This window comes from Algoriphagus limi, assembly GCF_024919275.1.
Lineage (GTDB): Bacteria > Bacteroidota > Bacteroidia > Cytophagales > Cyclobacteriaceae > Algoriphagus > Algoriphagus limi.
In genome coordinates, this window is the sequence record NZ_JANWGH010000002.1 from 807401 (window position 1) to 865071 (window position 57671).

Annotated in this window: 51 protein-coding genes (2 of these 51 running past the window's edge); 34 read left to right on the forward strand and 17 right to left on the reverse strand. The window is 40.4% G+C overall.

Annotated elements, in window-relative coordinates; all coding sequences use genetic code 11:
• Together NY014_RS11925 and NY014_RS11930 are read left to right on the forward strand one after the other, a co-directional pair.
• A protein-coding gene (locus NY014_RS11925) for an ABC transporter ATP-binding protein (RefSeq protein ID WP_259414807.1) crosses the window boundary here: on the forward strand, positions 1 to 936 show its 3' portion. Its footprint begins 855 nt before the window's first position; the window shows 936 of its 1791 coding nt (coding positions 856–1791); its start codon lies beyond the left edge, outside the window; its stop codon occupies positions 934 to 936.
• Positions 937 to 1019: 83 nt separating this feature from the next.
• The gene (locus NY014_RS11930) at positions 1020 to 1808 is read left to right on the forward strand and encodes a DUF3050 domain-containing protein (RefSeq protein ID WP_259414808.1); all 789 of its coding nucleotides are present in this window, start codon (positions 1020 to 1022) and stop codon (positions 1806 to 1808) included.
• Here the strand turns inward: NY014_RS11930 and NY014_RS11935 are convergent.
• Positions 1805 to 2479 carry a class I SAM-dependent methyltransferase gene (locus NY014_RS11935; protein WP_259414809.1) on the reverse strand — a complete coding sequence of 225 codons (675 nt, stop codon included), beginning with the start codon at positions 2477 to 2479 and terminating at the stop codon, positions 1805 to 1807. The two genes, NY014_RS11930 and NY014_RS11935, sit on opposite strands and share 4 nt — an antisense overlap.
• 151 nt (positions 2480 to 2630) lie before the next feature.
• Between NY014_RS11935 and NY014_RS11940 the strand changes: the two genes are divergently transcribed.
• Positions 2631 to 4001 carry an exopolysaccharide biosynthesis polyprenyl glycosylphosphotransferase gene (locus NY014_RS11940; protein WP_259414810.1) on the forward strand — a complete coding sequence of 457 codons (1371 nt, stop codon included), beginning with the start codon at positions 2631 to 2633 and terminating at the stop codon, positions 3999 to 4001.
• Between the two features lie 3 nt (positions 4002 to 4004).
• Positions 4005 to 4922, forward strand: coding sequence for a class I SAM-dependent methyltransferase (locus tag NY014_RS11945; protein WP_259414811.1), 918 nt, complete (start codon positions 4005 to 4007; stop codon positions 4920 to 4922).
• Here NY014_RS11945 and NY014_RS11950 read toward each other — a convergent pair.
• Positions 4919 to 5833, reverse strand: a complete 915-nt coding sequence (locus NY014_RS11950) for a universal stress protein (RefSeq protein ID WP_259414812.1) — start codon at positions 5831 to 5833, stop codon at positions 4919 to 4921. The genes NY014_RS11945 and NY014_RS11950 overlap by 4 nt on opposite strands.
• A gap of 103 nt (positions 5834 to 5936) precedes the next feature.
• Between NY014_RS11950 and NY014_RS11955 the strand changes: the two genes are divergently transcribed.
• The 3 genes from NY014_RS11955 to NY014_RS11965 all read left to right on the forward strand — a co-directional run bounded on the left by NY014_RS11955 (position 5937) and on the right by NY014_RS11965 (position 11609).
• Positions 5937 to 6485 carry a 2'-5' RNA ligase family protein gene (locus NY014_RS11955; RefSeq protein WP_259414813.1) on the forward strand — a complete coding sequence of 183 codons (549 nt, stop codon included), beginning with the start codon at positions 5937 to 5939 and terminating at the stop codon, positions 6483 to 6485.
• 483 nt (positions 6486 to 6968) lie between these two features.
• Positions 6969 to 10106, forward strand: a complete 3138-nt coding sequence (locus tag NY014_RS11960; protein ID WP_259414814.1) for a SusC/RagA family TonB-linked outer membrane protein — start codon at positions 6969 to 6971, stop codon at positions 10104 to 10106.
• Between the two features lie 12 nt (positions 10107 to 10118).
• Positions 10119 to 11609, forward strand: a complete 1491-nt coding sequence (locus NY014_RS11965; RefSeq protein ID WP_259414815.1) for a RagB/SusD family nutrient uptake outer membrane protein — start codon at positions 10119 to 10121, stop codon at positions 11607 to 11609.
• Between the two features lie 49 nt (positions 11610 to 11658).
• Here NY014_RS11965 and NY014_RS11970 read toward each other — a convergent pair whose 3' ends face one another.
• Positions 11659 to 12156, reverse strand: coding sequence for a DUF6702 family protein (locus tag NY014_RS11970; RefSeq protein WP_259414816.1), 498 nt, complete (start codon positions 12154 to 12156; stop codon positions 11659 to 11661).
• Between the two features lie 81 nt (positions 12157 to 12237).
• On the opposite strand from NY014_RS11970, the gene NY014_RS11975 reads away from it, so the two are divergent.
• Positions 12238 to 12819, forward strand: coding sequence for a HupE/UreJ family protein (locus NY014_RS11975; protein WP_259414817.1), 582 nt, complete (start codon positions 12238 to 12240; stop codon positions 12817 to 12819).
• 7 nt (positions 12820 to 12826) lie between these two features.
• Positions 12827 to 15172, forward strand: a complete 2346-nt coding sequence (locus NY014_RS11980) for a M1 family metallopeptidase (RefSeq protein ID WP_435520634.1) — start codon at positions 12827 to 12829, stop codon at positions 15170 to 15172.
• A gap of 82 nt (positions 15173 to 15254) precedes the next feature.
• Here NY014_RS11980 and NY014_RS11985 read toward each other — a convergent pair whose 3' ends face one another.
• Positions 15255 to 16382 carry an amidohydrolase gene (locus NY014_RS11985; RefSeq protein ID WP_259414819.1) on the reverse strand — a complete coding sequence of 376 codons (1128 nt, stop codon included), beginning with the start codon at positions 16380 to 16382 and terminating at the stop codon, positions 15255 to 15257.
• Between the two features lie 123 nt (positions 16383 to 16505).
• On the opposite strand from NY014_RS11985, the gene NY014_RS11990 reads away from it, so the two are divergent.
• From NY014_RS11990 to NY014_RS12020, 7 genes are all read left to right on the forward strand, one after another.
• Positions 16506 to 16772, forward strand: coding sequence for a ribbon-helix-helix domain-containing protein (locus NY014_RS11990; protein WP_259414820.1), 267 nt, complete (start codon positions 16506 to 16508; stop codon positions 16770 to 16772).
• A complete protein-coding gene (locus NY014_RS11995; protein WP_259414821.1) occupies positions 16769 to 17119 on the forward strand; it encodes a type II toxin-antitoxin system RelE/ParE family toxin in 351 nt (116 codons plus the stop codon). The genes NY014_RS11990 and NY014_RS11995 overlap by 4 nt, the downstream gene beginning before the upstream one ends.
• 175 nt (positions 17120 to 17294) lie before the next feature.
• A complete protein-coding gene (locus NY014_RS12000) occupies positions 17295 to 17471 on the forward strand; it encodes a hypothetical protein (RefSeq protein WP_259414822.1) in 177 nt (58 codons plus the stop codon).
• Positions 17472 to 17480: 9 nt separating this feature from the next.
• Complete coding sequence (locus NY014_RS12005; protein WP_290427039.1) at positions 17481 to 18077, forward strand: pseudouridine synthase; 597 nt, start codon at positions 17481 to 17483, stop codon at positions 18075 to 18077.
• A gap of 436 nt (positions 18078 to 18513) precedes the next feature.
• Complete coding sequence (locus tag NY014_RS12010; RefSeq protein WP_259414823.1) at positions 18514 to 19689, forward strand: hypothetical protein; 1176 nt, start codon at positions 18514 to 18516, stop codon at positions 19687 to 19689.
• A 30-nt stretch (positions 19690 to 19719) separates the two neighbouring features.
• Positions 19720 to 20049, forward strand: a complete 330-nt coding sequence (locus NY014_RS12015) for a hypothetical protein (RefSeq protein WP_259414824.1) — start codon at positions 19720 to 19722, stop codon at positions 20047 to 20049.
• Entirely contained in the window at positions 20046 to 20420 is a 375-nt protein-coding gene (locus NY014_RS12020; protein ID WP_259414825.1) for a hypothetical protein, read from the forward strand. The genes NY014_RS12015 and NY014_RS12020 overlap by 4 nt, the downstream gene beginning before the upstream one ends.
• Before the next feature lie 735 nt (positions 20421 to 21155).
• Here NY014_RS12020 and NY014_RS12025 read toward each other — a convergent pair.
• Entirely contained in the window at positions 21156 to 21440 is a 285-nt protein-coding gene (locus NY014_RS12025) for a hypothetical protein (RefSeq protein ID WP_259414826.1), read from the reverse strand.
• A 204-nt stretch (positions 21441 to 21644) separates the two neighbouring features.
• On the opposite strand from NY014_RS12025, the gene NY014_RS12030 reads away from it, so the two are divergent.
• From NY014_RS12030 to NY014_RS12050, 5 genes are all read left to right on the forward strand, one after another.
• On the forward strand, positions 21645 to 21797 hold the full coding sequence (locus NY014_RS12030; protein WP_394345395.1) for a hypothetical protein: 153 nt from the start codon (positions 21645 to 21647) through the stop codon (positions 21795 to 21797).
• Between the two features lie 359 nt (positions 21798 to 22156).
• On the forward strand, positions 22157 to 23128 hold the full coding sequence (locus tag NY014_RS12035) for an AAA family ATPase (RefSeq protein WP_135071693.1): 972 nt from the start codon (positions 22157 to 22159) through the stop codon (positions 23126 to 23128).
• 186 nt (positions 23129 to 23314) lie between these two features.
• A complete protein-coding gene (locus NY014_RS12040; RefSeq protein ID WP_259414827.1) occupies positions 23315 to 24550 on the forward strand; it encodes a beta-helix domain-containing protein in 1236 nt (411 codons plus the stop codon).
• 61 nt (positions 24551 to 24611) lie between these two features.
• Positions 24612 to 27515, forward strand: a complete 2904-nt coding sequence (locus NY014_RS12045; protein WP_259414828.1) for a TonB-dependent receptor — start codon at positions 24612 to 24614, stop codon at positions 27513 to 27515.
• A gap of 153 nt (positions 27516 to 27668) precedes the next feature.
• Positions 27669 to 28562, forward strand: coding sequence for a cation diffusion facilitator family transporter (locus NY014_RS12050; protein ID WP_259414829.1), 894 nt, complete (start codon positions 27669 to 27671; stop codon positions 28560 to 28562).
• A gap of 4 nt (positions 28563 to 28566) precedes the next feature.
• Here the strand turns inward: NY014_RS12050 and NY014_RS12055 are convergent, their stop codons facing one another.
• Positions 28567 to 29052: a cupin domain-containing protein gene (locus NY014_RS12055; protein ID WP_259414830.1), complete on the reverse strand. Its 486-nt coding sequence runs from the start codon at positions 29050 to 29052 to the stop codon at positions 28567 to 28569.
• Positions 29052 to 30146, reverse strand: a complete 1095-nt coding sequence (gene wecB / locus NY014_RS12060; RefSeq protein ID WP_259414831.1) for a non-hydrolyzing UDP-N-acetylglucosamine 2-epimerase — start codon at positions 30144 to 30146, stop codon at positions 29052 to 29054. Before wecB ends, NY014_RS12055 begins: the two co-directional genes overlap by 1 nt.
• Positions 30147 to 30275: 129 nt before the next feature.
• Between wecB and NY014_RS12065 the strand changes: the two genes are divergently transcribed.
• Together NY014_RS12065 and NY014_RS12070 are read left to right on the forward strand one after the other, a co-directional pair.
• A complete protein-coding gene (locus NY014_RS12065) occupies positions 30276 to 30938 on the forward strand; it encodes a hypothetical protein (protein WP_259414832.1) in 663 nt (220 codons plus the stop codon).
• A gap of 8 nt (positions 30939 to 30946) precedes the next feature.
• On the forward strand, positions 30947 to 32641 hold the full coding sequence (locus NY014_RS12070; RefSeq protein ID WP_354003182.1) for a capsule assembly Wzi family protein: 1695 nt from the start codon (positions 30947 to 30949) through the stop codon (positions 32639 to 32641).
• Here the strand turns inward: NY014_RS12070 and NY014_RS12075 are convergent.
• Together NY014_RS12075 and NY014_RS12080 are read right to left on the reverse strand one after the other, a co-directional pair.
• Complete coding sequence (locus NY014_RS12075) at positions 32626 to 33471, reverse strand: glycosyltransferase family 2 protein (protein ID WP_259414834.1); 846 nt, start codon at positions 33469 to 33471, stop codon at positions 32626 to 32628. The genes NY014_RS12070 and NY014_RS12075 overlap by 16 nt on opposite strands.
• Positions 33471 to 34691, reverse strand: a complete 1221-nt coding sequence (locus tag NY014_RS12080; RefSeq protein ID WP_259414835.1) for an FAD-dependent oxidoreductase — start codon at positions 34689 to 34691, stop codon at positions 33471 to 33473. The genes NY014_RS12075 and NY014_RS12080 overlap by 1 nt, the downstream gene beginning before the upstream one ends.
• Positions 34692 to 34738: 47 nt before the next feature.
• Between NY014_RS12080 and NY014_RS12085 the strand changes: the two genes are divergently transcribed.
• Positions 34739 to 35251: an FKBP-type peptidyl-prolyl cis-trans isomerase gene (locus NY014_RS12085; RefSeq protein WP_259414836.1), complete on the forward strand. Its 513-nt coding sequence runs from the start codon at positions 34739 to 34741 to the stop codon at positions 35249 to 35251.
• A gap of 243 nt (positions 35252 to 35494) precedes the next feature.
• Here NY014_RS12085 and NY014_RS12090 read toward each other — a convergent pair whose 3' ends face one another.
• Positions 35495 to 36331 (reverse strand): hypothetical protein, encoded by an 837-nt coding sequence (locus NY014_RS12090; RefSeq protein ID WP_259414837.1) that lies wholly within the window; start codon positions 36329 to 36331, stop codon positions 35495 to 35497.
• A 198-nt stretch (positions 36332 to 36529) separates the two neighbouring features.
• Complete coding sequence (rlmH, locus tag NY014_RS12095) at positions 36530 to 37003, reverse strand: 23S rRNA (pseudouridine(1915)-N(3))-methyltransferase RlmH (protein ID WP_259414838.1); 474 nt, start codon at positions 37001 to 37003, stop codon at positions 36530 to 36532.
• Between the two features lie 119 nt (positions 37004 to 37122).
• Here rlmH and NY014_RS12100 point away from each other — a divergent pair, with 119 nt between their 5' ends.
• Positions 37123 to 37623, forward strand: coding sequence for a fasciclin domain-containing protein (locus tag NY014_RS12100; protein WP_259414839.1), 501 nt, complete (start codon positions 37123 to 37125; stop codon positions 37621 to 37623).
• Between the two features lie 57 nt (positions 37624 to 37680).
• On the opposite strand, the gene NY014_RS12105 is transcribed toward NY014_RS12100, so the two are convergent.
• Complete coding sequence (locus NY014_RS12105) at positions 37681 to 38151, reverse strand: YcxB family protein (RefSeq protein ID WP_259414840.1); 471 nt, start codon at positions 38149 to 38151, stop codon at positions 37681 to 37683.
• 151 nt (positions 38152 to 38302) lie between these two features.
• On the opposite strand from NY014_RS12105, the gene NY014_RS12110 reads away from it, so the two are divergent.
• The gene (locus tag NY014_RS12110; protein WP_259414841.1) at positions 38303 to 38527 is read left to right on the forward strand and encodes a hypothetical protein; all 225 of its coding nucleotides are present in this window, start codon (positions 38303 to 38305) and stop codon (positions 38525 to 38527) included.
• Here NY014_RS12110 and NY014_RS12115 read toward each other — a convergent pair.
• On the reverse strand, positions 38524 to 38934 hold the full coding sequence (locus tag NY014_RS12115; RefSeq protein ID WP_259414842.1) for a Fur family transcriptional regulator: 411 nt from the start codon (positions 38932 to 38934) through the stop codon (positions 38524 to 38526). The genes NY014_RS12110 and NY014_RS12115 overlap by 4 nt on opposite strands.
• Before the next feature lie 87 nt (positions 38935 to 39021).
• A complete protein-coding gene (locus NY014_RS12120) occupies positions 39022 to 41550 on the reverse strand; it encodes a zinc-dependent metalloprotease (RefSeq protein ID WP_259414843.1) in 2529 nt (842 codons plus the stop codon).
• A gap of 107 nt (positions 41551 to 41657) precedes the next feature.
• On the opposite strand from NY014_RS12120, the gene NY014_RS12125 reads away from it, so the two are divergent.
• Entirely contained in the window at positions 41658 to 42773 is a 1116-nt protein-coding gene (locus NY014_RS12125) for an NAD(P)/FAD-dependent oxidoreductase (protein WP_259414844.1), read from the forward strand.
• Here NY014_RS12125 and NY014_RS12130 read toward each other — a convergent pair.
• Positions 42770 to 43669 carry a UbiA family prenyltransferase gene (locus NY014_RS12130; RefSeq protein WP_259414845.1) on the reverse strand — a complete coding sequence of 300 codons (900 nt, stop codon included), beginning with the start codon at positions 43667 to 43669 and terminating at the stop codon, positions 42770 to 42772. The genes NY014_RS12125 and NY014_RS12130 overlap by 4 nt on opposite strands.
• A gap of 78 nt (positions 43670 to 43747) precedes the next feature.
• Here NY014_RS12130 and NY014_RS12135 point away from each other — a divergent pair, with 78 nt between their 5' ends.
• Genes NY014_RS12135 through NY014_RS12145 form a run of 3 tightly spaced genes read left to right on the forward strand, consistent with a single transcriptional unit; the run spans position 43748 to position 46388 of the window.
• Positions 43748 to 44824, forward strand: coding sequence for a type III polyketide synthase (locus NY014_RS12135; protein WP_259414846.1), 1077 nt, complete (start codon positions 43748 to 43750; stop codon positions 44822 to 44824).
• A complete protein-coding gene (locus NY014_RS12140; protein ID WP_259414847.1) occupies positions 44821 to 45525 on the forward strand; it encodes a methyltransferase domain-containing protein in 705 nt (234 codons plus the stop codon). Before NY014_RS12135 ends, NY014_RS12140 begins: the two co-directional genes overlap by 4 nt.
• Before the next feature lie 35 nt (positions 45526 to 45560).
• The gene (locus NY014_RS12145; protein WP_259414848.1) at positions 45561 to 46388 is read left to right on the forward strand and encodes a mechanosensitive ion channel family protein; all 828 of its coding nucleotides are present in this window, start codon (positions 45561 to 45563) and stop codon (positions 46386 to 46388) included.
• A gap of 167 nt (positions 46389 to 46555) precedes the next feature.
• On the opposite strand, the gene NY014_RS12150 is transcribed toward NY014_RS12145, so the two are convergent.
• Positions 46556 to 47944: a glycoside hydrolase family 30 protein gene (locus tag NY014_RS12150; RefSeq protein ID WP_259414849.1), complete on the reverse strand. Its 1389-nt coding sequence runs from the start codon at positions 47942 to 47944 to the stop codon at positions 46556 to 46558.
• A 142-nt stretch (positions 47945 to 48086) separates the two neighbouring features.
• On the opposite strand from NY014_RS12150, the gene NY014_RS12155 reads away from it, so the two are divergent.
• On the forward strand, positions 48087 to 49643 hold the full coding sequence (locus NY014_RS12155) for an arylsulfatase (RefSeq protein WP_259414850.1): 1557 nt from the start codon (positions 48087 to 48089) through the stop codon (positions 49641 to 49643).
• Between the two features lie 87 nt (positions 49644 to 49730).
• Here NY014_RS12155 and NY014_RS12160 read toward each other — a convergent pair whose 3' ends face one another.
• The gene (locus NY014_RS12160) at positions 49731 to 50408 is read right to left on the reverse strand and encodes a nitroreductase family protein (RefSeq protein ID WP_259414851.1); all 678 of its coding nucleotides are present in this window, start codon (positions 50406 to 50408) and stop codon (positions 49731 to 49733) included.
• Between the two features lie 575 nt (positions 50409 to 50983).
• Here NY014_RS12160 and NY014_RS12165 point away from each other — a divergent pair.
• The 3 genes from NY014_RS12165 to NY014_RS12175 form a co-directional block, all read left to right on the forward strand.
• A complete protein-coding gene (locus tag NY014_RS12165; protein ID WP_259414852.1) occupies positions 50984 to 51688 on the forward strand; it encodes a helix-turn-helix domain-containing protein in 705 nt (234 codons plus the stop codon).
• A 319-nt stretch (positions 51689 to 52007) separates the two neighbouring features.
• Positions 52008 to 52256 (forward strand): hypothetical protein, encoded by a 249-nt coding sequence (locus NY014_RS12170; RefSeq protein WP_259414853.1) that lies wholly within the window; start codon positions 52008 to 52010, stop codon positions 52254 to 52256.
• Positions 52257 to 52363: 107 nt separating this feature from the next.
• Positions 52364 to 57671, forward strand: part of the annotated coding region (locus NY014_RS12175) for a DUF7507 domain-containing protein (protein ID WP_259414887.1) (this coding region is incomplete at its 3' end). Its footprint extends 2537 nt past the window's final position; 5308 of its 7845 annotated nt are in view.

The following is a 57671-nucleotide window of genomic DNA, read 5'->3' on the forward strand; positions in this document are numbered from 1 at the left end:
TTAGTTTCCTCAGGAGAGATGAGCGTTGGAGAATTGGTTTCCTTTGTCCTTTACACCACCTTCATTGGTGGGTCCATAGCGGGTTTGGGGGACATTTACAGCCAAATTCAAAAAGCCATAGGTAGTTCTGAGCGGGTTCTGGAGATTTTGGATGAAAAAGAGGAAAAATCCAGCGGAAGTACAATTTCGGAAGGATTGGGAGCTATAGTTTTTTCTCAGGTGAGTTTTCATTACCCTACTCGACCTGAAGTGGAGGTCCTAAAATCTCTTTCCTTGCAAATCAAACCTGGAGAAAAAGTGGCGCTTGTTGGGCATTCTGGAGCCGGAAAGTCCACCATTATCCAGTTGCTTCTCCGATTCTATGATATTGAAAAGGGTGAAATTCTTGTGAATGGCTTGTCGCTTTCGGATTGGGACCTTGAAGAGTTACGAAAGCACATCGGTATAGTACCTCAGGAGGTTTTATTGTTTGGTGGAAGTATCCGTGAGAATATTGCTTACGCGAAACCAAATGCCACTGAAAAAGAAATCATTGAAGCCGCTCAAAAAGCAAATGCTTGGCAGTTTATTTCTCAATTCCCGGAAGGTTTGGATACTTTGGTTGGGGAGCGTGGAGTGAAGCTTTCCGGAGGTCAGCGACAGCGTGTAGCCATTGCCCGCGCAATTTTAAAAGATCCAAGTTTGTTAGTCTTGGATGAAGCGACTTCTTCTTTGGATGCCGAGTCAGAAGCTTTGGTTCAGGAGGCTTTGGATGAGTTGATGAAAGGAAGGACCACTATTATTATTGCCCATCGATTGGCAACAATCCGAAAGGTAGATCGAATCTATGTGCTTAGCGACGGAAAGATTGTAGAGGAGGGAAACCATTATGAATTGGCGGATAAAGAAGATGGATTTTACTCCAATTTGGTTCGTCTTCAATTTGCCGATCATTAAATCAAATCAACCATTATTTTTTTCAATAAATAATTTTCAACAAAGTGGTTGATCCTTCTGTTTCTGTTAAAAATTTCTGAAAAATGGACCATTTATTAGATGCTCTAATTTCTTCCGTAAGGAAGGAAAGGGAGGAGTTATTGAATCATCCACTTTACAATAATCTACAAAGCCTGGAGGATTTTCGGATCTTCATGGAATATCATGTTTTTGCTGTTTGGGATTTTATGAGCTTACTAAAAGCTCTGCAGCATCGGCTGACTGGGATGTCATTGCCTTGGTTACCTGCATCTGACCCAATGGCCGCCAGATTGATCAACGATATCGTCTTAGCTGAGGAAAGTGATGAAGATGGTTTGGGAGGTTATTGCAGTCATTTTGAACTATACCTTCGAGCGATGCAAGAAGCAGGAGCGTCCCTAGAGCCAATTAACCGACTGACCAAGATGCTCGCATCTGGATATAGTTTGGAGGAGTCCATGAACCAATGTAATCTGCCAGATTTTGTGCGGAAATTTCTTCGGGTAAATTACCAAACCGCCCTATTCGGCGAAGCTCATGAAATCGCATCATCCTTTACTTTGGGTAGAGAGGATTTGATTCCTGATTTGTTTAGAAAACTTGTTGACGAGCTAGTAAAAGATCAACCTGAAGAGCTAAAGACTTTGGCTTATTATTTTGATCGCCACATTCATTTGGATGAAGAGGAGCATGGGCCATTAGCTTGGAGAATGGTGGGAATGCTATTGGAAACAGAGACTCATTTAGAAGAAGCAATCGTGGCAGCAAGAGAAGCTTTAGCAGCTCGAAAAATCCTTTGGGATGGAATCAATCGTGAGATTTTAACCCAAAAGACGGCTTTTGCTAATTAATCGAGATTGTGGAGGGTGATGGATTTCGTCATCCCTCCAAATTTTTCTTGATAGACCTTTCCTTGAGGAAATAACTCCTTCATTTCTTTTTCATCCAAAAGCCTGATTTCGTCAATATATTGCTTTGCTGCTTTCAAATCCCACTTTTGAAATCGGCTTAAGGGCGTTTTTGTCAAGGTTTGGAGGAGTAGATTTTTAGGCCAATACTGCGCGAAGGGAAGGGCATAATGCGCTTCAATCGGAAAATAGCGATTGGGAGTTTGGACGTAATATTTTTTCCCCACCCGTTGGATTTCTTGCGCCATTTTCTGTTGATTTTCCCAAGTATAAAGGTGCTCTATCACCGAATTGGAAAATACCAGATCGAATTCACCTTTACCAAATTCGGGCATAGCAGTAGCGTCTCCTTTTGCTCCTTTTATGTTTGGAAGCTCGCTTTTTTCTAAATGAAGATTCAGTAAAGTAATCTCAATCGTAGGATATTCTATCAATTTGCTTGATTCCCAGAAATAGGCCGTTCCTCCTACATCCAAGATTCGGACAGGTTTTCCCGGATCGAAGTTTTTGAAAAAAAGAGACTCAAAGTAGGCCAGTCTTTTTTTACGAAAACTTGCACCCAAAGAGTCTGGGTCGTCAGAGGAAGCGAAAATTTTTGAGAGAAAACTCGTCATTGCCAAAAATAACAGTGATTCAGAATTTAGTGTCAAAAGTAAGCATGCTTGACGATTCTTTTCTTAATTTTGGATTTGAAATCGAGATAAGCCTTTGAATGAGTAGCTTAGCCTGATTTTTGTAACGGACAGATTGTTTGATCGGATTTTTATGAAGCGCAGATTTGATAAATATTTTCCTTGGCTATTTACAGTCAGTGACATTCTTGCTTCATGGGTAGCATTGTTGTTTTGCAACCTGCTACTTCAGGAATTTGGAATTTTTTCCGGAGTTGGAGTTGAGGCGCTTTTGCCCCTTTCTATCCTTTGGATTTTTATTGTATTGCTTCGGAAAGACTATAAAATCGGTCGAACTGATGAATATAGCCAAACACTCAAACATCTTTTAGGGACTGTTCTTTGGTTTGTAGGAGCCACAGCTGTCTTGTGGATCCCATTTAATACTCCAAATCTTCAGGTATTTCCGGTTCTAGCCTTGGGTTTGGGAATGCTGGTTTTGATGGGTAGTTACCGAGTGGGAGTGCATATGATGCTCCGCTCTTATCGTTCCAAAGGGAATAATTACCGAAACGCAGTAATCGTAGGAAAAGGAGGGACTAGTCCCAAACTGGCTGATGTATTTCGAATCCGAAAGGATTTTGGAATCAATTTTCTAGGATACTTTGATAACCTCTCTGATTGCAAACAAACCCGAGGTGATATCCATGATTTTTTTGAGCAAGCACCAAACTTGGACTTGGATCTCATTTACATTCATGAGCAGCTTGAGCCGGGATTAGTTCGGAAAGTGATTGATTTTGCGGATGAGAATTACATCAAAGTCAAAATGATCCCTGGTGGATCTTTGCAGTTGGAGAAGAATCTTTCCTTCTCCCGCTACGGTGATTTCTTTGTAATCAATGTCAATGAGATTCCACTGGACAATGCTTTCAACAGCTTTGCTAAGCGAGCTTTTGACGTGGTTTTTGCCAGTTTGGTAATAGTATTTATTCTTTCTTGGTTGATTCCGTTGGTAGGTTTGCTAATTAAGATTGAATCAAGAGGACCTGTCTTTTTTATCCAAAAACGAAACGGGGTAAACAATCGAGTCTTCAATTGTCTGAAGTTTAGATCCATGACCCCGAATGATTATGCGGATACTGTACAGGCCGTCAAAGGCGATCCTCGGGTTACGCGCATTGGCTCTTTCCTTCGCACCACCTCTTTGGATGAAATGCCTCAGTTCATCAATGTACTCCTGGGGGATATGTCTATTGTGGGGCCACGACCGCATACCATTCCAATGAATCAGACTTTTAAGAAGCAAATCGATCGCTATAATTCACGGCACAAAATCCGTCCGGGGATTACCGGTTTGGCTCAGGTTAGAGGGTATCGAGGAGAAATTGAAAATCCACATCAAATTCGCTCACGCGTTCGTTTGGATTATTTTTATATCAATAATTGGTCTTTCTTGTTGGATATGGGCATTATGGTCAAGACGGTTCATGAGTTGCTCTTCAACCGTGAAAATGCCTATTAATTCATGAGTTTCTGTAAATTTTGTGGAGGGAAAAAGCTTCGTGAATTTATTGCTCATGAAAAAATGCTTGGCCTGGGTGAAGCCTTTGTTTACCAAGAGTGTCTTTCCTGCCATTCCTTACAGATCAAAGAAGTTCCAGAAGATTTAAGTCCCTACTATCCCTCGGAAGGTTATTATTCTTTTTTGCCATTAGTTCAATCGGATTCCTTTCGGCTTTTCCTTAAAAAGCTTCGCATGCGAATGTTTTTAAAGTGGGGTATATCCTGGAAAAGTCCCTCCTATGGCTATTGGTTAAAGCGAATTTATCGGAGCTTTGATGATGCAATTGCCGATGTCGGCTGTGGCAATGGGCAATTGCTGTATGAGTTGCATGCGGGAGGATTTAGAAATTTGACTGGAATAGATCCTTTTTTGAAGGAATCCTCTTTGATAGCACCTGGTCTTAAGCTTATCAAAAGCAAGCTGGAGGAAGTTGACCAAAAGTTTGATGTGATTATGATGCACCATTCTTTTGAGCACTTGCACGATCCAGTGGAAGAATTGCAAAAATGCTATGATTCGCTTAAACCTGGGGGAAGGTTATTAATCCGTACGCCGTTGGCGAATTGCGAGGCTTGGAAAGAGTTTGGGACGAATTGGGTTCAGTTGGATGCACCGCGTCATTTGATCATTCCTAGTTTGGAAGGGTTTGAAGCCTTGGTTTCAAAAAGTGGGTTTCGCCTGAAGGAGGTTCTTTTTGATTCAACAGGCTTCCAGTTTTGGGGATCAATGCTGTACGAAAGAAGGTTGAATTTGGTGGAGAAAAGTTATGCTGGACAATTTTCGAAGGAAGAACTAGCTCAATTAAATGAAAAAGCCCTCCGATATAATCAGGAGGGCAAAGGCGATCAGGTCTGTTTCTTTTTGGAGCGCAAAGATTAGATTCGAAGCAAGGCTTCAAAGAATCCTAAGGTTTCTCCCTTTTTCTTGAAAATGATCATTGGCAAGGAATTGTTGGCTTCAATCATTTTTTCGGCTGTGCTTCCTAGGAGCACAGCGGCTGATTTTGAGCGACCTCTAGAACCCATGATTATCATATCCGCATCTAATTTATGGGCTTCATTCATGATGAGATCGCCTGGGTTTTCCCCATCATTGAGGACGAAGTCGCATTTGAGTTCAGGATGATTATGCTGGGACACGAATTTTTCATAATCATGCTCGGCATTGTTTTTCATGATTTCTGCAAATTCCTCAAATGATTTCCCGGTTTTAGAATAGCCTGCTGGGACGTGATACATATGAACTGGAATCAGTTCCGCTCCCAATTCATCGGCTATTCTTTCTCCAAAGTCATAAATCAAATGGTTGTGATTTGAAAAATCCGTAGGAACCATGATGCGCTTCGGTAGTCCAGGAGGTCTCTTTTCCTGAAGCAGCATGACAGAGCAAGGAGCTTTTTTAGCTACTCCATTTGCAAGTACTCCATTTCCTATCAAGGTATCTTTGCGGCCCATGATGATCAAGTCCACATTTTTGATTCGGGCCCATCGAAGAAAGGTTTCCAAAGGATGATCACCTTCTTCTGCAAAAATTTCTATCTCGATATTTTCAGGGAAGTTGTGCTGCTTGACTTTATCCTCAATCAAGGCTTCGATGGATTCATCACCGGGAGCCAATAAGTCAGGGTATTGACGGAGTACTTCATCAGGGATCGCCAAGTTTTGGGCTACGTGAACAAAATAGCACTTCTCAACACCTAAAAACTTCAAGAATATTTTGGTTTTCTCGATCAGGATGTCATCCATCTCGGTCAAATCCAATCCAATCATAATTTTTGGGAAAAATTTCATAGCGCGATGTCGTTTGAGAGTCTTAATTTAAAATAATGATCGAGTTTATTAAATAGTTTTTACGATTTTGCCTTAATCAGGGTCTAATTGGAAGATTAATCAGATGACACAATTACAAAAATATTTTTTGGCAATCTTACCGCCTCCGGATTTTCTTCAACAAGTCCATGAATTGAAGTTAAAACTTCGGGAGGAGTTTGGGATAAAATATGCCTTGAAATCTCCTCCACACATCACGATTCGGATGCCTTTTTTATATAATGAATTAAAAGAGGATCGGATGGTTGGCTTATTGAATTCATTCGCAGCCAATATTGGACCTTTTCCATTGGAAGTAAAAGGGACAGATCAATTCCGGGGCCGTGTGATTTTTTTAGATATCCATGCGGGAGATGAGTTGTTTGAGATGCAAAAAGCATTGAGGATATTCTGTAAGCGAAATCTCAATTTGAAAGATGAATTGAGTGATCTGAGTTTTCACCCACATATGACGGTTGCTTTTCGCGATGTGAAAAAGCTGCAATTTGATTCAGTTTTTAAAAGGGTCAAGGAACAAGGATTAGAAGCAAAATTCGAAGTGAACGGCTTCTTTCTTTTAAAGCATCAAAATGGGGTTTGGACGCCAAAAACTGAGATTTTGCTAAAAAACTGAGCCTATCAAATCAATTTTTTTCCTTTTATTAAAAAATCTTATAAAAATTTAATTTCGACAAAATCAGGAAAGGAACTAAAAAGTTTCGAGCATTATATTTTCAATATCGGACAGGAGCAAAATTTTATTTCAAAAAATTCCTAGTTAATCATTTTTTCAAAATAAAATTTCTTTTTCAAATCTAAAAAATCATAAATCTATTAATTGAACTTTTCCAAGAATTAAAATAAAAATTAAAATAGTTAATCTTTTTCAAAATTTTGTATTGAAAAAATCTTTTAAAAGCCCAAAAGAAGTAGGTGGACAGTGTTCGGACAGTGTTCGGACATCTAGCTGACGGGCTATTATTTCAATATTTTAATATTTGCCAAATTTTATTTCAAAATGAGGCAGAATGAGCACTGATAGCAAAATTTGCTCTTTTTCGAATTTACCTCGTGATTTATCCTATTGAAAATAAATCATCTATTTAAAACTAAACCTATGAAGAAAATTTTACTGGGTTTTGTGTTGGTGTTTATGACGGCAATGTCGGTCATGGCACAGAACAGAACCATCACAGGTAGAGTGACGGCACCAGATGAACCAGATGGTTTGATCGGTGTGAATGTCCTTGTTAAGGGTACGACCATTGGGGTCGTGACGGATTTAGATGGAAGGTTCTCTTTGTTAGTACCTGAAGGTGCTACAACGTTGGTCTTCAGCTATATCGGTTACAGAAGTGTAGAGGAATTGATCGGCAACCGCAGTGAAGTAAATGTGGTAATGCAGGAAGATTCCCAAAACTTGGAAGAAGTGATTATTACCGCTTATGGTGGTACAGTGGATAAAGGAAACTTTACCGGTTCTGCTGTAGCATTGAAAGGTGATCAAATCGCTAATCGTCCTATTAATAACGTGGTGAACGCTATCGAAGGTCAAGCGCCGGGTGTAATCACCACTTCTGCTTCAGGTCAGCCAGGTTCTACGCCTGCTGTACGTATCCGTGGTATCGGTTCCGTAAACTCATCTTCTGCTCCTCTTTATGTAGTGGATGGTGTTCCTTATGATGGAGACCTTTCCAACTTGAACCCAGAGGACATTGAAGATATGACCATCTTGAAAGATGCTTCTTCTGCCGCTCTTTACGGTTCTCGTGCTGCTAACGGTGTGGTAATGATTACCACTAAGACTGGTAACAAGAACAAGCCAACTTTCAACTTGAGAATGCAGCAAGGTGTATCTGGTAGAGCGCTTCCAGAATATGACCGTGTAAATGCAGATCAGTATTATCCATTGGTTTGGGAATCGTTGAAAAACTCCCAGCTAGGAAACGGTGCTAGCCCTGCTGATGCAGCTGCTTTTGCTTCCAATAATTTGATCGACATCCTTGGATACAATGTATACAATGTTCCTAATGATCAAATTGTAGGATTGGATGGTACGTTGAACCCAAATGCTGTGAATAATTTCCAAGGCCTTGACTGGTTTGATGAATTGCAGCGTATGGGTGACCGCAAAGAATATAACTTGACCTACTCTGGTGGAGCTGGTAAGACGGACTTCTATACCTCTTTCAACTATTTGAATGAGAAAGGTTTCATCATTCAGTCTGATATCGAGAGATTCACTGGACGTTTGAATGTAAATACGCAAGCTACCGACTGGTTGAAAACTGGTATCAACCTTTCTGCTACTTTGAGTGAAGGAAACAATGCAAGAGATGGTGGAAGTAGCTCGTTTGTGAACCCATTCTTTACTGCTCGATCCATGGGTCCTATCTATCCTGTTTATGCTCAGAATATGCAGACAGGTGGATTTATCTTAGATGAATTCGGAAACAAAATCTTTGACTTGGGTGATTTGGAAGAACTAGGTCTTCCAAGAAGAGGTGCAGGTGCATATCCTGGCCGTCACGTAGTTCAGGAGACTTTGTTGAACATTGATCGATTTGACAGAGACGTGATTTCTTCTCGTGCTTATGTTGAGGCAAAATTCTTGAAGAACTTCACTTTCAGAACCAATATTGCTACAGATATCACATCCCTATTGAATATTGGATATGATAATACTATCGTAGGTGATGGTGCACCAGCAGGTAGAACTCGAAGAGAAAATATTAGAATCAACTCTTTGACTTTCAACCAACTCTTGACCTATACCAATACATTCAATGAGAAGCACTTCGTAGAAGTTTTGGCAGGTCATGAAAACTATGATTACCAAGTAAATCGTCAGTTTATTTCTAAGCAGGATCAAATCCTAGCTGGAAATATCGAGCCTGACAACTTCGTAACTATTAACTCTGCAACAGGTCGTCTAGACAGAGACCGAATTGAGTCTTACCTGTCTCGAGTGAACTACGTATACGATGACAAATATTCCTTCTCTGCTTCTTGGAGAACAGATGGTTCTTCCAGATTCTACCAAGATGTAAGATGGGGTACTTTCTTCTCTGTGGGTGCAGCTTGGTCTATTGATCAGGAAGACTTCTTCAATTCTAACTTCTTCCAGTTGTTGAAATTGAGAGCTTCTTACGGTGAAGTTGGTAACAATTCTGTTGGTGGTTTCTATCCATGGCAGGCACTTTATGACCTTGGCTTCAACAACGCTTCTGAGCCAGGTATTTTGCAAGCTTCCCTTTCTGCGTTGGATTTGCAGTGGGAATCCAACAATACCTATGACCTAGGTTTGGATTTTGCCTTCGGAAACAGATTCTCAGGTACTATCGAATACTTCAACAGGGAGTCAAGCAACTTGCTTTTCGAAGTTCCTTTGTCTTTAACTACTGGTCTTAATAGCCGTTTCCAGAATATCGGAACCATGGCAAACACTGGTATTGAATTCAACATTGGTGGTGATTTGGTTCGTTCTGGCGACTTCCGATGGAATGCCAACTTGAACATGTCTACCTTCAAAAACGAGTTCAAAGAATTGCCTTTCGATGAGCAAATCGTAGGTACTAAGAAATATGTGGTAGGTCGTTCTATCTATGACTTCTGGTTGAGAGACTGGTATGGTGTAGATTCAGAAACTGGTGAAGGTCTATATCGTGCTGCAGAATACGATGAGGATGATACTTCTACTCGTATTGTTGGTCAGGATACATTGACCACTAACTTCCAAAATGCTCGTTTCCACTTCGCAGGTAATGCAATTCCTGACTTCTTCGGAGGTTTGTCCAACACGTTCTCTTACAAAGGATTCTCCTTGAACGTATTGGTGAGCTTTGCAGTAGGTGGTGACATTTATGATGGAATCTATGCAGGCTTGATGGCTGCTGATCCTGACGGTGGAGCTGCACACGTAGATATCTTGAACAGATGGCAGCAGCCTGGTGACATCACTGACGTTCCTAAAATGGACGTGACTGGTGCTGCGCAGACAAACGTTGCTTCTGACAGATGGTTGACGGATGCTTCTTATTTGAACCTAAGGTCTGTAAACCTTTCGTATACCTTCCCTAGAACCCTTTTGGAAAGATGGAAGATGAGAGGTGCAACAGTTTATTTGGCAGGTGAAAACCTAGGATGGTTGTCTTCAAGAAGTGGAATGTACGTTTCTGGTACGTTCAGCGGTACGACTTCCAACACCTTTACGCCGGCAAGAACGTTCACGCTAGGTGTTAATGTCCAATTGTAATCTACCAAAACCATGAAGAAATTATTAAGTAAAATATTCTTGCTCGGAGCAATCCTAAGTTTTGGTTGCGCTGAGGACTATTTGGATACCCTTCCTACGGATGCGGTATCAGAGAATGCGGTCTTTACAACTACGCAAAATGCGATGACTGCATTGAATGGTATTCACAGATCCATGTTTATCCGTTATGACTCTCAAGGTCAGCCTGGTGAAGGGGGTGTGATGATTATGCGAGAAGCATTAGGCGATGATTACGTGATGACAGGTATCGCCAATGGATGGTTTGTTTCCATCTCTAGATGGTTAAACCATATCAATGAAAACAGTGGTGACGTACGTTTTGTGTGGAGATTCTACTACAAGATTATTGGTAATGCGAATATGATCATTGCCAATATCGACAATGCAGAAGGACCACAGACTGAAAAAGATGAGATCAAAGGTCAAGCTTTGGCTTATCGTGCTTGGGCTCACTTCAACTTGGTTCAATTGTTCGCTCAGCGTTACAATGCAGGTGGAGGCAATAGCCAATTGGGTGTGCCAATCGTATTGGAACCAATCACTGAAGGTGGCGCTAGAAACACTGTAGAAGAAGTTTATACTCAAATCAATGCAGATTTGGATGCTGCGATTGCTTTGTTGGACGAAAGCAGAAATGCGAAGTCTCACATCAACATCAATGTTGCTAGAGGTATTAAAGCTCGTGTTGCTTTGACTCAAGGTAACTACGCAGTAGCAGCTGCTCAAGCTAAATTGGCTAGAGAAGGCTATGATTTGATGTCAGAAACTCAGCTATATGAAGGATTCAACAATGTTGACAATCAGGAGTGGATCTGGGGAAGCCGTCAAATTGACGATCAGCAGACCTTCTTTGCATCTTACTTTGCATATGTATCCTTGAACTTCAGTTCAACAAACATACGGGGTAATCCTAAAGCGATAAGCAGCAAGTTGTATGACATGATCTCTGATACAGACTACAGAAAAGGTCTTTGGGATCCAAATGCATCTGATCCTGCTTTGAGAGATCCGTTCATCGATGAGGTGACTTTGAGCTCTTTTGCGAAGCGTGACTACATGAACCGTAAGTTTGTTGCTCAAGGTAATGCTTCTTCAGTAGGTGACGTGCCTTACATGAGAGCTGCTGAGATGTACTTGATCGAAGCTGAAGCTTTGGCAAGATCTGGTAATGATTCTCAGGCTGCTCAAGTATTGTTTGAGTTTGCTTCTCAGCGTGACCCTGAGTACACTTTGACTTCCAACACCGGTGCGGCTTTGATCGAAGAGATCATGATTCAGCGTCGAATCGAGCTTTGGGGTGAAGGTTTCAGATTCTACGATTTGAAGCGTTTGAACTTGCCTTTGGATAGAAACGGTGCTAACCATGTTGCTACCGTGATCAACTCTAAGTTTGATGAGCCTGCAGGTACAAACAACTGGCAGTTCAAAATTCCTATCTCTGAATTGAACGCAAACGAAAATATGGTTCAAAACCCTTCATAAGGTTTAGATTGATTTAAATAGAAAACCCGATGAATTTCATCGGGTTTTTTCATTTAAGACTCATTTCATCCCACTCATTTCCCTTGGTCAAAAGCATGCTTTTGGGACTTCTACTATTTCCCTCATAAATGTGGATGATGTTCTGTTGGGTAGAAAAATCCTCCATAAGGACGGAGTTTTTAACCTTGAATTTTCCGGAAAATTCCACAGGTTCTGATTCCAAATAAAACCAAGCCGCATCTTCTTCAATTTCAAATCCAAGAAGACTCCAATTCACTTCTTTCCCGTCTACCCAAAATTGAATTTTTTGATGGAAATAAGCGGCGATTTGTTCTTCTAGTTTTTCGGGATTTTCAGGATTGAGAAAATCGATTTTTTCATCATGAAAATTGCCTAAGCCAACCTCCAGATCATCCCAAAAGATTTTGGTAGCAATCTCCAATCGCTTGGAGTTGGAGTTTTGTCTGATTTCGGTCAAGGAAATAAAAAATGGGTGGCTTAAAACCATCCATCCTAGTGTCAGTATCGATGTGTAAATCTGTAGCATTTGGAAGATTATGGGTACTATATGTGGGAATAAACCTGTATTATTGCCGCAATTTACTTCAATTGAGGTATTTATTCAGATATGAATTCATTTGAGCTTTATTTCCGCATCGGGATTCAGCATATTCTAGATATTCAGGGTTACGATCATATTCTATTTGTCCTCGCTTTATGCGCCCTATACATACCGCGAGATTGGCGTAAGATTGTGATTTTGGTGACTGCATTTACCATAGGTCACTCGCTGACCCTTGCCTTGGCAACCTTCAAGGTCATTCAGGTTCGAACGGATATCATCGAGTTTTTGATCCCTGTTACTATAGCTATCACCGCTTTTTTAACCATTCTTAAACCAAAGCCTTCTACTGGAAAAAATATCCAGTTAAATTATGTGCTCGCTTTGTTCTTTGGACTGATCCATGGACTTGGATTCTCTAATTATCTGAGAGAATTATTGGGAAAAGAAGCGATCATCTGGAAACCCTTATTGGCATTTAATATTGGACTGGAAGTTGGTCAATTGGTCATTGTGGCCATTTTCTTGACTGTTACAGGAATTTTGGTGGGGATAGCCGGAGTCAATAGACGGGATTGGACTTTAGTCATTGCGTCCAGTGTATTTGGAATTGCATTGACGCTTATGTTAGGAACGAAATTTTGGTAATAAATAAATGATTATGAGAAAAATAGGATTAGCTCTTGTAGTCTTGGTACTTGTTTCAGTGGAAACTTGGGCTCAGGCTCGTAGATCAGAGCAAAACCATGCCGAGCGCTTTGAGCAGCTAGGTACCATGCTCCGCTCACCCAATGTCTATCGTACCGCTTCTGGTGCTCCTGGACATATGTATTGGCAGCAGCAAGCCAACTATGTGATTGATGTGGAATTGAATGATGACAATCAATCCATCAAAGGCTCGGAGACAGTCACCTACATCAACAATTCACCTGATGTCTTGACCTATCTCTGGGTTCAGTTGGAAGAAAATCAGCGGGGTCCTGAATCTGATGCACCTAAAGTTGCTGAAAGCTCCATCAACTCCCGGATGACTTTGAGAACATTAGAGGGCATTCTTTGGGAAAATGAGGAATTCGGATACAAGGTCTTGAACGTAAAGGACACGAATGGAAATCCACTTCCAGTTGCTGTCAACAAAACCATGATGAGAATTGACCTTCCTCAACCTTTGAAGGCTGGAGAAAGCTTCAGTTTCTCTGTGGATTGGTCTTTCAATATCACTGACCGTATGAGTTATATATCCGGTCGACCAGGGTATGAATATTTCCCAGAGGATGGAAACTATCTCTACACCATGGCAGAGTGGTTTCCTCGAATGGCAGTCTATTCAGATTTCGAAGGTTGGCAAAACAAGCAGTTCTTCGGAAGAGGAGAATTTGCTTTGACTTTTGGAAATTATGAAGTGCGAATCACTGTGCCAGCAGACCATATGGTGGGAGCTACCGGTGTACTTCAAAATCCAGAGGAAGTACTTTCTTCTACTGAGTTGGAAAGATGGAATAGAGCTAAGCAGTCCTATGACAATCCGGTAATTATCCGTACCCAAGCGGAAGCTGAGAAATTGGAAAAGGGAAAATCAAAGGAAAAGAAAACCTGGATTTTCAAAGCGGAGAATGTCCGTGATTTTGCCTGGACCTCTTCTCGAAAATTCATCTGGGACGCCATGGCTGTCAAGCAAGGTGGAAAAGATGTGATGGCCATGTCTTACTACGCCAAAGAAGCTAATCCACTTTGGGAGCAGTATTCAACAAGAGTGGTAGCACATACCATCAAATCCTATTCTGCCCATACGTTCGATTACCCATATCCAACCGCTATCTCTGTTGAGGCAAGCAATGGGATGGAATACCCGATGATTTGCTTCAATTATGGACGTCCTGATAAAGACGGAACTTACTCCGAAGCGGTTAAATACGGAATGATTTCGGTGATTATCCACGAGGTGGGTCACAACTTCTTCCCGATGATTGTCAACTCTGACGAGCGACAGTGGACTTGGATGGATGAAGGCTTGAACACTTTTATGCAATTTATGGCTGAGCAGGAATGGGATAGAAATTATCCTTCCCGCCGAGGTCCTGCTCATAAGATTGTGCCTTACATGAGAAGCGAGAAGCATCTATTGGAGCCAATCATGACCAATTCAGAAAATATCATTCAGTTTGGACCGAATGCCTATGCAAAGCCTGCAACAGCTTTGAATATCCTTAGAGAAACTGTCATGGGTCGAGAACTTTTTGACTTTGCTTTCAAAGAGTACGCAAGACGATGGATGTTTAAGCATCCAACTCCTGAAGATTTGTTCCGAACCTTGGAAGATGCTTCTGCAGTTGATTTGGATTGGTTCTGGAGAGGATGGTTCTTCGGTACTGAGCCTGTGGATATTGCGATTCAGGATGTGAAATGGTTCAAATTGGATAATCGGACTCCTGCCGAGAAGAAGGCTGCTGAAAAGGCTGAATTCGAGCGTGAAGAAAGCTACATCTCGAAGGAATTCAACCGAAACGATGTTCCTCAGACCGTGGTAGAAGCAAATCCAGCTACTCGTGATTTTTACAATAGCTACGATCGATTTGAAATTATGCCTGAGGATGAGGAGGAATACAAGCGATTTATGGCAAGCCTTTCTCCGAAAGAGAAGGAGTTGTTGAATTCAGACATGAACTTCTATGAGCTTACCTTCGAAAATGTGGGTGGCTTGGTGATGCCGTTGATTATCGAATTCCAATATGCCGATGGCACTTCGGAGATCGAGCGGATTCCTGCTGAAATATGGAAACTGAATGAAACCGAAGTGACCAAGGTATTTGCTAAGAAAAAAGAGGTGGTTCAGTTTGTGCTTGATCCGTATCGGGAAACTGCCGATATCGACGAAAGCAGCAATTATTGGCCTAGACAATATCAGCCATCTCGTTTTGAGTTATTTAAGGGTAGAGGTGGAGCTAGGGGAGCTTCTTTCGGTGACAATCCGATGAAGCGAGCTCAAAGCAAGAAAAAATAATTTTAATTTGTGAGTGAGATCCGCCTAAGGCGGACAGGCTACTCACAACGGTTAAGATGTTTGTTGGAGCCCTTCAAGGAATTCAATTTCCTTGGAGGGTTTCTTTTTTAATTATCCTTTCAAAAACCCTCACCCCCGTCTCAATCAATTCATCCGGGAAATCATAGGTCGGTTCATGCAGTTGGGGGCAGTTTTCCCCTGCACCCAAACCAAATAGGTAAGAGGGACAGCTTTGACTAAATAGTCCAAAATCCTCTGACCAGCGAAAAGGTTCGGCATTTTCAATTACGTCTAAACCTAAATCCTCAAAAGCTAGTTCTGCCAGGTTTGCGGCATGAGGGTCATTTTTGGAAACGGCAAAACTTTCTAGAAATTCGATTTCTAATTCAAGCTTATCTGCAGCAGCAAGCTCTTGGGCCTTTTCTTCTACTTTTTGAATCAGCAGTTCCAGGTTTCCTTGATCAAAAGCCCGAAGGGTCAAACTCACACTGCCTTGACCTGCACTGGTGCCAAAAGCCAAACTCCCGATCTGAATATGGATGACGGTAGCCAAACAAAATCCTGAAATGTTTTTTCGTATTTCAGGCAATGTCAAAATCAATTTGGAAATGGCTTCTGAGGGATTACGCCCGTCTTCAGGATGAGCGGCATGGGAGGTTTTTCCTGAGAAATGAATGGTCATTCCTGTGCTTCCTGCGGCAAAGGTTCCTTTTCGGGTAATGATCTGATGCAAGGGAAATCCAGGTAGATTGTGCAGTGCAAAAGCAAAATCCGGTCGGATTTCCTCAAATCGTGGATCTTCCAATACGCGTTTGGCTCCCTCACCGGTCTCTTCGGTGGGTTGGAAAAGCAAGACCACTTCCCCGGATTCGGGGCGGTTTTGGGATAGTTTTTCTCCCAAGCCACAGATAATAGCCATGTGTCCATCGTGACCGCAGAGGTGAGCCTTTCCAGAGACAGTGCTTTGGTAGCTAGGATTGCCTTTTTCCTGTATGGGTAAGGCGTCCAGTTCACATCGGAAAAGCAGGCGTTTACCGGGTTTTTTTCCTTTGAAAATGAAAGCTAGGCCTGTTCCACCCAATTCTTCTATTGTCTCATCTGGCTTTAAAGGCTTGAAAAAATCCAGAATTCGCTGGGCGGTTTGACGCTCTTCTCCTGCGATTTCCGGATGTTGGTGGAGTGTATGTCGAAGTTGGGTCAGCGAGTTCATGGAGGAAAGGTGGGGCTTATCGAATTTCTTTGCAAGCCTAGGAAAATATAAATCTCAAATTCTTCAAATATTGATATTATATGAAGTATTTGGTAGATTTAATGATCAATTTTAGATTAAATTATGGCAAAGACGGAATCTTTAAACATAGCTTTGACTGACGAAATGAAGAAGTTTATAGACAGTCAATCTGGTAAAGGTACTTTGTATGCCACCCCCAGTGAGTATGTGAGGGACCTTATCCGTCATGAGCGTGATCGTCTGGAAGCGTCATCTTTGCGTTCAGCAATTATCGAAGGATATCAGGACGTCATCCATGGACGAACCAGGGAGTTCTCGGGGGATCTATTGGCTGATATGAAGGCGCATCAGAATGACCTTGAAAAGTGAAAAAGCTACTTCTTACTTCAAGAGCACTGTTTGATCTTCAGGAAATCTATGAGTATTCCATTTCTGAATGGGGTGAATCCATAGCCTTAAAGTATTTGCTTGGTATAGAAGACTGTTTAAATCTGTTGAAAGAAAATGAGGGTCTTCTGAAGGTAAATAAAACCATATCATCAAGATTTGTGGTATATCCTGTTCAAAAACACTTTTTAGTCTGTGATATAATTGGAGATGCGATTTGTGTACTTACTATAAGGCATACTTCCATAAATTTATTAGAACGATTGAAAAAATTAGAGCCTACCTTGGACGAAGAGGCTAAAGCAATTTACAAAAAATCAATGAAGTAGGTCTTTCCTTTGCCCCTCCAACCTTTGCGGGAAATGAAACCACTTCCATTAAATTTTTTATCCACCTGATTTTCAATTGGAATCATTTTTGTCTCAGTTTTTTTATTAGCAATCGAGAACTTACGTTTCATTATTGCTATTTTAACCAATCAATCAACCTTTAACCACAACTTTTATGAGCGAATTACAACTCAAAGAACTCGAAGCACAGATTGCCGAATTGAAAGGCAAATTGACAGGAGACATGTTTCAGGACATGGAAATTCGGGATCAGATCCACAATCTCGAGATGAAACTGAAGGGTGTCAAGCCCATGGATTCCAGTATTGATTGTATCGGTTGCGGTAGTTAATCCATCACCTTGGCGCGATATTTCATTATTTACAAGCCCTTTGGGGTTTTGAGCCAATTTAGCGGAGAGGGGCAGACACTGGCCTCTCTTTTTCATTTCCCCAAAACAGTCTATCCAGTCGGTCGTCTCGATAAGGACAGCGAGGGACTGCTTATTATCACCGATGACAAGCAGCTCAATCACCAACTGCTGAATCCACGATTTGCCCATCAGCGGACTTACCTGGCGCAGGTGGAGGGGATTCCCGACCAAGAGGCCATGCGCCAGTTGGAAAATGGCGTGACGATCAATGTGGACGGAAAACAGTATGCAACCAAGCCTGCCATCGCTAAAATTCCCGAAGAAATCCCATCCCTGCCAGATCGGAATCCTCCTATCCGCTATCGCAAAAACGTGCCCGATACTTGGATAGCCTTGACCTTGATCGAGGGAAAAAACCGACAAGTACGCAAGATGACTGCAGCAGTAGGCTTTCCTACCTTGAGATTAGTTCGCTGGTCAGTGGAGAAGTTGACGATTGAGGGCTTTCAGGTGGGTGAAGTCCGGGAAATGGGTAAGGAAGAAATATACAAAGCCCTAGGCTTGACTGGTTTTCGTAGGAGCTAAGTTTTGATTTATGCTTACTACGACGCAGCGGTGCCAGGATTTTTTCTTTTAGAAAAGGGGGAAGATGCGAAGGTTTTTTAAGTTGTTCGGTTTTCAGTCGTCACCCCTGTCATTTGGTTGCCTTTAGAGCTAGACTGATTGTATTGATAGGGGAGTTGAAACATAATTAAATAACAAAAACTAAAACTTAAATCACATTTTTTAAAAAAGTCTTTAAAAAATTAGATTTTCTTACTAGGTTAGTAGTGATGATTTAAAAAATGGTTGTATTAAAGACTCTTTTTCCTTTGAACACACACACACACACACACATTCCAAATCTTTAGGTTTCATTTTTGACCCGATACTCAGGGAGTTGAAACTTGCTTCTTATTCGAAGCGGTTATTTCGCAACACCTTATTTTTACTATTGATTGCCTTCATATTTTCTTCTTGTGTGGAGGATACCTCCCTAAATAATGCTCAGACAAAACTACAACAGAACCATGTTAAAAGAACCTTTACATCCATTCAAAAGGATAAATTTTTAAAAACCTTTCGGGAAGAGTCAAACCCCTCATCCTTTGGTTTCCGAATAGCTGAAGGCGATAATCAATATTTCGATAAGGCCAATTGGAGTAAAGCTTTTCGTCATGAGGACTTAGTAAAGGGTGAGGTCACTTATACTATTCCATTGATCACCGAGGATGTAGAGGCATTTACCAATTTGATTGTAGTTAAGAAAAGCAGTGAGACTAATTCTTACTTGATCAAGTACCTCCCGGAAAAAGAATGGATGGAGACGAAGGAACGAAGACAAGGCTTTGGGAATTTTTCAGGGACGATTCAATTACTTAGACTGGACGGGGAAGTTTTCAGTGAATCCCAGTATCTTCACGGGGTAGCCATTCAAACAGAAAATACCAACAGTAGGATAAGTGGGTGTACTACCGAAATTGTTGTCACTGGATTTACAACAGCTTGTGTAAATGGAGACTGTATTATTTCAGAGGTAAGGTATGCAGAGGTAGAAACCTGTGAAAGCAATCCGGGAGGGGATCTTCCTCCAGGCTCCGGCGGATCTGGCGGTGGGAGTTCGGCTGGGGGCTCAACGGGGTCTGATGATCTGGGCAGCCCCGGAATGTTGGATCCTGAGGATATTGCCTACTGGCTGAGGCCTTTGAACCCTCAGGATGACCTAAACAATCCCTACGATGGAATGCAGGCTGTGAGTACAGACGGTACGATCTATACTTATGACGCTCAGGTAGATGCTTGGCTGATGCCGGAGGTAGTGGTCATGGAGGAGCAGGGTTTTATCGCCAATTTTTTTGGCAATCCGGATTTTGATGGGGGAGTGGTGACAGCGATGACTTTTACGCTGACTACAACAGTCAAAAGGTCTCCCATCGGTCAGGTGATCATTGGGACTATTGCCTTTAATCTTTGGCTCTATAGTATGTATGAGGTGATGACTCGGGAGCGGGATGAATCAAGGTCTTTGGAAATTTGTATTCAGAAGTTCGTAGAATGTGATGCACAAAGGAAGTATTACCCACAGTTGGATTGTTCTTTTTGTCTTGAAAATTGCAGGGCTCAAGGAATATGGCCAAATGATAGGTGCCCATTGTAGAAATAGAGTTAATTAAAAATTGATAAGATCATGTTGGGATTTAAAATAGTAGGTTGCGGTTTGGACCTTGAGGTAGGTGCAGATAAGATTTTTTTAATTTTTGGCCTGTTGAAAAGTTCTGATCGGGAAGAGATTAGTTTAGATATTCGAGGCTCAAACAATTACTCAGAACAGCGTATAAATTGGGGTTCATGGAAATTGGAAACTGAAGATGAGTTTCGAATAACGGTTATCGAAGTGAAAGAAGTTTCAAATCCTGTGGAGAGCAAAACTGAAAAGGATTCCGAAGACCAGATAAAGAAAGAAATCGAAACCTTCCTTTCTCTTAAGAAAGAATTAGAAACCGCTGATCTACTATGAGTAACACCAGATTAGGCTTTGAATTTATTGACAACGAAAGCTACATTATTGCTGGCTTCCACAAGGTTTCCTTGAGTATTATTTTCACAAAGGATGAGGAAGGAATTGAAAGTGAACTAAACGTGAGTATAACAGGTCTAAATCTTGAGTCAGATGAATCCGTAGAATGGTTGAATAAAAATATCAAGATTGGGGATGAGTTTATCATCAAAGTAAAAGAAACTGATAGCATCAGTCCTTACAGAGTCAAAGAGAAACCGCTCCCCTACGCAGAAGTATTGGCAAAAATGAGCGAGGAAGAAATTTTGGCTATGAAATTTAAGCAGTTTAAATATTTGGAGAAAAAGCTTAAGAGCAAAGGATTGATCTAGCAGTTTCTCTTATCCTGCTTTCTAAGAAGCAGAATAACAAAAAGATGTTGGAATAAATGAACACTATCGCCTATTATTTGAGCAATGTGTTGATGATTATGCATATAAAAATCTTCCTTGTTCTACTTGCCTCCAATATTGTAATACACAAGGATACTGGGATTTCGATAATTGTGCACTTAACCATAACAAATAAGACATGATAGGATTTGAATTAAAAAATATTGACAAAAAAAATTTTAGTAGGCGTGGAAGAAGGGAATACCACAATAATTTTTTCAAGGGTAAAAAATCAAAATAGGGACGAAATTCACCTGCATATTGGAGGTACGGACAAGGCCAAATCTAGAAGCATAACTTGGATATCCGAAGATCTTAGTATAGATGATCAATTTGTTATTAAGGATTCAGACTTTTCAAGTCCCACTCCACCAATTAAGTAAAATGATATTAAACTTACTGATTTAGTAATCGAAGGTAAATTACGAGCCTATTTTGGTCTAAAGAAAGAGTTAGAAGAAGCAGGTCTTATTGAAAAAAATTGCTCTGCTGGTCGTAGTCAAATTATGGTTTGGACTGGGTAGAAATTTGCCCACCCTACAAGCCTGCACAAGGCTAAAATCATTCTCCGAATGATTTCTTTACGCCTTGTCCTATCCTAATATCCTTGCCAATTTTTAATTGGGTTTTTCATTGATCTTATTTCCTTTTCATCTACCAATTTTTTTAAATCTTTTAACCCAACCCCTCCAAATAACTCACCAAATCCACCAATTCCTGTTCGGTCAGCGGGAAGGTGAGCATCAGGGATTCGGAGAGTTGGGTGATTGAGGCGATGTCGGCAAGTTTGTAGAGGGTTTGCTCGCTGCTGCCGACCAGTTTTACGATCAGGTCGTTTTCGGTTTTGGAGTTGACGATACAGCGGATTTCCTTGCCGTTTTTGAATTTGACGAGTTGGGTTTCGTAGCCGAATCCTCCCTCCTCTCGGCAAAGTTTCTTCTTTTTACCTTTGAAGTTCAATTAGGTGCAGGGTGGGGTAAAATCCGCTCAGTTCCAGATTTAAATAAGCCATGGGGAGCTCGGGAAAGGGTAGGGAAAAACCAATTGCAAATTGGTTAGAAATTAGGGTCGAATTGCAAATTCGCCCCAGCCCAAACTGAACTTCAGAGATACTGAGTATAATCTACGCTCAGATGGGGGATTAAAGCTCGCCACGACCCAGCGGTGACAGCCGCAGTGGGTTTTCCTACCTTGCGGTTGGTTCGCTGGTCGGTGGAGAAATTGACCATCGAAGGCTTTCAGGTGGGTGAAGTTCGGGAAATTGAAAAAGAGGAGATTTATCGGGCTTTGGGATTGAGTGGATTTCGGAGGAAATAAAAAGTAGACAAGTTCGCTACTAAGAAGTCACCCGACGATTTTTTCTCCCGCAAAGAAGGAAGAGACAAAGGGATTTTTTATCCTGATTTTAGAAAAGCAGGAAAAGTCTTGATAAAACCCTCCAAGGGATTGGTCTTATCCTAGTTTTAGAAAACAGAAAATTCTTTAAAAACCTTCGGAGGATTATCCTTTCAATCCCAAAAAACCCTTTGCGCCGTAGCGTCTTTGCGAGAGGTATTCCCTCTTAAAAATTCCTAAAAATCCCTTTACCCCGCTGAGAATACCGCTCCAAAGAATTAAGATTGCGCTTGGGACAAATTGTTCTATTTTTATAAGTTTCAAAGAAAATAGCTAGGCAAATGTATCAGGATAAAATCCAAGCTGTCATAGAGGAAGTTCGCAAAGTAGTTGTCGGACAGGATAAAATGGTGAATAGGCTTTTGATTGGACTCTTTACCAACGGTCATATTTTGTTAGAAGGGGTGCCCGGACTGGCCAAGACCTTGACTGTAAATACCTTGGCGAAGGTATTGCATTTGGATTTCAACCGGATTCAGTTTACCCCGGACCTATTACCTTCCGATCTGATTGGGACCATGATTTACAATCAGCAGACGGGTGATTTTGAAGTTAAAAAGGGACCTATCTTCGCTAATTTGATTTTGGCAGATGAGGTCAACAGATCTCCTGCAAAAGTACAATCGGCGCTTTTGGAAGCTATGCAGGAAAAGCAAGTCACTATCGGAGAGACTACCTTCCAGTTGGACAGACCTTTCTTAGTATTGGCTACGCAAAACCCGGTAGATCAAGAAGGTACTTATCCGTTGCCTGAGGCACAGGTCGATCGATTTATGATGAAAGTTCATATCGACTATCCGAGCAAATCCGATGAAATGGAAGTTATGCGTCGGATGGCTAATATGTCATTTACTTCTGAGGTGAATGCCGTGCTTTCCAAGCAGGATATCTTTGATATTCGAAATGAGATCAATGGGATCAAAATCGCTGAACCGCTGGAGCAATACATTATTGAGCTAGTTTTCGCAACTCGCTTCCCTGAGCAATATGGTTTGAAGAATGAGGCGAAGTATATTCAGTTTGGAGTTTCCCCTCGAGCTAGTATCAATTTGAACCTTGCTTCCAAGGCCGTAGCTTATTTTGACGGTAGAGATTATGTGCTTCCTGAGGATATTAAAGAAGTAGCTGAGGATGTGCTTAATCACCGAATAATCCTAAATTATGAAGCGGAAGCTGATGGAATCAATACGCGAGACCTGGTAAAGATTCTGCTCGAAAAGGTGCCGATTAACAAGTCGGTAACATTGAAATAACACAATAACCCCCGAAATAGAGGCTTTCTGAGAGGAAAGCCTTTTTTTATGCTTTTCCTGTTAATCCAATATTAAATTCTGTATTCATTTTTAAAAAAAGCATAATTCAAAAAATTCTCTTGTGATCTCAAATTGAGACACTTTTGTATCGTCGAAACTGAAAAAAACTAGAAAACGACGATAATCATGAAAAAAACAACCCTATTAACCAACCTTTTACTTGGGTCGCTCTTTATTTTTTATTCCTGTATTGAAGGAAACGAGAAGCCAATTATTGATCCAGGAAATAATGGTTCTGGAAATGTATTGGTAGTTGATTCTAATATCACTTCCAGTACTACATGGGAAACCGGAAAGACATATGTTCTTTCAGGAAGAATTTCCGTGACAGCTGGTAACACCTTGACTATTCAAGAAGGTGTTGTTGTAAAAGGAGAAGTAGGAACTGGATCAAATGCTTCGGCTTTGATCATCGCTCGTGGTGCTAAAATCAATGCATTGGGAACGGCAAGTAGCCCGATTATTTTCACCACTGTCGCAGACGAAATTGAACCAGGACAAATTGTTTCTCCTAACCTTGATCCAGATTTGTCTGGTTTGTGGGGAGGCCTTTTGATTTTGGGTTATGCTAGAGGATCTTTTGCTGGAGATATTTCAGAAGTTCAAATCGAAGGTATTCCACCATCAGACACCAATGGTCTTTACGGTGGAGACAATGATGCGGACAACTCCGGGGTATTAAGATATGTGTCTATCCGTCACGGTGGTGCAAACATCGGTGAAGGAAACGAGATCAACGGATTGACACTTGGCGGAGTGGGATCCGGAACAGTAATCGAAAATGTAGAAATCATCGGAAATCAAGATGATGGTATCGAGTGGTTCGGAGGAACAGTTTCCGTGAAAAACGCCATCGTTTGGAATGCTGGAGACGATGCTTTGGATACTGACCAAGCCTGGGCTGGAACGCTAGACAATTTCGTAGTAATCACTGGTGGAGAGACAGATCACGCTTTGGAAATTGATGGACCGGAAGGTTCTTACAATGTCGCTCATACACTAAAGAACGGAACTATCAAAGGAAACGACGTTGCTGAATTCGGTGATTTCCGTGACGGCGCAAGAGGAAGTTTTGAGAACATTTATTTCTACAATTTCTCTAGCCCTGATGATACAAATGGAAGAGGAGATCTTTCTCTTTCAGGAGATAAGACTATCGCAAATTTTGCTGATGGTGTATTGACCTTCTCAAATCTTCAAGTAACCCTAGCTCAGGGAGTGACCTTAAGCCAAGTATTTAAAGGTGGAACAGATGCATTTGCTACTTCTGTGGACCTAGGTGCAAATACTGTTGGAGCTGACTTGGATGCTTTCCAAGGTTGGTCTTGGGCAAGTGAAGCAGGTATTCTAACAATTCAATAAGAAAAAAGAATGTGGCGGAGCTTGCAAGGTCTCCGTCACATTTCTCATTACTAATTGCTGTATGAAAAAGTACAATTCAAAATCGCTAACTAAAAGCATTTTCACCCTAATTATCATTGTCCTAACCCAGTTTTTGGTGGGATATGTATTTGCTCAAAATGGAACCATTCGTGGAACCATTTATGAGGAAGCAACAGGCGAACCTTTATTTGGAGTTTCTGTATTGGTTCGGGAGACCGGAACTGGCGCTATCTCTGATTTCGATGGAAAATTTGAAGTTCAAGTAGCACCTGGGAACTACACCCTTCAGATTTCTTATTTGTCCTACACCACTGTAGAGTTAACCGCAGTGACTGTAACAGCTGGAGAAGTGACAGTATTGGACGATATTTTGATGGCTGAAGAAGCCTCAGAATTGGAAACGGTCACGATTGCTGCTTCTGCCATCCGAACTACCGAATCTGCTTTGATGTCTGTTAAAAGAAATGCTGCCAACTTGATGGATGGTATTTCTGCGAGTACATTCCGAAAGATCGGTGATGGAGATGCTGCATCTGCAGTAAAGCGTGTAACGGGTGTTTCCATTGAAGGAGGTAAATATGTTTACGTTCGAGGTTTGGGAGACCGATACACAAAAACCGTATTGAATGGAGTAGACGTGCCAGGTTTGGATCCAGATCGAAACACCATTCAGATGGATATCTTCCCAACCAACGTGATTGATAACATCATTGTATCTAAGTCTTTCACTGCTGAACTTCCAGCTGATTTTACCGGAGGTGTGGTTGATATCGAAACCAAAGATTTCCCAGAAGAAAAAGTTGCTAGAATTGGAATTTCTGGTGGATATAATCCATCCATGCATTTCAATAGCAATTACCTTAGGTATGATGGTGGAAAAACCGACTGGTTAGGTTTTGATGATGGAACTAGAGCTATCCCAACTGGTGGAAGAACAGATATTCCGCAGTATGGTGATGTAGTAGGAAATCCAAATTCCCCAAAGGGATTAGAATACCAACAAATTCTAAATGACTTTAACAAAACCTTGGGAGGTTTTAGAACAAGCTCTCCAATGGATTTAGGACTTAGCTTCTCTTTAGGTAATCAATTGGTAAGACCTAAAGTAACATGGGGTTATAATCTAGCTTTGACATATAAGAATGAGACTGAATTCTATCAGGATGCAGAATTCAACTTGTATGCAAAGCCAAGAGAGTCTTCTCAAGTAGAATTGGAAGCTTTGGAGAGACAAAAAGGTGATTATGGAGTCAATAATGTGTTGGTAGGTGGATTGGCAGGAATTGCCATGAAAACTGATAATTCGAAGTATAAATTGAATTTGATGCACCTTCAAAATGGTGAATCTAAGGCTGGTGAATTTGACTTCATAAATACTAACCTTGGAGCCAACTTTGAAGCCAAGCAATACAACTTGGAGTATTCTCAAAGAAGTTTGACTAGTGTTCTTCTAAACGGAACTCATTATTTGAATGGAAGAGATTGGGAGATCAATTGGAAACTTGCTCCTACCGTTTCTACTATTGAAGATCCAGATATTCGATTCACTCGATTCAGATTGCCAAATAATACCATTTCTACAGAGGTTGGTCTTCCTACCCGAATCTGGAGATCTTTGGAGGAATACAATCTCAACGGTAAACTGGATGTAACTCGTCAGTTGAATCTATTCCAGCGCGATTCCAAGTTGAAATTTGGCGGAAATTATGTCATCAAATACCGAGACTTTAATATCCAAAGTTTCCAGTTTGCAACAGGTAACACGCAATTCACAGGAGATCCTAATGCAATTCTAGATTCTGAGAACTTGTTTTCTGCCGAAAATAGAAATGGTGTTCGATACAATGCGGATTTCATTCCAATCAATCCAAATGAATACCAGTCTATCCTTACAAACGTAGCAGGATATGGATCATTGGAAGCTAGTCCTTCAGATCGATTGAAGGCAATCATGGGACTTCGTGTAGAAAAATACAATCAGTATTACACAGGTACCAACCAAACAGGAACCATCGTATTCGACTTGGTTGAGATGTTAGATGATTTTGACTTCTTTCCTTCTGTGAATTTGATTTACAATCTGAAGCAAAATCAAAATCTGAGATTCTCAGCGTCTAGAACCATCGCAAGACCTTCCTTTAAGGAATTGTCTTATGCTGAAATTTTGGATCCGATTACTGGTAGAACTTTCGTAGGAGGTCTTTATCCTGAAACTACCAATGGGGGTTCTGAAGTATTGTGGGATGGAAACTTGACTCCTACCCGAATCAATAATTTTGACTTGAGATGGGAAGCATTCCAGGAAAGAGGACAGATGTTATCTGTAAGTGCTTTTTACAAGACCTTCGATAAGCCAATTGAAATGGTTCAGTTCCTTTCTGACCCAGGAGCATTCCAGCCTCGAAACGTAGGAAATGGTACTGTTGCAGGTTTGGAATTTGAGTTCAGAAAAGAGCTTTCATTCATTGCTCCAGCTTTGGAGAAATTTAGCTGGAATACCAACGTGACCGTGACTGAGTCCCGAATTAAGATGTCTGAATCAGAATTCCGTTCACGATCTTTAACTGCTCGTGAAGGGGAAGAAGTAAAAGATACTCGAGACATGGCAGGTCAGGCACCATTCATTATTAATACAGGATTGAGCTTCTTGGATTTCAACAGTGGAATTGAAGCAGGTTTATTCTACAATGTACAGGGATCTACCTTGAACTATGTCGGATTTGGAAACCGTACGGATACTTACACAGTACCTTTCCATAGTTTGAATTTCAACTTGAATAAGTCTTTTGGGGCTGACGAAAGAGTTCAAACCAGCTTGGGAGTTTCCAATATCCTAAATGACAAGAGACAGCAAGTATTTAGATCATTCGGTGCACAGGATCAGTTGTTTACAAACCTAGCTCCTGGTACTCGAATCTCCTTTAGCTTTTCTTATTCTTTTTAATTGATTGCTCATAGGTATAGTAGCCGACTCAAGAAATTGGGTCGGCTTTTTTGTTTAAGTTGTAACTTTTGTTTTTCAACTGATCATTGGTTTGTTGTTTCCCCAGAATTGTCCAAATTCATAGAAGTAGGGCTTGTTAAGCATTTTTGATTTATGGCAGACCATTCACACCACCATCACCATTCATCAGGAAAGAACCTAAAGACAGCATTTTTGCTGAATTTGGGCTTTACCATTTTTGAGTTGATTGGGGGATTTTATGTGAATTCTGTAGCGATTGTTTCTGATGCTATCCATGATTTAGGAGATAGTATTTCCTTGGGAACAGCTTGGTATTTGGACGCTAAATCCAAGAAAAAGCCCACTCGTACCTTCAGTTTTGGCTATAGACGCTTTTCTCTATTAGGGGCATTGTTCAATAGTCTAATCCTGATTGTAGGGTCGATCTACGTGATCATCGAAGCCATTGGTAGAATTATAGAACCTGAAGAAGTCAATCCTCAGGGGATGTTGCTTTTTGCGATTATCGGGGTTGGGGTAAATGGTTTTGCTGCGTGGAAAATGAGCCATGGTAAATCCTTAAATGAACGGGTAGTTTCCTGGCATTTACTGGAGGATGTTTTGGGATGGTTTGCCATTTTGGTAGCTTCTGTGATTTTAAATTTCTGGGATATCCCCTATCTCGATCCGGCTTTATCCCTAGGTTTCGGCATGTTTATTCTTTCCAATGTGGTGTTGAGATTAAGGGAAACCCTAATGGTCTTTTTGCAAGGTCATCCTGAGGATGTGGATCGCGAGAAAATTGAGGAGGAGTTATTATCCTTAAAGCAAATTCAATCCATTCATCACATGCATATTTGGTCCCTTGATGGAGAGCATCATGTTTTTAGTGCCCATTTCAAGCTCAAAGAAATTGAGGGGCTAAAGGAATTGATGGAGGTGAAAAATCAGATTAAATCCTGCTTAAAAAAATATCACTTTGAGCATTTGACTATCGAGTTGGAGACTGCGGATGAATGCTGTGAATTTTCCGAAGAGGGAGAATAAAAATCTAGGTTAGTCTTCGAATGATTTCTGACTCATTTGGATATTCCTTTAAAAGCTCATCTTCGGAGAAAAGCTCGAAATCGCGAAAGTCAAATCCAGGAGCCACCACACAAGAAACCAAAGCATAAGAGTCAGATTCTTCTACCGAACTTCCAAAAATGGTATTCGCTGGAACGAGTTGCTGAGGTTGGCAATCCTGATTATCCACAGGCCCTAAACGCAAAATTTCATGACCTTTTTCATTTAAAAGGTGAACATTAAGCGAACTTCCCTCATGCCAAAACCAATGTTCATCGCTCTTGATTCGGTGAAATTTGGATACATTTTCTGAGGTGAGCAAAAAGTAAATTACTGTACTCAGATTCCGCTCACCCGAGTCAGTTTGAATACTTTCAGAATGCCGATAAGTTTCAGTATAATACCCTCCCTCCGGGTGGGGAAGCATCCCAAGTTTATCAACTAAATAAGCGATGCGGTTGGGATAATTCATTAAGCGTATGCCTTTACTAGAATGTCCACGATTCGTTCAGCGGTTTTTCCATCCCACAAAGGAATTCCCTGATATTGTTTCCACTGACCAGCCATGATCTTTTCTAGATAGGGCTTGAGTTTGCTTGGATCAGTGCCGACTAATTCGTTTGTTCCAAGGGTGATTGTTTCCGGTCTTTCAGTATTGTCTCGAAGAGTGATACAAGGAATATTCATTACTGAAGCCTCCTCCGTAATTCCACCAGAGTCCGTGATTACGCCTTTGGCATGTTTTACCAAGTAATTGAACTGCAAATATCCCAAGGGTTCACACATAAAAAGATTCGGGGCTAAAATTCCAATAGCTTGAAGATTTTTGGCTGTTCGGGGATGTACTGGGAAAATAATTGGTAAGCCTCCCGTTCCTTCCAAGATTGCATCAATCATGGCTTTAAGCTTTTGCTCCTGATCCACATTAGCAGGACGGTGCATGGTCATCACAAAATATTCTCCGGGTTTCAAATCAGAAAAGATTTCTCCCTCTGGCTTTTCAAATCTTGGCATTTGTGCCAAAAGGGTATCGATCATGGTATTTCCTACGAAGTGAATTTTTTCTTCAGGAAATCCACTTTTTCGAAGGTTTTGATTTGCAATCTCTGAAGTAGTAAAAAAATGATCGGTGATTGAGTCGGTCACCATCCGATTGATTTCTTCTGGCATGGTCAAGTCTCCAGAGCGAATTCCACCTTCCACATGAGCCACATCCACACAGAGCTTTTTGGCAGCAATGGAGCAGGCTAGTGTACTTGTAACATCGCCCACCACCAAGACCAAGTCGCTTGGGTTCTCCATCAGTTCTTTTTCAAAAGCTACCATGATGGCCGCAGTTTGTTCCGCTTGGGTTCCTCCCCCTCCACCCAAATTGGCATCTGGTTCGGGGATATTTAACTGATCGAAAAAGTCTCCGGACATTTTTTTATCATAATGCTGTCCAGTGTGGATGAGCCTAAAATTGATAGCGGGATCCTTCTCTTTTTGTTTTTGGAGTTGATGGATGATCGGTGCGATTTTCATAAAATTAGGTCGAGCACCGGCTACAATTGTAAAAGTGGGCATATATCAGATCAAATTTTGCCTCAAAAGTAAAAAATTAAGTGGAGGGTACCCGATAATTTGCGCTGAATTCCTTCCCTAATTTTGGCTGCTTTTTTGTTTCTTTGTCATTCATAGATTTTACTCTAATTCATGATTTCAGCTTTTTGGAGAAGAACTTATTGGGTTTTCGTAGTAGGAATTTTTGTCGTATTGACAGCCTGTACGGATACCTTGGAGCGTTCAGAAGTGGTGTACGATAATGACTTTTCCACATTGGATCTGGCCGGATTCGAAAATGGCAAGCTCTTTATATTTCAAAGGGATACCGTAGCAGGATTTTATCATAATGATGAAGTCTCAGTTAGGCTCGAAAATCTTCCTACGCACAATATGTTGAAAGTGACCACGGAGATTTTGGTACACGACAGCTGGGATGGAAATCCAGATGATGGGGTTTCGGGTCCAGATTATTGGTTTTTTGGATTGGACAATACAGAAATATTTCGGACGACTTTCTCCAACTCCCCATGCGAGTCACTTTTCTGTTTGTATCAGTCTTTCCCGAATAGTTTTTTTAGACAGAATACACCAAAAAGTGGAGCTATTCAGACCAATTTACCTGGCTTGTGTTTATTTGGAGCATTTTCCAATTACACTACTCGTTATCGAATTGAGGAGATTATTCCACATACGAATAATGAGGTGAAAATTTTCTGGAACAGTGAATTGAAGCAGGAGGAAAATCCAGATCCAGTCTGTGATGAATCTTGGTCTTTGGCACGGGTAACGGTAGAAGCTTTGGTTGTAAACTGATGAAGAACATGCTACAAAGACGGATTCTTTTCTTATTCTTTTTACTTCTTTTCGGTTTTTCAGAAAAGGCTTTTCTCCAGACCATTCCTTTGGGAATGCCGGTTTTGGATGATTACCTGCGTAGAGCCCAATTATTGGGAAGAGTGGATTCGAGCTCTAGTTGGATGGTTCGTCCAATTTATCCTACAGAAGCTTTTGGTGTCAAGCATGGTTTCGATCTGGATAGTTCGGTCGTAGATTTTGATCAATCCCGCTTTCACAGAAATTTTGGTCCAGAGGGAAAGGGGAAATTTCTTTTGTTGCCAGCAATCTATAAAGCTCAATACAATTCCACCTATGCTTTTGGAGTGAATGATGGGGCTTTTATACCCAATAGAGGATTACAGCAAATTTTATCCGTAGGCGGATATGCTGAGTTTGGAAAGTGGACCTTACAACTACAGCCCGAAATTCTTGTTGCTCAAAACAAGGACTACATTGGTTTTCCCATTGAGCATCAGGCTACGGTTTTATTTTACTATGAATACCTCAATCGTATAGACTCCCCCGAGCGATTTGGAGATAAGGCCTTTAACCGTTTTTACCTAGGACAGTCTAGCTTAAGGTTCAATGTGGAGGAATTTTCTATTGGATTCTCAACAGAAAATCTATGGTGGGGTCCCGGAAGAAGAAACTCCTTGCTTTTAGGAAATAATGCCCCGGGATTCTTTCATTTCACGGTAAATACTCGAAAACCAGTCCAAAGTAGAATTGGCTCATTTGAAGGGCAAATTATTGGTGGTTTCTTAAAATCCACCGAATTTCTTCCGCCTCATTCGGATTATTCCATTCAGGAAAACCCCGTCTATATTCCGAAACGGGAAAATGGAGATCGCTATTTATCCGGTATAGTTTTGACCTATCAGCCTAAATGGGTTCCTGGGCTATTTTTGGGATATGGAGCCACGAACCATCTCTACAGGGATGAAGTCAAAGTGATGGGAGATATTATGCCCATTTTCAATGGCCGAAAAGGTCCTGAGAATGTTCATGATCCTATTCGTGACAAACGCCAACAATTTTCTTCCGGCTTTTTTAGATGGTTGAGTCCTGAGGGGCATTTTGAATTCTATGGAGAATATGGGACGAGAGGAAATAGTCGTCGATTCAATGATTTCCTAATTACTCCAGAGAAAGGGAGAGCATTTACCTTTGGTTTTTCACATTTGATGGCAATGGGGAAACCGGGGAATTATTTTCAGATCAGTTCTGAAATGACCCAAACTGGGCAGACAATCCGAGAAGAAATCCGTCAGCTCCGAACTTGGTATATTCATGATCATGTAAGACATGGATATACGCACCAAGGTCAGGTTTTAGGTGTTGGGAATGGACCGGCAAGCAATCAACTTTTTGTGGAATTTGCATGGGTAAGAGGGATGAATCGCCTTGGGTTCCAAATGGAGCGGATCGTTTACAACAACGACTTTTATTACTATCGCTATGAAGCCTCAAAGGATTTCCGAAATAAATATGTGGATTTAGTTCCTTCTTTGGTGGCTGACTGGCGAATTGGTAATCTAATGGTAAATGGTCGATTCCAATATGTAAATACGCTGAATTACAAATGGTTCTTAGAAAATCAACCGGATCAATATTTCGTTCCTGGCTATGACCGGAAAAATTTCGTTGCCCAGATCGGCTTGAATTATTTGTTCAATTGAAAATTCAGTCTTCTTTTTCCCTTTCCTATTAATTCCTTAAATACTATTTTGGTGAGGGTGCTTTTGGTTTGTGAAGGAAGGTCTGCCGTTGTTATTTCATGAAATATTCCCGCCCAGAGCCCTAACCGTTTGATTGGTGAATGTTTCCATTTATGGGATACTGAGTTCTCATAATAATTTTTTTCGAGTAAGCAATCTTCAATGGTTACAAAAGGACCATAAAAGGCCATTTTCATCAACCAAATCAGGTCTTTGGTGAATTCCTTATGAACCAGGGGCGTTTCTCTCATTGGGAGGATTTTTTTAACAGTGGAACTTCGCTGCAATCCATGATAGGCAGCCCACCAAAACATGGTCTTTCTTTGGAGAATTTCAGAGATTCGTTCTTCTAGCTTTTCGGAATGTCCAAAATTGCTAATTTTTGAATAGGTTATTTTTCCATCCCAATAAGAATTCTTCATTTGAGGACAACAGACAACGGCTTCAGGATTTTGAAGTAAGGCTTCTATTTGCTTGCTGATATAGTTGGGATAGGGGTGGTCGTCATGTGGATTCGTAAAGCAAAAATCAGAAGACTCTGCACTTAACTTCCAAAGTTTCTCTGAGTTTTTCAGCCACCCAAGATTTTTGTCATTAGTTAAAACTTCAAAACGTGAATCTTTTGATGAAAAGGCCTGAGCAATTTCTACTGTCTTGTCAGTAGAACAATCATCACCTATTATGATTTTGAAGTTTGGATATTCGATGGCAGCTAAAGCCAATAGAGTTTTTTCCAAAAATTTTTCTGAATTGTAAGTAGGTACAAAGCCTACCACTTTAGGATAATTCATTATTCCAGAATTGAATTAACAAAATCGACTGCAATCATAGGGGCAGTTGTCAATTTCCCTGTTTCGATAGAGTGATAGTTGCCAACACTCTTAAAGCCTAATTCCGATCTAAAATGGAGGGAGCTTTGAGAATCATCTACGTCGGTTTTTCCATATGCTACGATTGGTCCTGCATCAATGATTTCTGGCTTTGATTCGGAAATTCCCGGATACCACTTATCAATTGCATCTAGAAATTCTGAGGAAAGATTATTGGCAAGTTGAGATGGTACATTTCCCTGTGCTGCCTCTTCCCAATCATCAGGCGGGGCAATATTATGACTCCATCCTCTACATGCAGATGGATACCAGCTTAGATAGGCTTTGTTATTTTTCTGATTTACTACATCCCCAAATTTTCCAATTACCATAGTCGCAGAAGGCATATTAGTTAGTTTTTTTGGTAAGGAAACAATTACCCGGTACTTCAACCGATGCAAAAGTTCGGGAGGAAGAGGAAGGCCCATTTGGTGATCCAAAACATATTTCCCGTCCCAAGCACAATTAATAACATGCTCTGACTTAAGGGTAAAATATTGCTGAAAGGAAGATATTGAAAGGAGAAAATGATCTCCTTTTTGTTCAATTTGATCGACTTTAGACTCGTGAAGTACTTCGATATTTTTATTCGCATAAACCGCTTTGGAGAGGTGTTCTTTTAGCTTTGAAGTGTCCACAGCAAGTTCGGCTGTTTGAAACCCATCCTCTACTACTTCATTTCCGAATATATTTTGAATATGCTTTTGAGGCTTCCTCTGGAATAATTTTTCTGGTCGCGTTCCCAAGTAATCCCAATTTGGATTTAAAATTTTCCATTCTTCAAACTGATCTTGGAGCTTTTGATAGCCTGCTTCCAATTCATCTGCTGACAAAAAAGAATCTTTGGCAACCAAATAATAAAAAGGCTCACTTAGGCCAAGGTTATATGAGTCCTTTCTAATCCATCTTTCTAAGGATTTCCGAAATAATAAGGCACCTTTTAGCATTAAGTAAGGGGTTTTGAATGTAGGGTCATTCATATACACCAAGCCTAAATGGATTTTACCTTCATTTCGGAGGCTGGCTCGATTAAATATGGATTTATCTCTTTCTATGAGGGTGACTTTTTTTCCGTGATTTGCTAATTCTAACGCAATACAACAACCCTGTATCCCGGCACCAATAATTTTGTAATCGGCCATTTGAAAAACTTAGTATTTTCGAGAAAAATACTGAAGTCAGCTAGATAATGAAAGCAGAAAAAGATAAAGTAATCACCATCAGCTATAGATTGATGGTGGATGATGGAGAAACGGGAATGGAATTTTATGAAGAGGTGACATCCGATCAACCTTTTGCCTTTTTGATGGGACATCAACACATCCTTCCCAAACTTGAAGAAGCCCTAGTCGGAAAAGAAGCAGGTGATACTTTTTCAGTTTTTATTGACTTTGAGAATGGGTATGGAGACTATTTTGAGGAGAAGAAAGTGATTATTCCAAAGTCAAACTTCAAAGAAGAGGGAAAGAAAAACCGGGATCTTCTCAAAGTGGGAAATGTCATTCCAATGCAAGATGATCAAGGAAATCAAATGCGGGGTGAGATTATCAAAGTGGATTACTTAGGAGTTCATATGGATTTCAACCCACCTCTTGCAGGTTATGATTTACACTTCGAGGGAAAAATAGAAGGAGTACGAGATGCGGAACCAGAAGAATTGGAGCATGGACATGCGCATGGACCAGGCGGTCATCACCATTAAGCACTGGTAGAAAATAGGGCATTTGCCGTATGGTCTATTTTTGAGTCCCAGTTTACCTTGGCGATTCGTTCACCATGACTATGGACCGTATTTTGACCATTATTCGGCTAGTAGCTCTATTACTCTTTATCTTGGTGTTCTTGTTGTAAAGGAAATTTTTCTAATTCAAGAGCAAGCAGGCTGGGAAATTATGGGGGTGATTAAATCCAGTCTTCAGGGCGCCAATTGATTTTGGTGCCTTTTTTATTTTCTCAAATCAATGCCTAAGGTTTTATAGGCCTGATCAATGGTCAGTTCCCGCAAGCCATCGATTCGCTCAGATGGATAAAGTTCATAGGCCTTTACTAATTGCTGCTCTGATATTCGGTATGCTTGGCGATTGAAGTGAAAAATTGCATCGTTGTAATATTGCAAGCCTGCCAATTCCCGAAGGTTTATGGACCGAAAAATAGTCTTATCACTATAATCGATATCTGGAGAACCGATTCGCTGATTGAGAGAAAGGTATGTAGCTGTTTCTTCGGGTTTATAGGAATCAAGGTATTTTTTCACCTCAGATTGACTTGTAATCATTCCCCCCACCTTCAAAGTGCTCTCCAATACGATTGGTTTATCATCTAGTTTGACGATGCTGAAAACATGGTAATCGGTCTCTATAATTTCATGGTCAAATCCATACCGATCTAAAAGTAATCCTAATACGGCCGTTCCACTCACACAATCAAACTTCCCTTCACTTAGCATTTGATTGAAAGTGGCATGCTGCTCGTATTTCTTGAAGAGTTTTTGATGGGAAGCTTGGAAAGCATAGCGTATGAAGGCCAAAGACTTTCCTTTCTTTTCAAATTTTTGATCCAATTTGGTCAAGAACTCCTCCCATTTAGCCAAAGGTTCTTCACAAGTTGGGCGAACAGCCATCAAAAGAGAAAGCTGGTCATTTTCAGTAAGACCCCTCTTCCAAAATTCTTGTTCTGTTTGAGATTCAAAAGGAAGCTTTTCAGTTTGGATAGACCCTTCCTGCGCTATCACTGAAATTGATAACAGGCTGATCAAACCAAATAAAAGAACCCGCTTTTGCATTTAATTCTATCCTAATGTTAAGAATGTTAATTTAAAGTTAACAATTTGGTAACATTGGATGCAAGCGTTTAGGCTCAATAAATCAAAATAATTATTGATTTTCAGTGAAATAGGGTTCTATTCCTCGATTTTGGGTTGAATTAGATGGTTTTCAAATGATTAATCCAATGTTATGTTTGTTAACATTGTGATAATTATTTACTCATGATGATAAGGTTCTCCACGTAAAATGGTCATCGCCCGATAGAGTTGCTCTGCTAAAAATGGTCGAATCATTTGATGAGAAAATGTCATTTTCGAGAGAGAGATTTTTGAATTGGCTCTTTGGTACACTTCTTCTGAAAAGCCATAAGGTCCTCCGATTACGAGTATAAGTTGCTTGATTCCGCTGTTCATTTTGCTTTGCAAAAAATCCGCAAAATCCATCGAACTGTAGGACTTTCCTCTTTCGTCTAGAAGCAAAACAAAATCCGAGGAATTAATTTTCTTAAGAATCAGCTCACCCTCTTTTGCTTTTTGCTGATTCTGATTGAGTGATTTAGTGTTTTTTAAGTCTGGCATGATTTCCCATTCTATTCGGATATAATGACTTAACCGATCAGTATATAATTCCTGAAGATCAAGAATAGATGGATGATCTGTTTTCCCGATAGCGATAATTTTGATTTGCATAAGAATGAGGTTTATCAGGCAAGTTTACCACTGCTCAAATTTATTTATGTATATACAAATAATCGACAAACAATCTGACAAACAGTCTGTTGACATGATACTAACCAAAATTTACTATCATGAAAAAAACTGTTTTAATTCTGAGCATGGCACTTTTCTTTGTTGCCTCCGCTTTTGCACCAAAAACCACTTCAGTACACGAAGTAGAAGCTGACATTGTGGACTTGGCGGTAAATACTGACTTCCTTTCTACCCTTGTAGCTGCTGTCAAAGCGGGTGACTTAGTAGATGTTTTGAAGGGAGATGGTCCTTTTACTGTATTTGCACCAACCAATGAAGCTTTTGCAGCATTGCCTGCTGGAACTTTAGAAAGTTTATTGAAGCCAGAAAATAAAGATAAACTGGTTTCTATCCTGACTTACCACGTGGTTCCTGGTAAAGTTATGTCATCTGATCTAAAAAATGGCCAAAAAGCGAAAACCGTTCAAGGTGGAGAGATCACTGTAACATTGAAAGACGGAAAAGCAATGATCAATGATGCGACTGTAACGGCTGCTGATATCGAAGCAGATAATGGTGTCGTACACGTGATTGACAAGGTGATTTTGCCAACGATGTAAAAACAAAAATTTCTAATCAAAAAAGCCTGTCTACATTATGTAGACAGGCTTTTTTGATTAGATCAATTCTTTTCTTTTCAAAATTGTTTCTAAAAACTTTCGCTCATTATCCGAATTAAAAATCTTGAAAGGAAGATGAATAAATTGAGCTTTTGAAAGGTATAGGATGAAAGCGTCTTTTCCCATTTCAGCCTTTTTGATCATGTTCCATTGTACTGGCATCCCTTGCTTGGTATTTATCTTCATCAGGATTTGACGTGAGTCAATTTCATAAGCCAGTTTTTCAAAGATGACTTTGTTTTGCTCCATTTGAGTTACTCCTGTAAATTGAATAGCCCAAAAAAGCACATACAAACCATATCCTAACAAGCCTCCAAAAATCCACCATAAGGAAGGAATCCAAAAGTATCCACAGCAAATGGCCAAAGCAATCGGAATTACCCACCACTGCTCTTTCAGCACGTTGACAAGGGCCATTTTAATGTAAGTTCCGGTTGGAAGCTGATATTTTTTAGTTTTGATAATCATCACTTTTATTTTTCAGTGCGCAAATATCCAAGTATCCGAGGGATAAAGCAAGTCAGCATCAGACCTTCTTATTGGTTAAGTCGGAAACAAATAGCCGCTTGCATTGATTTAAATTTTGGTATCAACTATCTTAAGACAAATTATTGAGGGAATGAGTAGCTTGATGATCAATCTTTTCCTAGCAGGCTTTGCCTACGTCATCATCATTTATTTTGTGGCGATGATGACCAAGAATTCCCTGAAAAAAGGAAAAGACGGGAGAGATGATGGAGATGGTGGAATTGAAGACAAGAATCCCCCTCAAATTGATTTACCGCCGGGGGTAATTTGGCCGGTAGATTCCCCAAAAAATAAACCTGAACCTGTAGACTGTTAGCCGCACTTTGGGCAAGTACCCAAAACCAAAAGGCTCATATCCCTTTTTTTATAGCCTTGAGGTAGCTTGATGGGTGGTAGATGAACTTCATCTAAACAGGTGGTTTCCCCACAAATTTCACACTTAAAATGAACGTGCTCGTGATCATGCTCATGGTCATCTTCGAATGAGCAAAGAGCATATTTGGTAGCTCCACTATCATCCAAAACCTTGTGGATAATGTCCTGCTCTAGAAAAGTGTTTAAGGTTCGATAGATGGTAACCCGATCGAATTGATTTTGAAGTTTTTCTTCTAAATCACTATGTGCCAAAGCAACTTGCCTATCCAAAAACTCCTGAATAATATCCAGCCGGCAATCGGTGATGCGGAGCTTGTGGCTTTTTAATATTGAGCGGGGAGTCACCATAATTTGAGATTTGCAAAATACAAATTTGGAAGAAGATGAAAAAAGGGCATCCAATTGGATGCCCTTTTTCTAAATCTTTCTTGGAATTTACTGAGTATCCAAGATTGCATCAATTCGAGCATCCAAATCTTCCAAGTGCATTTTTGACATGCGGTCGGAAGTTCTTGGGATAGCTGCTCGGATTTGTCTCTGAAGCGTTTTCAATTCGCCACGAGCCATTGGTCGGATATCTGACTGAGAAGCGTCGATCTGAGGACCAACAAATCTTCTGAACTGTGCAGAAACTTCTGGCTCATCTTCAGTAAGTAACAATTCCAAACGCTCGATGTGTGCTCTTTGCAAGGATCTTCTATGAACATCGATGCTAGCACCACGGCTTAGTTCAGTCCAGATTCCTTTGCGTAGATCATCAAATAGTTCTGTGATTTTATAAGCATCATCACCATTGATTGCTTCATTTTCAATTACTCTACCCAGACGGCCCCATTCTAGGATATTGTTCAATGTTCCTTCCTGAAGGCTTCGGATTCTTTCCAAGGCTCCAAAGTCACCAGTACGTGCGATAATTTCCTCATCCATCAACCAAGATGGAGTCTTGAACAAATGCTCGTTTAGGAAAGCAACAGCAGACTTTTGCATTTCCTTGGAATTGTGCGTGTAGACAGGCACATCCTGACCGGCAGCTCTATAAACTTCCATTACACCACCTACATGGGTACGAACATGTCCCATGTATCGGTTGAACTGACCAATCACCTGACCGTACATTTCTTCCAGATCACTGAAGTCTTTGAATGGCTTGTCTTCTTCCTTGGTCCATTCCATCAAATTCGGCATGATACGTTTCAGGTTTTTGATACCATACTCGGAAGCAAGCATAGAGTTATCACCTAAGTCTTCGCTTTGAGTAGTAGGATCGTATCGGTTGCCCTGACGGCCATATCGGTAAACTGGATCACCTTGTTTCTCCATGATCCACTGATCCAAAATTGGCTGTTCTTCCTCTGGAGAGTTTGCCTCAAGAATTGGCTTGTAACCCCACATGATAGCATACTTGTCATAAGGGCCTACATCTGGCATTAAGCTTACTCCTTCATCTTCTGGCTGAGCCACATAGTTGAATCGAGCATAATCCATGATAGAAGGAGCTGTACCCATTGCTTTAGTAAACTCAGGGTCGCGGAGCTTTTCAACTGGATATGCATTAGAAGAAGCAAAGTTGTGTGGAAGACCAAGTGTATGTCCTACTTCGTGCGCAGATACAAATCGAATCAATCTTCCCATTACCTCATCATCAAACTGTACACTACGAGCTTGAGGGTTCACAGCGGCAGTTTGGATGAAATACCAGTTTCTCAACAGATTCATCACATTATGATACCATCCGATATCAGATTCGATGATTTCACCGGATCGAGGATCTGATACGTGAGGTCCATATGCATTTTGAATATCGGAAGCGAAATAACGGATAACTGAGTATCTCGCATCTTCAGGGCTCCAAGTTGGATCTTCTTCAGCGGTTGGAGCTTCTTTAGCGATGATCGCGTTTTTGAAACCTGCAGCTTCGAAAGCTTTCTGCCAATCTTCAACACCTTGCTTTAGATAAGGAACCCATTTTTTAGGAGTAGCTGGATCGATGTAGTAAACTATAGGTTTAACTGGCTCTACCAATTCACCTCGCTTGAATTTTTCAACATCCTCTGGCTTAACCTCAAGTCTCCATCGGTCAAGGAATCGTCGAGATTGTGCTTTTTGAGCGTCTGCTCCATAGTCTACATAAGATCTGCTAAACCAACCTACACGCTGATCAGCCAATCGCTGCATCATCGGCTCCTTTGGAAGCAAAACCATGGACGAGTTCATTTCCAAAGTAATCAAGCCTGTCGAGCTGTTTGATGGTGGGCTTTGAGCCGCATAAGTCATCACATAGCGAGCCTCGACATTGATAGGGTAAGTGTGAATATGCTTGATATAAGAGCGGTCAGAGTCCAATCGCTGCACTCTATATTGAGTTCTTCTGTTTCTTGGTAAGCCTAAAGCTTGAACATCCTTCGCAAACAAATCAGTAGCCTCGATAACAAGACCGGTTGAATCAGTGCTATTGGATTTCACTTCAAACTTTTGAAGAATTGGCTCCAAGTTGGAGTTTTTCACCGCCTGAGCAATCGGAAGAGAGTCAGCCGCATAGTTATTTACAGATACAACCTTTAGGAGAATCATATCCCCTTCTCTTTCCCATCGAAGCATCATGGTATTGGTTCTTTCACCACCGTAGCCAATACCATCAGCAGTTTTAGCAATAGTGGTCACCATCAACATGTCTCTTCCGAGAAGAGAGTCCTGGATCTCATAGAAATATTTGTCATCGATTTGGTGAACTTTGAAAAGTCCGTCCATGCTTTTGGCATCTTTGGTGATGACGTCTTTATAAGGTTTTGGACCTTTTTTGTTCGCACCATTATTTTGAGGCCGTGGTGCAGGTGCAGCAGGGGCATCCTTGGCGTCTTTTTTCTTTTTTCTTTGAGCAAAACTGTCCTCAGAATAGAACATGACACCTAAGATTCCCAGAAGAAGTGTAAATCTCCTCAGAAAATTGGGTACTGTGTTTTTCATAGTAAGCATTTTATTTTTGCTTAAAATAACTCGTTAAAAAGCGCTTCTGCCTTTCTCTGAACTTAATTTTTGATAGGCGGTTAAATGATAGAATTAAAGGCAAAAGCTTGGGAAAAAAGAGAGACATAATCGTCATCGGTGGAGGCCTCGCAGGATTGGTTTCTGCGTATTTGCTGGCTAAAAACGGACATTCTGTTCGATTGATCGAAAAAAAAGTCTATCCATTCCACCGGGTATGTGGAGAGTATTTGTCCAATGAGGTAGTGAATTTTTTGAATCGGGAAAAGCTATTACCCCCAGGATTTGCATTTCCTCAAATCAATCGCTTTGAATTTTCAGATATCAAGGGAAAAGCGGTGCAGACACCCTTGGACTTGGGAGGCTTTGGGATTAGTAGGTTTTTACTGGATGATCATATTTCCATGCGTGCGCAGGAAATGGGAGCAGAAATTCTTACCGGAACGCAGGTTTTGGAGGTGAATTTCCTTTCAGAAAGCGATCGCTTTCAAGTAGAATTAGAAGGCGGAAATGAACTTGAATCGGATTATGTAATTGGTGCTTTCGGAAAGCGTTCCCGCATAGATTCTTTTTTAAATAGACCTTTCACTCAAAAGCGTTCCCCATTCATCGGAGTCAAATACCACATAAAAATCGACCGACCAAATCAGGTGGTTGCATTGCATAATTTCCCAAGAGGGTATTGCGGTTTGAATGCAGTGGAGGAAGGAAAATTTAACTTGTGCTATTTAGGCCGAAGGGAGCATTTACGCGAATTTGGATCCATTCCGGAAATGGAACAGCAAGTTTTATGGAGAAACCCAAAACTCGCTCAAATTTTTAATGAGGGGGAATTCCTATTTGAAAAGCCCGAGGTGATAAATGAAATCAGTTTTGAAAAAAAATCACCTGTGGAAAATCACCTTTTGATGGTAGGAGATTCAGCAGGATTAATTACCCCACTAAATGGGAATGGAATGGCCATGGCGATCCGGGGAGCATTTTTGTTGGCAAACATTTTTGAGAATTTTGAAAATAGAAACCAAATCGAAAATCAGTATAGCAAAGAATGGAATCTTCATTTCAAGAATCGATTGCTTTTTGGAAGATGGATTCAAAAGCTTTTTGGTGCAGAGACCAGTTCTTCTTTTGCTAGAAACTTACTTGCTAATTTTCCTTGGCTTTCTCAACAAATCATCCGGAATACCCACGGAGAACCATTCTAGAGGAAACCAAATACCTGAAGAATCTGGGTGTATTCCAAAAAGAAGTAGATAAAGAATGCATTGAGCGCAATAGCTGAAATCCAATTCATTCCCATTGCCCAGGAATAGTTTGCATAGCGCTCAGGCTGTCTTCGCACGAATGAAAACCATATTAGAAAATACAGGACAATAGGTGCCATCGCTGCGAGAAAAATCCAAAGGAAGCGATCCAGTCCTTTGTCCAGGAAAAACCATGCAAATCCAGCTCCTGCTAGGGCGAAGAAAAGGGCCGAAAAAGATAATGTTCCAATAATCCCAAGTTTCCGGCTTAAGGTCATATCTCCTCGACGGGCATCTTCTTGATGTTGGTAAACTTGAGTTAGGGGATAATTACCCCAAAGCATCAAGGAAGTCAACATTCCTGGCATGAGTACATGGGGTTTTAGGAAAATACCCCACCCAAAATCACTGAGTCCTGCATAAGCCATTGCAAAGGTGAAATAACCTTGAAATAATCCGGCAATCAGCCATCCGAGCCATGGTAGACGCTTCAGTCGAATGCCTGGATAAGAATAGGCCATACTCACTAAGCCATAGATCAAAACCATGCTAGTGAAGGCTAAATTGATTTGCCATGCTAAAAGGAGTGCAATGGCAAAAAAGGCTAAGGATAGGCCTAGTAAATCTTTTGTGACCTCAGGAGGCCGCTTCAGTCCCCCAATGCTATCTGTATCTCTATCATAATAGCTATTGTAGCCATTAGAGGAAGGATATAGGAAAAGGTGTAAAGTCAAAAAGACCAATAGTAGCCTACTTTCGTTCAGGTTTGGTGTTAAACCCAAGGCAAAAAGAAAGACCGGTAAAAGAAAGAGGGAAAAGGGAATTCGAAGATGAAGAATACTTGAACGGGTAATCATGGATCAATAACCTTTGACAGGGTTTTAAGTTTAATTTGTGGTACTTCTAATGTAAAGATATTCCGCTAACTTACCTGCATGTCATTTTTGAATCAGATCGGTCTGGCTAACCCCGGATCTCCTATCAATCAACTAGAAATCGCGCGCTTCATGCGAAGAGCCCATGGTCTGGACGAATATGAAGGAAGAAAACTGGACTTTTTGTACCGGAAATCAGGAATAGACACTAGGTACAGTGTTTTAAGGGATTTTGATAAAGAAAAAGTAGAAGACTTTTCTTTTTTTCCTAAATCAGAAAACTTGGACCCTTTTCCCGGAACCAAAGCCCGTATGGAGGTTTTTGCAAAAGAAGCTCCGAATCTTGCGGAAAAAGCGGTAAGAGAATGTCTTGCAACAGGTTCTGTTTCGGTCTCCGAATTGACCCATCTGATTCTCATATCTTGTACTGGAATGCTTGCTCCTGGAGTAGAGCTTAAGTTGATGGAACGACTTGGGATCAATCCTCAGGTAGAGCGTTATTGCATTCATTTTATGGGCTGTTATGCGGCTTTTTCCGGGATAAAACTGGCAGATAAAATTCTCCGTGCCGAGCCTGACGCTCAGGTTTTGTTGGTATCGGTCGAATTATGTACTCTGCATTTTCAAAAAGTCTATAATGAAGACAATCTGTTGGCGAATTCTCTTTTTGGAGATGGTGCAGCAGCAGCATTGCTTTCCAATCAGCCAAAAGGATTGGCCATTCAAGGATATTCTAGTCATTTAATTTCCGAAGGAGCACCGGATATGGCTTGGTCTATTGGGGATTTTGGTTTTGAAATGGCTCTTAGTAAATACGTTCCGCAATTGCTTCAAGATGGAATTGAAAAATTTAGAGAAGCCTTTGAAAGGAAATTCAAGCTTTCCCAAATTTCTAATTTTGCTATTCATCCCGGAGGTAAACAAATTCTTCAAAAGGTGCAGGAAGCATTTTCTTTCCCCGAGAATTGTAATCGACATGCTTCAGAGGTTCTCCGCAATTTTGGAAATATGTCGTCTGTTACTATCCTTTTTGTCCTTCAGGCAATGTTGAAGGATGATTCCATTTCAGGAGATATTTTGGCAATGGGCTTTGGCCCGGGGCTTACTTTGGAAACATTAATGCTCCATAAGCCATGATCTCTTTTAGCCAGAGAAGCACCCAAAAGGAGTTGATGGATGACCTGGAATGCTCTGGAGAGGAGCTAAATCAGACGTTGCGGGAATTGAAAACCATTAATCGCTGGTTGGGAGGAAATCACGTAACAACCAAGGGAATTCAACAGTTAATCAAAGATAAAGGCCAAGAAAGCTATAAAATCGTTGACATTGGTTGCGGCGGAGGAGATATGCTTCGGGTCATTTCAGATTGGGCCGAAATGAATGAGATTCCTCTGGAATTGGAGGGGGTAGACGCAAATCCCAATACGATTCAACTGGCAAAAACTAGGTTAAGCGATAAACCCTCTATAGTTTTGTCAATCCAGAATGTCTTTGATCAGGACTTCAAAAAAGAAAAGGCTGATATCGTCACCTGCACTTTATTCACCCACCATTTCACGGATGAGGAGTTGGTTGAATTACTTCAGGTATTCAAGGAAAAAGCAAGCTTAGGGATTGTTATTAACGATTTGCATCGGCATCCATTTGCTTATTATAGCATTCAAACCTTGACCAGATTCTTTAGCAAATCAAGAATGGTCAGAAACGATGCGCCTCTTTCTGTTTTGCGGAGTTTTAAAAGGCAAGATTGGCAGCGAATTTTAGAAAAAGCCGGAATTAATAATTACTCCTTACGCTGGTTTTGGGCATTTCGCTGGCAGCTTTTGATTTCTGTTTAATTTTAAATTTTCACCAAAAACAAGTTTTATCTATTATGGAAATTTCACCTGAACTAGCTGAAGAATTATTCCAAAAGGGAATGGATCTAGCTTATACCATTTTACCAAAATTGGCCTATGCAGCCATCTTCTATTTCATTGGTCGATGGATTATTGGGAAGCTTGTCCGTTCTTTTGCCAAAATTCTTGAAAAAAGAGAATCCAATCCCTCTCTTAATACATTCTTGGTTGGAGTAATCAAGGCATTATTATTTGTATCCTTAATTATTGGTATTGCGACGATTTTGGGTGTGCCTCTCACATCCTTTGTGGCTGTTTTGGGTGCTGCAGGTTTAGCCATTGGTTTGGCTTTGCAGGGATCGCTTTCAAATTTTGCTGGAGGCGTTTTAATTCTTCTATTCAAGCCATTCAAGGTTGATGATGTGATTATTGCTCAAGGCCATACAGGTACGGTTAGAGAAATCGGGATTATTTACACCCGCATGACCACTTTTGACAATAAGGAAATTATTATTCCAAATGGTGGCTTAGCAAATTCTGATGTGGTCAATATGAGTACCCAGCCAACCAGACGAGTTGATTTGACAGTCGGCGTGGCCTATGGTACGAATATCAAACAAGCTCGGGAAATCATTTTGAACATATTTAAAAATGACGAGCGTATTTTGAAAGAACCTGAGCCAGTTGTCTTTTTGAATAATTTCGGAGACAGCTCATTGGATTTAGTCATTCGTGCTTGGACAGAAGCACCTAATTTGTGGCCGGTTTATTTTGATTCCATGGAAGCAATTAATGCAGCTTTTGCCGAGCAGGGAATCGAAATTCCATTCCCTCAGCGAGTGGTGCATCAAGCCCAAGCTTAATTATTTCTTTGACTAATATAGAGGCTGTCTAAAAGCTAACTTTATTGTCAGACTGAGCGGAGTCGAAGTCCGTCTAAATGAAAATAATTCGACTTCCAACCTTCCATGAGGGGGACGCTCAATGTGGCTCTTGAGTTTTTATTAGACAGCTTCTTTTTTAATTTCCCTTAGTCCCAAACCCAAGTTCCGGTAGCCTTGGAATTTAATGTCGCAGTGAAAAGCATTCCATCATATTCGATCACAAAGTCAATCGGAGAATCTGAATCATTATGGGCAATCAATACAGTTTTCCCTTCTGGAGTTATGTAGGCAACGTTTGGCAATTCTTCTATATCCGGGGAGGCAATTCTTTTTGATCCAGGGTCGACAAACTTGCTTCCATGTGCAATGACATAGTAGGCAGGATTTCGGGTGACAATATCCCCATCAATCGTGATTGCTCCTAAGCAGCGATCACAACCTCCCCGATCGGTATGTGGAGTTAGACTAGGGTTGGAACTTAGATTCCATTCTAAAACTGTTTTTGCCCAATTTCTCGGGGCACCTATCAATAGGTTCTTGACATGCCATGGAATGTCTCCTTCCAGATTGCCTGGAGCTCCAACCCATTGCTCAGTGAAATAGATGTTTTTATCAGGGAAAGCCTCATGCACTTCAGAAAGGGCATCAATAGTCCCTCCATATAAATGAAAAGCAGATCCGTCGACAAATGGATTAGCCAAAGAATCCTGCATGACCGTAATTGGATAATCGGGCCGATCGGCATTGTGATCATAAACCACGATTTTGGTCTCTATTCCTGCTTCTTGAAATGCGGGGCCTAAATACCTTCCGATGAATCGTGCCTGCTGATCCGGAAGCATGAGTAAGGAAGGGTTATTCCCCGGGTGTAAAGGTTCATTTTGAATCGTCAAAGCATCGATTCTGATCCCATACTCAGCCATTTCCTGGATGTACCGAACCAAATATTGAGCGTAAACAGGTTCGAATTCTTCTAGCAATGAACCTCCTCGGGTATCTTTATTATCCTTCATCCAAGCGGGAGGAGACCAGGGAGAGGCCATCAATTTGATATCTGGGTTTATTTTTAAAATTTCATGTAGGACCGGGATCACATCCAAGGTATCATAGCTCAAGCTGAAATTTTCCAAATCCGGGTCGGAGGCAAATGAATTCTCCAAATCATTGTATGAAAATGGAAATTCATTCAGGTCAGAGGCAGCTACTGAAAGCCTCAAATAAGAAATTCGCACATCATTTTCTCCCGAACCGAACAGTTCTTGAAGTAAGGTTTGTCTGGCTTCTTCAGACATAGCAAGAAGATGCTGAGCCGAACCTTGGGATAAGGTGAAACCAAATCCATCCATGGATTGGAAAGTTTGAGTGGGATCGATCTGAATTTTTAGGTTGGCTTCACTACTCGATGTCGATAGCTGGATTTGCTGAAAAAGAATATCTGATTTAGGGTCAGTCAACCAAAATTCTGGGCTCTGATGCGTGTTTTTACAAGCTGAAATCAGCAGATAGAAAAGGAATAGGACTAGTCTTGATTTCATAGTATTGAATTTTTTTCAAGGTAATTCCAAATTCATATGAATAGGGAATTAGTGATAAAAATCAGATTTTTTTAACTTATCAAGAATATTGAAGGTATGTTTCAGTATACAAAACAATTTTCCTAATTAATTCAATTAACCCATGAAAAAACTCATTACAATTCTTTTTGCAGGGCTTTTTCAAATTACCCTTGCACAGGAAAAGCCAAATATCTTGGTGATCATGGTGGATGATGTGGCACCGAATGCTATTAGTGCCTATTCTTTGGGGATGCAGTATCCCACTCCGAATATTGATCGAATTGCCAAAGAAGGCGTGATATTTACAGATCATTATTCCCAGCCAAGTTGTACAGCCGGTCGAGCTGCATTTATAACAGGACAGGTTCCGGTGAGGACAGGCCTCACTACAGTTGGCCAGCCGGGTAATCCACTTGGACTGAAGCCTGAAGATCCTACTATTGCGGAGCTTTTGAAGCCTATGGGTTATATGACTGCTCAATATGGAAAGAACCATTTGGGAGATCGGAATGAGCACCTACCAACAGTTCATGGATTTGATGAATTTTTTGGGAATTTATATCACTTGAATGTTTCCGAAGAGCCTGAACAAGCGGATTATCCAAAAACAAAAGAGTTTGCTGAAAAATATGGTCCTCGAGGGATCATTGAATCTTTTGCCAGTGAGACTTTTGATAATACAGAAGATCCAAGATTCGGTGTTATCGGAAAACAGAAGGTTAAGGATATTGGACCTTTGACCTCAGAACGGATGAAGACCTTTGACGAGGAATTGGTTGCCAAGACTAAGGACTTTATGAAGAGAGCCAAAGATGCGGATAAACCATTCTTTATTTGGCATGCTACAAGCCGTATGCACGTTTACACCCATTTGAAGGAAGAGTCCAGAAATCTTGCTACTAACATTAGCTCAGATATGGACCTTTTTGGGTCTGGTTTTATGGAGCATGATGGACATGTAGGCCAAATACTGGATTATATGGATGAATTGGGTATCTCTGATAACACCATTGTGATCTATACTACTGATAATGGACCGGAACAAAGTACCTTCCCACATGCTGGGGTGACCATGTTTAGAGGTGAAAAAATGACTACCTATGAAGGCGGATTGAGATCTCCATTTTTGGTGAGATGGCCAAGTAAAATTCCGGCCGGATTAGTACGAAATGGAATTTCTTCCCATGAAGACGTTTTACCTACTTTGATGGCAGCCGTCGGGAATTCTAACATCATAGATGAGCTAAAAGAGGGTAAGAAAATTGGAGATATGACTTATAAGGTACATATCGACGGGTATAATAACCTCGATTATTGGACAGGGAAAACGGATAAATCTGCTAGAAATCACTTTTTCTACTATTATGAATCCAATCTAACCGCCCTTCGTGTGGGTCCTTGGAAAATGCATTTTGCGACAAAAGAACGATACTTTGATGATATGGTTTCTCATACTATGCCTCAATTGTTCAATTTGCGAAAGGATCCATTTGAAAAATATGATGACATCACAGGCTTCCATTTGATTATGGAAAAATCATGGGTGATGCAGCCCGCTATCGGTATTTTGAATGAACATCTCATGACATTCAAGGATTTTCCACCTCGTCAAGCAGCCGCCTCCTTGGATATTAATAAAGCAATTGAAAAAATCATGATGTCAGGAGCTAGACAGTAAGATTTTGTATAAAATCAAAAATTCTTGATAAAAGAAGAAAGCCAATCGGGGAAACCGGTTGGCTTTTTTAGTTCAATTTTATATGGTCTAAAATCGGATCAAAATCTCCTCTAGATCCTTTCTTTTCAGATTTGGCACATAGGTTTCTTCCTTTGGATAACCCACTGGAAGCAGCAAATAGGGTTTTTCGTGCTTAGGTCGTTTAAGAATTTCACTGAGAAAATTCATGGGGCTTGGCGTATGGGTGACGGTGACTAGTCCAGCTTGATGAATAGCCGCAATCAAAAATCCACAGGCAATTCCTACTGATTCATTGACATAGTAGTGTTGAATTTTTTCGCCATTTTCCATTCCGTAGGACTGTTTGAAAACGACTATGAGATAGGGTGCTTCTTCTAAAAATGGCTTTTCCCAATCCGTCCCAATGGGCTTCAGGTCATTTTTCCAAGTTTCAGACATTCTGGAGGAATAGCTAATCCGTTCTTCTTCTTCGGCGGCTTCCCGAATCTGTTTTTTGATTTGAAGATCTGAAATAAGGCAAAAAGTCCAAGGTTGTTTGTGAGCTCCAGAAGGAGCAGTTCCTGCCGTTCGGATAATGTTTTCCATTACCGAAAGAGGGACAGGTTTAGTATCAAATTCACGAATTGTTCGCCGCAAATCCATGATTTTGTAAAACTCCTCAGACCGTTTGATTACTTCTTTTTCAGGAAGTGTTTGATGGGTAAAGCGTATGTGCTCAAAACCCTTAATATGTTTTTTGTCCATAAAAAAGAGTGTTTTGGATTTGTAATATCTAAAGTGAATTTGTACTTTTTCAAGCGGATGAATTAGAGTTTATGAGTATTATAAAATTACCCGCTGATTTTCAATTGTTCATAGTTTCCCCAATAATGATCCTAGGATTATTATTTTTTTTAATTTGGATTTATCGGGGATTTAGAGAAGGTTATTCTTCCATTTTACTTGGAACATTTTTTCTTTTTGAGTCTTTTGTTGGGTTTTTGGGTTATCAGTTAGTAATAAATCAAATTAATGAAAACCTTGTTTTTTTTGATCTATATTCAATAATCCTAGTCCTTACGATACCAATTTTTTACCTAGGCATAAGATTAAGGTCCAAAGAGAAAATTAAAATTATTGAAATGGTCTTTCATTTAAGCCCTGTTTTTATAATTTTAGTTTGGATTTCACTCTTTCAAAGATCAATAATATCTGATTTAGGATTAGAATATTCTATTTTTCAGTTTATTACGCTTAAAAATCCTTTCAGCTTTTTTCTGATTCTCTATACGGTCCAGTTAATTACATATCTAATTTTAATGGGAAGAGAGCAGATGAAAATGAAGAACTTCAGCCCTCAAAAATTTTCAAGAAAGGGATTTGTTAATGCCTTCATCATTTTGATGAGTTTTCAACTTTTGATAATCGTTTTAGTCTCTTTATTAATAGCTGATGCAATCAGCTTTTTTGAAACATGGGTTTTCTTTAGGAACAGTTCAGTTGGCGTTTTCTTTCTGTTCCTTATTGTGAGGTCAGAATATCTTAGATTTTCTTCACTTCCTGCCTTTTTGCAGAATGGCCTTTCCATTCAATTTCAAGACTTGAAATATGAGTTTGGTGATTTTCCATTAGAAACTCCAGAATTGTTTAAAAACTTTAATTCGCTGACCCAATCCGAAAAATTGAAATGGATTTCTATTTGTACTTATCTGGAATACGAACAGCCTTATTTAATTCAGGATTTTACGGTAAAGAAAATGGAAAATGAATTAAATATTCCATCTAGGACTATCGCAGGTCTTGTAAAAAAGTTACTCGAAATGAATTTTAATGCATTTATCAATCATCTTCGGATTGAATTTGTCATACGGAAACTATATAAAGAGGTAATCTGGAGATCCTATACCGTCGAATCTTTAGCTTATAGTGCTGGTTATAATAGTCCAAATAGCTTTTATAATTACTTCAAAGAATACACAGGAACGACTCCAAGAGAATTCATTTCAGAACTTGGAATTGTAGCAACTGATGAAATGGAAAAATGATTTTTCTTTTTAGAAAAAAGTGATCTTAATCAGATTTTTGAATATAATTTAAAATTTTTTAATCCTAAAAAAGAGTGTTTCGCATACAAAAAAATGTAAAATGCTCTTTTTTTGAACGCTGTTCAAAAAACAAAAAATTTTATATGAAAGGTCTTTATGCAAGATTTAATATCAATTCTTACATTTTTTTAATAAAAAAAACACTAAAAATGCATAAATCAGTAGAACAATGTTTTTTTTTCAAATAATCTCCATTCTTTTCTTCTGAATTTTGTAAAGTATTAATGCCTCTTTTTACGAATTGGCTGAAAGTATTATTATGAAAAAGAAGAATTTAAAAGTAAAAGGGGCGGAAATTTTTTCAAACTCTAAGTCAACGCATCTTATAGAGATTGGATCGAACACCTGGTTTTTGATTCCGGGTCAACAATCTTTTTTCCTGTTGCAGCAAAATTCTTCAAACGGATTTGAATTGTATTCAAATAGAAAACTTGGTTTTAACCAGGAAATAGATTTCCCTTATTCGACTGAATATGGAAATGCTCACAATTTAGTTTGGATCTCTTGACTGTACCTAGAATGATTGAATATTACGTTAAAAGATCCTTCCAAAATACCAGCAAAAGATTTTTAGCTATTGCTCAATTTCTTACTATTCTGATTTTGCTTACAGGTATGGGGCAAGCTTTTGCTCAGACCAACATTCAGGTGACGAATCTTACAGTTAATGATAATACACCAAATGAAGGTCAAAATATTACATATACTGTCACTATAAGGAATAATGGTCCTCAAGCCACAACGGCTCTTCGAATTATTGACCTTTTACCCTCATCTCTAACCTTTGTTTCGGCAAATCCATCTCAAGGAACTTATACATCTTCAACAGGTGTATGGGACATTGGAGCCTTAGCCAGTGGACAGAATAGAACTCTATCAATTGTTGCAACTGTCAAAACAGGGACAAGTGGCACCATCATTACAAATACAGCTTCTTACTTGTCATCTACTCCTGCTGATAATAATACAGCGGATAATAGTTTATCTCTTGCCCTTACTGTAAACCAGCCGGATATTGAAGTTACAAAAAGTGTAAATGACAATACTCCAGATGTAGGCCAAGCTATTACCTATACGATTACAGCTAAAAATGTCGGTGTCCAAGATGCACCAGCCACCGGCTTACAAATCACTGATTTAATACCTTCAGGTTTAACGTATCAATCACATTCTACTGCTGCAGGTACCTATACTCCGGGTTCAGGAATATGGAATATCGGTACATTGAATGATAATGTTACCGTTTCACTTTCCATAACAGCAACAGTAAATGCAGGACAAACAGGTGCAACTATTACGAATACTGCATCAGTTACAGCTATAAATCAACCAGACCCTACTTCTTCCAATAATACTGCATCAATTCCGGTAACTGTTAACTATCCAGATATTCAGATTACCAAAACGGTTTCAAATGGTCCATATAATGAAGGAACTAATCTTACTTACACAGTTAAAGTAAAAAATAATGGGCCAACCAATGCAACTAATCTTAAGGTAAGGGATAAGTTAGCTTCTTTACTTACATACGTTAGTCATACTGTTGACCAAGGAACTTATTTACCGACTCCAGATGGAATATGGGACATTGGTAGTTTAGCTAGTGGCCAAACCAGGACTTTAACGATTACTGCATTTCCTAAAATAGGATCTTCAGGTTTAGCAATCAATAATACAGCTTCGCTGTTTTCCATGACGGAGAATGATCCGAATACTTCTAATAATACAGCAAATGTAGAAATAGAAGTTGCGAAGGTTGATCTATTACTTGAAAAATCAGTTAATGATAATACGCCAGATGTAGGCCAAGAAATTGAGTTTTCTCTTAAGCTTACCAATCTAGGTCCAGGAATAGGGACCAATATTGTTGTAAAGGATATTCTACCAGCTGGGCTGACATTTACACAATTTACTTCTATTCCAGGGGGTACCACCGCCACTCATTCATCGGGTACTATCACATGGACGACTCCAACCCGGACTACTGGTAATCAGACGCTAAAATTTAAGGCGACTGTAAATGCTGGATATGGGGCAAGGACGATTACAAATACAGCATTTGTTGAAAGTTTCCAGCAGGTAGATCCCAATCTTGCAAATAATACTGCGTCCCTTCCTTTCGTAGTGAACGGGGCCGATTTAGCAATCACCAAAACAGTTAGTAACCCGGCCCCATCCAATGGCCAACAAATTACCTATACTATAACGGTAACAAACAAAGGTCCACTTGCAGGAAATGATGTTCAGATTCAAGATATTTTGCCAGCAGGTGTTTCTTTTGTTTCCTCTTCTGCGACTGAGAGTAGTTATAATTCTGGAACCGGAATTTGGGGAGGAACCAACCTTGACTTGAATGTAAATGAAACCCAGACACTAACAATTGTTGCTAATGTAACAGCGACAAATGGAACTCTGGTTAATAATACTGCTAGTATCATAACACAAACTAACCAAGATGGCATTACTTCCAATAATACTGCCAGTGCCTTTTTTGTAGTTGGTAATGCTGACATAGCACTTACTAAAACAGTAAATGGTAGTGTATTTAATGTGGGATCCCCTATTATTTACACACTTACACTAACCAATAACGGTCCTTTCCAAGCAGCAGGATTTTCTGTTCAAGATCAACTTCCGGCTGGAATTACCTTTGTATCTTCTTCTGCTACATTAGGATCTTATAGTAACACTACAGGAGTTTGGTCCTTTGGTACAAATACCTTGGCAAGTGGTGCTTCAGCCTCTTTGACTATAAATGCAACTGTAAATGCAAACACCGCTGGATTTACCATTACCAATAATGCTACAGCTGTATCTGTTCAGGGAGGAAATAATACGGCAAATGACAATGCATCAGCTACTTTCAAGGTAAGCGGCGCTGACATTGCGCTGACTAAAACAGCTAGTGCTTCTACTCCTATCCAAGGAGATCCGCTTACCTATACAATCACTGCCACCAACAATGGCCCGAATGCCACCACAGGTTTGGTTATTAAAGATATACTTCCTACAAATTTGCAGCACAATAGCTCTTCTGCCACAGTAGGAACTTATAATGTAGGAACAGGTGAGTGGACTATCGGCAATTTAGCCAATGGGGCATCTGCTACCTTGACTATAAATACTACAATATTAAATGGTGGAGGTTTTACTAATACAGTTACAGTACTTAGCTCTTCTGCACCCGATAATGTAACTGGGAACAATAAAGCATCAGTCTTCACCTCTGCATTGAAGACTTTTAATGCCGGTGCTTGTATTATTGATATGGGAGTGATCCCTCAAACTGCAAATAGTGGTCTTCGACCTTATGGTTTAATTTATCAGCTAGTTACAAATTTAAAGATTCCAGTTTATTGGGCCATCAACCCTAGTAAATCCTTTGGAACACCTACCACCAAGGTGGATCAGCCAGATTTTACAGTAGGAGGCAAAACTTATTATGGAGGGGCCTTTATTATTCCTGCCGAATTTGTTCCCCTGGCTCAGGCTACGATTAATTCTTGGGTAGCCTCCTATCCTGGACTTACAGTTGATTGTAATCGACCTGCATTTAATGCACCTATTCATGGAGTCATTACATCTTTCCCAAGGGCAGTATTGGATGCTCAAAATGGCAGCAAAGCTATTGATGCTTTTTACACTCCAGCAGGTATTCCTTCATCTTCATATAGAGCAGATGGGGCTCCAAGCAATCTGACTATTTGCGATGATATTTATGTAATGCCGCATGCGGATCCACAAGATTGGGATGCTATAGAGAAAACAACACTAGATAATTTTATCAAGAATGGAGGTTGGTTATTTGCGGCTTGTCATGCAGTGAGTGCTCTAGAGTCTTTAGTCGATCTAGATGGAGATGGAAGTGGTGATTTGAATTATTTAAGTAATGCGGGATTGGTACCATGGGGTAGTCACAGTGATGGTACAATACCTCCTCCGTATTATTATTCCACTGGTCCGGGACAGTATGCAGCAAGTGTGGCTTCTGATCCATTTATGCAGTTTCTTGGCAGATTTGATGGAGCACTTCAGAATGGTTCCGAGCAAATAAATATTCCAAAAGCTGGTGGCTGGAGGCCTACTACTACTGTAGCTGTTTGGGATCACGACCATCCCCAGGTATTAAGTGGGCTATACCCTCCGGGCCCAGCAGCAGCTTTAGCCTATGGTAGAGCTTTCGGTAATCCTGCCTATGGTATGATTATGGAATTTACCAGCCACACATTTAATGGGGGTACAGTAGCTGAAAATACAGCAGCAGGCAGAACTTATGGTAACTTCCTATTGCAGGCTGGAATAGAATTCAAGCCTAAAATTGTTACAGCTGCCGCTCCAGTCACTTTAAATGCTGGGGAGATTGGTTCATTTACGATGAATATAGAGGGGAAAGCTCCACCTTTAACTTACTCTTGGACTTCATCTGCTGGAGGTACATTCAGTGCTCCTAATTCAGCTAGTACAGACTTTACAGCTCCTGTAGTAAATGATACTACTACTATTTATATCACGCTAACGGTTACAGATAATTGTGGAAGAACAAATTTTGAAACCTTTGCTATTCCAGTCTATCCTAAAGCCGATGTAGCAATTACCAAGACCCAAACTTCTGGACCTGTAGCAGTTGGTGAGAATATAACTTATACAATAACAGTCACTAACAATGGTCCTTCTCAGGCAAAAGAAGTTGTAGTAAATGACGTTTTACCAGCTGGCCTTACCTTAGTTTCTGCTACACCAAATGTAGGGACTTGGACATCACCTAACTGGTCGGTAGGTAATTTAAACAATGGCACTTCTGCTATTCTGACCATTGTTGCCAAAGTAAACTCCAGTGTGGCTGATGGTACTGTAATTACCAATACGGCTACTGTATCTTCAACGACTAATGATACAAATACTTCCAATAATACTTCGACTGTAAACAAAACGGTCAATACTTCTGCAGATTTAGCTATAACAAAAACGGGAAGCCCCAACCCAGTCATAGCTGGAGAGAATCTGACCTATACCATTTCAGTGACCAATAATGGTCCTTCTGATGCTCAGAATGTTGAGGTTAATGATGTGCTTCCGGCTGAGTTATCATTAATAAGTGCCAGCCCGAGTGTAGGAACTTGGACTGAGCCTACTTGGACAATAGGCACATTGGCTTCTGGAGGAAGTGCGACCATCACGATTGTTACAAATGTCAGTTCAGCTCTTGCACAAGGAGTTACAATTAATAATACTGCTACAGTAAGTTCCTCAACCACAGACCCTAACACAGGAAATAATACCTCTACCTCGAATACTACTGTAAACACAAATGCCGATTTAAGTATCCAAAAGCAATTTATTCAGGCATCTGCAAGTCCAGGGGGCACCAATCCATTAATTGAATATTCTATAACAATCACCAATGATGGACCAAGTGTTGCCACTGGAGTTACTTTTTCAGATGTTCCGAGTACCGGTTTTAAAGCTGGGGGATTGTACCAATGGTCGACTGATGGTACAACATGGACTACTTTTACCACAGGGCCTCCTTTTGTATATCCAATTTCCCTCCCTTCTAATATCGATTTGGCTCCTGGGACCAGTTCTACCATTTATTTTAGAGGAGAATCGTCTACAGGGACTATTACAAATAAGTCATTTACCAATACTGCCACTGCAGACAGCGATGTAAGCGATCCAGTTTCAGCAAATAATACGGTAACGGTTACAACCGAACCTTCTATAGTTGCTGATATCTCAATTGTAAAAACCGATAGTCCAGACCCTGTAATTGCAGGGAATACGCTTTCCTACACTCTATTAGTTTCCAATGGGGGCCCTGATATTGCTACCAATATTGTGGTAACAGATGTACTATCTGCCATCTATTTAATTCCCGCGAATGCTACTTATACGCTCAATGGCGGTGCCTCTACTCCTTGGA

Excerpts from the sequence above, each read along its gene's own strand:
- NY014_RS11940 (WP_259414810.1), top strand. The coding sequence starts at position 2,631 with ATGAAGCGCAGATTTGATAAATATTTTCCTTGGCTATTTACAGTCAGT.
- NY014_RS11990 (WP_259414820.1), top strand. The coding sequence starts at position 16,506 with ATGGCAAAGACGGAATCTTTAAACATAGCTTTGACTGACGAAATGAAG.
- NY014_RS12165 (WP_259414852.1), top strand. The coding sequence starts at position 50,984 with ATGAAGAACTTCAGCCCTCAAAAATTTTCAAGAAAGGGATTTGTTAAT.
- NY014_RS12115 (WP_259414842.1), bottom strand. The coding sequence starts at position 38,934 with ATGGTGACTCCCCGCTCAATATTAAAAAGCCACAAGCTCCGCATCACC.
- NY014_RS12085 (WP_259414836.1), top strand. The coding sequence starts at position 34,739 with ATGAAAGCAGAAAAAGATAAAGTAATCACCATCAGCTATAGATTGATG.
- NY014_RS12110 (WP_259414841.1), top strand. The coding sequence starts at position 38,303 with ATGAGTAGCTTGATGATCAATCTTTTCCTAGCAGGCTTTGCCTACGTC.
- NY014_RS12155 (WP_259414850.1), top strand. The coding sequence starts at position 48,087 with ATGAAAAAACTCATTACAATTCTTTTTGCAGGGCTTTTTCAAATTACC.
- NY014_RS12170 (WP_259414853.1), top strand. The coding sequence starts at position 52,008 with ATGAAAAAGAAGAATTTAAAAGTAAAAGGGGCGGAAATTTTTTCAAAC.
- NY014_RS12065 (WP_259414832.1), top strand. The coding sequence starts at position 30,276 with ATGATTTCAGCTTTTTGGAGAAGAACTTATTGGGTTTTCGTAGTAGGA.
- NY014_RS12055 (WP_259414830.1), bottom strand. The coding sequence starts at position 29,052 with ATGAATTATCCCAACCGCATCGCTTATTTAGTTGATAAACTTGGGATG.
- NY014_RS12050 (WP_259414829.1), top strand. The coding sequence starts at position 27,669 with ATGGCAGACCATTCACACCACCATCACCATTCATCAGGAAAGAACCTA.
- NY014_RS11980 (WP_435520634.1), top strand. The coding sequence starts at position 12,827 with ATGATTATGAGAAAAATAGGATTAGCTCTTGTAGTCTTGGTACTTGTT.
- NY014_RS11955 (WP_259414813.1), top strand. The coding sequence starts at position 5,937 with ATGACACAATTACAAAAATATTTTTTGGCAATCTTACCGCCTCCGGAT.
- NY014_RS11960 (WP_259414814.1), top strand. The coding sequence starts at position 6,969 with ATGAAGAAAATTTTACTGGGTTTTGTGTTGGTGTTTATGACGGCAATG.
- NY014_RS12090 (WP_259414837.1), bottom strand. The coding sequence starts at position 36,331 with ATGCAAAAGCGGGTTCTTTTATTTGGTTTGATCAGCCTGTTATCAATT.
- NY014_RS11950 (WP_259414812.1), bottom strand. The coding sequence starts at position 5,833 with ATGAAATTTTTCCCAAAAATTATGATTGGATTGGATTTGACCGAGATG.
- NY014_RS12100 (WP_259414839.1), top strand. The coding sequence starts at position 37,123 with ATGAAAAAAACTGTTTTAATTCTGAGCATGGCACTTTTCTTTGTTGCC.
- NY014_RS12040 (WP_259414827.1), top strand. The coding sequence starts at position 23,315 with ATGAAAAAAACAACCCTATTAACCAACCTTTTACTTGGGTCGCTCTTT.
- NY014_RS11975 (WP_259414817.1), top strand. The coding sequence starts at position 12,238 with ATGAATTCATTTGAGCTTTATTTCCGCATCGGGATTCAGCATATTCTA.
- NY014_RS11945 (WP_259414811.1), top strand. The coding sequence starts at position 4,005 with ATGAGTTTCTGTAAATTTTGTGGAGGGAAAAAGCTTCGTGAATTTATT.
- NY014_RS12105 (WP_259414840.1), bottom strand. The coding sequence starts at position 38,151 with ATGATTATCAAAACTAAAAAATATCAGCTTCCAACCGGAACTTACATT.
- NY014_RS12075 (WP_259414834.1), bottom strand. The coding sequence starts at position 33,471 with ATGAATTATCCTAAAGTGGTAGGCTTTGTACCTACTTACAATTCAGAA.
- NY014_RS11985 (WP_259414819.1), bottom strand. The coding sequence starts at position 16,382 with ATGAACTCGCTGACCCAACTTCGACATACACTCCACCAACATCCGGAA.
- NY014_RS11970 (WP_259414816.1), bottom strand. The coding sequence starts at position 12,156 with ATGCTACAGATTTACACATCGATACTGACACTAGGATGGATGGTTTTA.
- NY014_RS12135 (WP_259414846.1), top strand. The coding sequence starts at position 43,748 with ATGTCATTTTTGAATCAGATCGGTCTGGCTAACCCCGGATCTCCTATC.
- wecB (WP_259414831.1), bottom strand. The coding sequence starts at position 30,146 with ATGCCCACTTTTACAATTGTAGCCGGTGCTCGACCTAATTTTATGAAA.
- NY014_RS12080 (WP_259414835.1), bottom strand. The coding sequence starts at position 34,691 with ATGGCCGATTACAAAATTATTGGTGCCGGGATACAGGGTTGTTGTATT.
- NY014_RS12035 (WP_135071693.1), top strand. The coding sequence starts at position 22,157 with ATGTATCAGGATAAAATCCAAGCTGTCATAGAGGAAGTTCGCAAAGTA.
- NY014_RS11935 (WP_259414809.1), bottom strand. The coding sequence starts at position 2,479 with ATGACGAGTTTTCTCTCAAAAATTTTCGCTTCCTCTGACGACCCAGAC.
- NY014_RS12020 (WP_259414825.1), top strand. The coding sequence starts at position 20,046 with ATGAGTAACACCAGATTAGGCTTTGAATTTATTGACAACGAAAGCTAC.
- NY014_RS12000 (WP_259414822.1), top strand. The coding sequence starts at position 17,295 with ATGAGCGAATTACAACTCAAAGAACTCGAAGCACAGATTGCCGAATTG.
- NY014_RS12145 (WP_259414848.1), top strand. The coding sequence starts at position 45,561 with ATGGAAATTTCACCTGAACTAGCTGAAGAATTATTCCAAAAGGGAATG.
- rlmH (WP_259414838.1), bottom strand. The coding sequence starts at position 37,003 with ATGCAAATCAAAATTATCGCTATCGGGAAAACAGATCATCCATCTATT.
- NY014_RS12140 (WP_259414847.1), top strand. The coding sequence starts at position 44,821 with ATGATCTCTTTTAGCCAGAGAAGCACCCAAAAGGAGTTGATGGATGAC.
- NY014_RS12045 (WP_259414828.1), top strand. The coding sequence starts at position 24,612 with ATGAAAAAGTACAATTCAAAATCGCTAACTAAAAGCATTTTCACCCTA.
- NY014_RS11965 (WP_259414815.1), top strand. The coding sequence starts at position 10,119 with ATGAAGAAATTATTAAGTAAAATATTCTTGCTCGGAGCAATCCTAAGT.
- NY014_RS12150 (WP_259414849.1), bottom strand. The coding sequence starts at position 47,944 with ATGAAATCAAGACTAGTCCTATTCCTTTTCTATCTGCTGATTTCAGCT.
- NY014_RS12160 (WP_259414851.1), bottom strand. The coding sequence starts at position 50,408 with ATGGACAAAAAACATATTAAGGGTTTTGAGCACATACGCTTTACCCAT.
- NY014_RS12070 (WP_354003182.1), top strand. The coding sequence starts at position 30,947 with ATGCTACAAAGACGGATTCTTTTCTTATTCTTTTTACTTCTTTTCGGT.
- NY014_RS12015 (WP_259414824.1), top strand. The coding sequence starts at position 19,720 with ATGTTGGGATTTAAAATAGTAGGTTGCGGTTTGGACCTTGAGGTAGGT.
- NY014_RS12120 (WP_259414843.1), bottom strand. The coding sequence starts at position 41,550 with ATGAAAAACACAGTACCCAATTTTCTGAGGAGATTTACACTTCTTCTG.
- NY014_RS12130 (WP_259414845.1), bottom strand. The coding sequence starts at position 43,669 with ATGATTACCCGTTCAAGTATTCTTCATCTTCGAATTCCCTTTTCCCTC.
- NY014_RS11930 (WP_259414808.1), top strand. The coding sequence starts at position 1,020 with ATGGACCATTTATTAGATGCTCTAATTTCTTCCGTAAGGAAGGAAAGG.